Below are 56724 nucleotides of genomic sequence, written 5' to 3' on the forward strand. Positions count from 1 at the left end.
GAACTTTTCGTCGTGACGTAGCACAGGCTTCATCTTCTTGAGCTGGTCATTGGTTTCATGCATCTCCTGTTGGACCGCTTGCGTTAATTTCAGGTCTTCGGCTCTTTTCTCCTTCAGGGCTTTTTCGGCGACCTTAAGGTCGTTTTGGACAAGGATAAGATTGTTCTTGATTGCTGGGATGTCGTTTCCTGCTGGAGACTTGAGTTGAAGTAGGAGTTCTTCCTTCTTCTTTATTTGGGGAGCCAGCATCTTGCTTGCGTCTCTGGCTTCTTGAAGAGACTTTTGTTCGGCGGCTTTTCGGCCCTCTCTCAATCGGAGATATTTCTCGATGAGGGGCCGTTGCTCATGAAGCCTCCGAATGAGTTCAGTGAAAACCAGCTCTATGTTGGCGACGGCTTCGCCCGTCTCGTGGACACGGTGACTCTCTGTCGACTTGCCGCACGCGGTGCACTGTGAGTCGTCTCCGTAGGCCCAGGCGGTGCGCCCGTCGGAGATGAAGGTGGTGTTGTACGTGTTCCCGTTGTGCAGGGTGACGTCGAGGTAGCGGACCACGCCCTTTCCCTCCACCTTCACGTCCATGCTGCCGCTGCCCCAGGCCATCTTCCCCTTGAACTTGGAGGAGATGAGGCCTCCCGCTGTCCCCGGCTCGTCACCCGAACTCGTGCTCAGCTCCGAACTCGTCAGCGCCACGGGGTGGCCCTCAATCGTGACGCTCGTGCTCCCCTTCGTGAGCATCGAGTCCTGCGCTGAGTTGACGAAGGGCGTCGGCACAGGTCCTCCCGGTGTCGGCACCTTACAAACATCGGGCGCCGCCGAGGTGTGCGTGTTGCCGTCACCCTTGTGGAGAATCGAACGGCCATTCGCGTAGACGCGACCCATGGTTCCTCCTCTTCACGACTTCGGAATCATCTCCACCACGCACGCCCCCACACGCCCCCCGTCCGCACTCCCATAGATGAGCGTCCTCCGCGCCGCCGGCTCCCTCCACCTCGCTCGGTGCAAGGCCACGCCCAGCATCACAGGCCCCGCCCCAGCCCCCGCATCCCCCAGCCCTTCTCCCGCGAGGTGGACCCGCAACGGCTCCGGCATCAGCCCCGCGTTTCGCAGGTACGCCCGCGAGAACTCCGTCCCCCAGAAGGACCCCCCCGGCTGACAGGCCAACACGCCATCCACACGCCGCCCACCCATCACCCCGTCGCCCCGCACGCTCTGGAGCACCTCCGTCAGCCCTTCCGCCAGACTGGGCGCCGTCCGCGCAAAGGGCCGAGGCTCGACCCCCAGCGCGGTCCCCAGCACGACTCCTGTCTCTTCCAACCCGAGTGACTTCGCCGCCCCTGGTCGCGCGAGCACGACAAAGCCCGCGGCCTCGCCAGGAATCCGTCCGTCCGGGTTCTGCCGCCCCAGATGGAGCCGTGCCTTCGAGAGCCCCTCCAGAGATACCGCATCCCCCAACGAGTCCACCGCCCCCACCAGGGCGACTGCCCCGGCTCGACCGGACTGCAGGTCTCTCGTGGCCGTGGCCAGCGCCTCGAAGAAGGCCGCTCTTCCTCCTTCGTGAACTTTCACCAACTCCAGTCGCCCATCAGCTTCCGCCAGCAACGCGGACACCAGTGCCTCCCGCTTTACCTCCGCCCCCAACCCAGGCTCCGGGAGCCCGAGATACACAGGCACGTGTCCCCTCGGTGGCAATCGCTCCAGCACGGGCCGCACCCCGACCAGGGCCTGTCGCGCCAACGCGGACATGCGCTCCGTTCGTGTCATCGCCGCGTCCAGGAGACTCAGTCGAGACGCCCTCACCGGTTCACCCAGGTCGTCCTCGACTTGCGTCTCCGCGAAGCGCACGAGGCCCGCTCGCAGTGACGCGAGCGTCAGGTGGGTCGTCGTCCCGATGGGCGTACACAACCCCAGCCCCGCCACCCTCGCTCCGCTCATGACACGTCCTCCCACGACTCCAGCAGGCGCACCGTGCTCACCTCATGTGTCGCCAACCTCCGATGCGCCGGAAACGTCGCCCGCCAGGTGAGCACCACCCGGCGCTCCTCGGGCTCCAACCGCACTTCGTCCAAGGTCATGCGTCGCTTCTCTCGCTGCCCCGCGAACATGCAGCGCGCCAGCAACCTGTACTCGGGCAGATGGAACGCCAGCGGTCCGTCCGGGGACACTCCCTCCAGCACCACGGGCTCTCCTCCTCGCAAGTGAGATGAGGCTCGCATCGTCTCGGGCGCCACCTGGAAGAAGCGCTCGTCGAAGTCCGCGGGCCACAGGGGGGCTCGCTTCTCCACCCATGAGGAGTCGTAGGTCCCTGCCCACCCCACTCGTGGCTGCCAGTGCCGAGCCACCGGTCCAAAGCCACATGGAGGCGGTCTGTCCGACCACCCGCGCACCGGTGCCTCCGGCGTCTCGATGGATGGCAACGGCTGCTCCAGCGCCTCCTTCGCACTCGTGTAGAAGCCGCGTCCCACCGGATTGCGCGGCTCGTACCCAGACGCTCGTGTGCCTCCGAAGCTGTACTCGTACCGCAGCGGCAGGGACTCGAACGGCAGCGGGGCCGAGGCGCTCAGCCCGACCAACCCCCGATACCAGACGCGCGTGCCCCAGACCTGTGCCCGCTTCTCCACGGGCCCCACGCGTACTCGCACTTGAGTCCCCGTCACCTTGCGGCCGCGTGGTGCCCACGCTCGCCCGTCCAACAACACGTCCGTCGCACGCCGCGCATAGGACGACGGTGCTTCATGACGGAGGCTCGATGTCTCCGGTGGTCCCCAGTACGCGTCCATCCTCGGTGGCGCGGATTGGATATCGCTCAACGCCAACGGAGCCACCGAGGCTCGTCCAGGCGCGGGGAGGGTGAAGCTGCCAGCCACGATGAGGATGAGGCCGTCCTCTCCTTCCTTTGTCTGCGTCAGGAAATCAGTGGCTGCGAACGGAGTGAGGTTCTCGAGCGCGGGCATGGTGTGAGTCCTCGGCGCGCTCAGCGAAGCGTGGAAACAAGGGGCCCGCTTCCCAGCACCAGTCTCGCCCCTCGGGCCCGCGCGAGGGCTTCGCGCTGGCGATGGGTGAAGGCTCGGGTGGGAATGACGTGCTGCCCGCGCGTGCGGATGGCCAGCTCGCGTGCCAGCACGTGCCGACGTCGCATCGAGCTCGACTCCAGGGCCTCCATCAGCACCACCCCGCTGAAGGGCTGCCCCAGCAGATAGCGCTGTCCCTCCACGAAGCGACTGCGTGACTCCGCCCACCAACCCCGGACCGCCGACACGTTCGGCCACGGCAAATCATCCTCGGGGCGCACCGTGAGATCCGCTTCGGGGTCCTCGGACTCGTCGGATTCCTCTTCCTCGAGCAGTGCGTACGGCCCCTCCAACTGGAGTCCCGTCATGGCCGAGAACGCCTCTCCCGCGAGCCGGGCCACTCCGCGCACGTTGAGCAACTCCGCACAGAAGTCCATCGCCGCGAGCCGCCCGCTGAACCCCAGCGCCCACACGACTTCGGGACGTAGCTCGTCGTCCTTCGCCAGTCCCACCAGAAAGTCCGTGTCCTCTTCACCGCCCCCTATCGCGAGCAGCACCATGGCTTCCGGTGTGAGCGCCCGTGCCTCTCTTCCACACGCCTCCCACGCCAGACGCAGCCCCGCGGTCAGCCCTGCCTCCACGGCCGCCAGCCGGATGTCGGGATGCGCGGAGGCGAGCAGTGCGGGCAACATCCGCCGCGCAAGCTCCTCGGGCAGTGGCCTTGCTCCCTGGAGTGCGGCGATTCGCGCCCTCGGTTCGTCATGCGGGAAGTACCGCGCGAGCACGTCGGGCGACGTGCCTTGTCTGCCGGCCAGCGCCTCCAACACGCGAGCCTGAAGGTCCACATCGCCCAGCTTCAACAGTGACTCGAGCGCCGTGCTCACCCCCGCGACCTCGCTGACTTCCAGGGCGCGGCACATGGCGGCACGGAGCTCGACCTCCGACCCACGCAGTCGCGACAACACTTCGTCCACGGCGCCCTGACTCAGCAGCACATGGGTGGCGACGGAGACGCGAGCCGCTTCCTCCGAGTCGAACGCCGGCCGCACCACGGCCTCGAGTGCTTCCTGCTCCGCCAGTCCCTCCAGATGACCCAGCAGGCGTTCCTCCCGCTCCGCTGTCGCCAATAGCGTCGCATCAGGAGCCACGAGGGCCTGCTCCCATTGCTCCCACCGGAAAGAGGCCTCATCGAGGTGCTCTTCCCAGACATCCACCAACATCATTGATGCCTCCCCCCAGCCAAGCACCCAAATCCTGGCGTTGCGCTCTGACATCGAGTGCGGACCTGGATGCGTCCACACGGGTCGCCAGGACACGGTTGTGCCCTTATAGGTTGTTTGAAGTGAGGGTGACTTGTGAAGTAGTCAGGACTTGAGGTCGCGTGGTCCACGTGTCCGGAAGGGTGCTTCTGTCCACTCGTGAGCGAATGCGGGCTCACGGTCGACGCGAGCCCCGGAGGCTCCGGTTTCAATTCGCTGGCCAATCACGAGGGGACACGGTCGACGTGTCTTCCCCTCTGTCACCCACGCCGCGAGCCAGGGACACACACGTCGCCCGTTACACGCCTTGTCCGCGAGACAGGACGGTCGGCCCGTGACGCGGACCGGTGGGCCCGGCGAACACAGTGGATGCCGGGGCCTACACCGTGTCGATGAAGTGGTAGGCCGAGCCGCGTCCAGGCAGCTCACGCACCACGAAGCCACGACGTTCGAGCACGCGGCGCAGCTTGAGGTTGGGCCTGGCGCAATGCACCGCGTGGACAATCCACTCGACCTGGGTCAACCCGCGCGCGCTCGCCAGCTGACGCGCCAGTCGCCACAGGGCGAGCAGAATCCCCTCGCCACCACGGTCGACCTGGGCGAGCTCCACCTCGAGTCGGTCCGGAAGGCGCCGGAAGCGGCCCAGCAACTCGCCGCTGCCCACCCGGAGGATCAACGCTTCGCCGGTGAACGCGAAGGCCTCGAGCTCCTCCGCAGGCATCCGCAGCAGCTCGTCGGCGGAGTAGCCCTCGATGAGAAGAGTGGGGACGTTGGTCGCCATCGCCCGCCCTGCGTAGCACAGCCCCCCTGGCGCCGCCTGCCTCGACTCGGGAGGGGGACGGGTTGGGAAGCATGAGTCGCGCGCGATTCGGTGAACAGCCCCAGGCTCCGCCTGCCTCGACTCGGGAGGCAGACGAGCCGGGAAGCATGAGTCGCGCGCGATTCGGTGAACAGTCCCAGGCTCCGCCTGTCTCGACTTGGGAGGTGGGCGGGCCGGGAAGCGTGAGTCGCGCGCGATTCGGTGAACAGTCCCAGGCTCCGCCTGTCTCGGCTTGGGAGACAGGCGGGCCGGGAAGCATGAGTCGCGCGCGATTCGGTGAACAGTCCCAGGCTCCGCCTGTCTCGGCTTGGGAGACAGGCGGGCCTGAAGGCATGGACCGTGCGCTACTCGGTGAACAGCTCGCCGGACGAGTACAGCTCCGGCTCCTCCTGGCTGGAGCCTCCCACGACGAGCACCTTGCCGTTGGTCAGCAGCGTGGCCGTATGTCCCTGCGTGGGCGTGTCATTGCCCACGACGGACAGCTGCCACGTGGCCGGGTTGAACATCTCCGTGGTGCCGCCCATCTGGTTGCGCGTACCGCGCGCGACGAGCACCTTGCCCGACGGCAGCAGCGTCATCGAGTGGTTCCGCCGCCGCTCCTCGGTGGCGTACGAGACGTACTCCCACTCGTTGTCCTCCGGCCAGAACAGCCACGCGCCGCTCGCGTACTGCCCCGTCTCCTGTCCCGTGACCAGCACCGCGCCCTGATTCAACAGGAGCGCCGCGTGCCCATAGAACGCCGGCGGGTCCGACACGCGGCTCCACGCACCCGTGCTCACGTCGTACACCTCCGCCGCGCCAGTGACGCCGTCGTCATTGATGACCAGCACGTCGCCCGAAGGCATCAGCGTGGCGCTGACCTTCCCCGCGACGACAGACGTGGAGCCCGTCGCCGTCCACGTCCCCGTCGCCGGGTCGTACAGCTCCGCGCTCTTCAGCGCCGCCGGCCCGAAGCCGCCGAACACCAGCACCTTGCCCGACGCCAGCAGCACCGCCTGATGGGCCCTGCGCGCCGTGCCCAGGCTGCCCGTGGCGCTCCACGTGTTCGCGGTGGGGTTGTACAGCTCCGCGCTCGCCAACGTTCCCGCGCCCAGTCCACCGACGACGAGCACCTGGCCCGATGCCAGCAACGTCGCCGTGTGGTGTGCTCGCGTCTGGCTCATCGCAGCCGCCGCGCTCCACGTGTTGGTGGCCGTGTCATACGTCTCGGTCGACGCCGACACAGTGCCCCAGCCATTGCCGCCCGTGACGAGCACCTTGCCCGACGGCAGTCGCGTCGCCGTGTGAAACGCGCGAATCTGACTCATCGACGCCGCTTGAGACCAGGGTGAAACCAATGCCGTGCGCGTCTCGGCGCGCGGCGCTTCCGCGAACGCCGTGGAGGCTCCGGCCATCGTCGCCAGTGCTCCACACAGTCCCAGGCTGAGCCACGTCTTCGCTGTGGTTACTCGTGTCATCCGTTCCTCGTGGTGATGGGGTGAGGTCCGCATTGTGACGAGAGGGGCCGACGCTCTGCCCGACCTTCCTCGTCAACATCGCGTGACGACGCGACTTAACAGCCACTGGATTGCACTGGAAATACAGTCTCTGGTCCCAGTCCTGGGACTGCGTGCTCCTTCTCTCCCCGCTGGTCCTACACGGGCCCCCATGGCAGCCTGCGGCGGGTGACGGAGCCTCTGTTTGATGACCTGCTGGGCCTCGCGTGCTTCGCGCGCGTGGTGGAGCACCGCTCGTTCACCCGGGCGGCGGCCGTGCTCGGTGTGTCGAAGTCCGTGGTGAGCGCGCGCGTCTCACGGCTGGAGTCCCGGGTGGGGCAGCGGTTGCTCATCCGCACCACCCGAAAGCTCTCCGTCACCGACGCGGGCCTGGGTGTGTACGCCCATTGCGCGCGACTGCTCCAGGAGGCGAGTGCCGCCACGCGCGGGGCCTCGGACGCGGGCCGAGGCACGCTGCGCATCAACGCGCCCATCAGCTTCGCGCAGATGTACCTCGCCGGCCCGCTGGCCCGTTTCCTCGCCGCGCATCCGGGCACGTCGGTGGAGGTCATGCTGAGCGACAGGCTCGTCGACCTCGTCGAGGACCGGGTGGATGTCGCCCTGCGAATCACGCGCTTGCGCGACTCCAGTCTCGTGGCGCGGAAGCTCGCCACCACCGCGCTGTGCGTCTGCGCTTCACCTGCCTACCTGAAGCGCCGGGGCACCCCCGAGCATCCCGAGGACCTGCTGCGCCACGACTGTCTGCGCTACCTGCACCTGCGCGCCGAGGACGAGTGGCGCTTCTACGGCCCCAAAGGACGCATCCCCGTGCCTGTCCCCGTGTCGGGCCCGCTGTCCGCCGCCAACGGGACGCTGCTGCGCGAGGCCGTGGCTCACGGTATCGGTCTCGCCGTGCTACCTCGCTTCATGGTGGACGAGGACCTGCGCTCCGGCCGGCTCGTCACCGTCCTGGACCGCTTCGCTCCCAGGCCCGTCGGCATCCACGCAGTCCACGCGGCGGGCCGCTCCCCGCCACCGCTCGTCAGGGCCCTGCTCGACGTGCTGGCCTCCGAGTTCCGCTCCGCTCGGTGGGAGTGAACTCGACCCGCGCGTGGACCTTGACGCGCTGGCCTCAGAGTTTCGCTCCTCCGCTGGGACTGAAGTCGAACCGCGCGCGAACCTCGACGCGCTGGCCTCCGAGTTCCGCTCCTCTCATTGGGACTGAAGTCGAACCCGCGCGCGAACCTCGACGCGCTGGCCTCCGAGTTCCGCTTCGCCCGCAGGGAGTGAGCGCGACCCGCGCGTGGACCTCGACGCGCTGGCCTCCGAGTTCCGTGCTGCCCGCTGGACTGAAGTCGACCCCGCGCGGATATCGACGCGCTGACTTCCGAGTTCTGCTCCTCCCGCTGGGACTAAAGTCGACCTCTCGCGCGGATGTCGACGCGCTGACTTCCGAGTTCTGCTCCTCCCGCTGGGACTGAAGTCGACCCCGGCGCGGATATCGACGCGCTGGCCTCCGAGTTTCGCTCCTCCCGCTGGGACTGAAGTCGAACCGCGCGCGAACCTCGACGCGCTGTCCTCCGAGCTCCGCTCCGCCCGCAGGGAGTGAGCGCGACCCGCGCTTGGACCTCGACGCGCCGCCTCCTGGTTCCGCTCCGCTCGTTGAAGCTGAACTCCCCCCGCGCAGATTGTCCTGCCACCAGAACAATTCGTTCGCGAGGCTGACCTTCCGCCGCGCCCGCGAGGCGCGCATTTCATGCGGCGTACCTCCACCACTCCAGGAGCCGCCTTCATGCGTTGCAGCGATTCGCTTCCTTCCTCTTCCGAACTGGCCGCCACCGTGCTCCGTGTAGCACTGGGCGCCGTCTTCCTCGCGCACGCGGGAGCCAAGGCGTTCATCTTCACGCTCGACGGCACCGCCCGCTTCTTCGAGGCCCATGGCTTCCCCGGCTGGACGGCCGGGCCCGTGTTCGCGGCGGAGCTGCTCGGCGGCCTCGCGTTGCTCGCGGGGCTTCGCGTCCGATGGGTGGCGCTCGCGCTGCTCCCGGTGATGCTCGGCGCGCTCAAGTCTCACGTCTCCCTGGGCTGGATGTTCACCAACGAGGGCGGAGGCTGGGAGTACGTCGCGTTCCTCATCCTGTCGCTCATCGCCCAGGCCCTGCTGGGCAATGGTGCGTTCGCGGTAGACGGCCTCCTGTCGCGCAAGAGCGCCGCTCAGGGCTCGGCCGCCCAGACCTCGACTTCGTGAGCCCGTGCCCTCGCGAGCCCGTCGCCGATGACGACGGAGTAGGGCGGTCTCGCGGGCTCCAGGGCGCGTACCTCGGCGGGGAGTCGGGCCAGCTCCCGCCGCGCGTGCTGGCGGACCTCTTCCAGCGACGGTGTGGCTCCGGGCAGGCGCTGCCCCGCTCGCATCACCGGACGCAGCAGGGGATGTCCACGCGCGACGTCTCCGCGCCGCACGAGCAGGTCCCTTCTCGCCACGCCGTCCTCCTCCTGGCGATACACCTGCTTCGCCCCAGGCAGCAGCACCTTGCCCGCGGACAGCTTCACGCGGCCCTTTCCCGCGTACTCCACCAGCTTGTAGGCCATGTCCAACGAGGGCGCGTCCGCGGACACCCCCATCGCCGTGCCCACGCCGAATCCATCCAGCGGCGCACCCCGCGCGAGCAGCCCCGCCACCGCGTCCTCATCCAACCCACCGCTTCCAATCAGCCGCACGCGCTCCAGACCCGCTTCGTCCAACAGCTCGCGCGCCGCCAGCGACAACGCCAGCAGGTCGCCCGAGTCCAGGCGCAGCGCCCGCACGCGGAAGTCCTCGCCCAGCTCCCTCGCCAGTCGAATCGCATGCTGCACGCCGCGCAGCGTGTCGTAGGTGTCCACTAACAGGGTCGCGTCGGGATAGACGCGGGTGAAGGCCCGGAAGGCCTCCAGCTCGTCCTCATGCGACTGCACGTAGCTGTGCGCCATCGTGCCCGACAGCGGAATCCCATACCGCTTCCCCGCGAGCACATTGGACGTGGAGTCCACGCCCGCCAGGTACGTCGCGCGAGCGACCTTCATCCCCGCATCCGTTCCGTGGATGCGCCGCAGCCCGAACTCCATCACCGGGCGTCCCGCCGCCGCCGTCACCACGCGCGACGCCTTGGAGGCCGCGAGCGTCTGGAGGTGCACCTGGTTGAGCAGGTACGTCTCCACCAACTGGGCCTCCGGCAGCGGCGCGCGCACCTCCAGCAACGGCTCCTGGCCGAAGACCGGAGTTCCTTCCGGCATCGCGTCCACGTCGCCACTGAAACGGAAGCGCTCCAGCCACCCGAGCAGCCGGTCCGAGAAGCGCCCCTGTGACGCCAACCACTCCAGGTCCTCCGCGCGGAAGCGCAGGTGCTCCAGCGTGTCGAGCACGTCCTCCAGGCCCGCCGCCAGCAGATAGTTGCGCCTCGCCGGAAGCCCGCGCGCGAAGAGGCTGAAGACCGCCTCGTCCCACTGGCCCTCGGCGAGATACGCCTCCGTCATCGTGAGCTGGTAGAGGTCCGTCAGCAGCGCGGCCTCGGGCTCCATGGCTGGTCTCCTCCTTCCGCGTGCGCGCTGTGAGCGGGACTCAGGCCGTGGCCCCCGTGCCCGACGGGCCCGCCGTCGCGCTCGACACCCACCGCTCCATCTCCGGCCTGGGCAACACGCCACTGCGCCGCGCCACCTCGCGCCCACCGGAGAAGACGATGAAGGTCGGGATGCCTTGTACGCCGAGGGCGCTCGCGGGACGCGGGTGCTGCTCCGTGTTCAGCTTGAGCACCAGCAGCTGTCCCGCCTTCGCGCGGCCCACCTCATCCAGGATGGGGCCCGCCACGCGACAGGGCGCGCACCACGGCGCCCACAGGTCCAGGAGGATGGGCACGGGAGAGCCGAGCACGGCGCGGTCCAAGCCCTCGCCATCCACCTCCTGCGGCGCGCCCGACAGGTCCAGCGCCTTGTGGCAGCGACCACACTCCGGTGCCCCGGAAGGACGGGGCTCTCGTACGCGATTGAACGCACCACAGGCTGCACATCGGAACATGACGCCTCCTCGGAGCCTCTCGTTCGAAAAGGTAGGCCGTGTCGGCTCCGGACGCGGCTCGCGCGACGTGCTTCTAACGGCGCACCCGCCTGGTCGCCAGCCCCTGGGGCATCCGTGGCTTTTGCGCTCACCCCAGGACGTGTGCAGCTTTTGCGCGGTCCCTCCGCCTCGCTCACCCGAGGGCGTGCGTGGTGTGAGCGTTGCAATGGCAACCGACCGGACGCGGCGGGCACACGGCCTGTCGGCGGGAGAGCAGGCATGCGGCTGGCCGTCTTCGACACCCATCGCTATGACCGGAGCGCGTTGGAGGACGCCAACGCGGAGTTCGGCCATTCGCTGACGTTCCTGGAGCCTCGGCTGACGCTGCAGACGGCGCGCCTGGCGGAGGGCTTCCATGCGGTGTGCTCGTTCGTCAACGACCGCCTGGATGCGCCCACGCTGGAGGTGCTGCGAGCGGGCGGCGTGCGCCTCGTGGCCACGCGCTCCGCGGGCTACAACCACATCGACCTGGAGGCCGCGCGGCGGCTGGACGTGCGGGTGACTCGCGTGCCGGAGTACTCGCCGCACGCGGTGGCCGAACATGCCGTGACGCTGGTGCTCTCCCTCAACCGCCACATCCCCCGGGCCTTCGCGCGCGTGCGCGACTGGAACTTCTCGCTGGATGGGCTGGTGGGCTTCGACCTCGCGGGCAAGACGGTGGGCGTGGTGGGCACGGGCCGTATCGGCCGCGTGGCCGCGCGCATCTTCCGGGGCTTCGGCTGCGACATCGTCTGCTTCGACGCCGCGCCCGATGAGGAGTTCGCCCGGGACGTGGGCGCGCGCTACGTGTCGCTGGAGGAGCTGTACTCGTCCTCCGATGTCATCTCGCTCCACGTGCCGCTCACGCCGGGTACCCGGCACATGGTCGACGCGAAGGCGCTGACGCGGATGAAGCGCGGCGTGGTGCTCATCAACACGGGCCGGGGCGCGCTCATCGACAGTCGAGCGCTCATCGACGCGCTCAAGTCCGGCCACATCGGCGCGGCGGGCCTGGACGTGTACGAGGAGGAAGAAGGCATCTTCTTCCAGGACCTCTCCGGCCAGGTGCTCCAGGACGACGTGCTGGCGCGCCTGCTCACCTTTCCCAATGTCCTCGTGACGTCGCACCAGGCCTTCCTCACGCGGGAGGCCCTGGTGAGCATTGCCCGCACCACGCTTTCGAGCGTCCGGGCCTTCGAGCATGGCGAGCCCCTGGTGCACGAGGTGCGCGTCGAGCAGGTGCGGCCCGCCTGAGGATGAAGGCGGAGCGAATGAGCAGGGCGGATGGGCATGACGCCCGTCCGACAGGGCTCCCGAGGGAGCCGCCGAGCCGTGTCCGACTCGGGGAGGAACCACGCATGTCCATCGTCTGCGCCACCAACTTCTCCGACGCCGCGCGCCGCGCCAGTGACCTCGCCGCCGAGCTGGCTCGGAAGGCGGACGTGCCGCTGTACCTGGTGCACGTGCTCAATCCCAACTCCGCGCGCGCCTTCGGCAAGGCGCTGCTCCAGGCGGCCGAGGCCGCGCTGGGAGACGAGGTCCGCCGACTGACGAAGTCAGGCGCCCGGGTGGAGCAGGAGCTGCGCACCGGCGAGGCGTCGGCGGAGGTGGCGGAGGTGGCTCGCCAGCGCGCGGCCACGCTGGTGGTGACGGCGCCCCCGACGCAGGAAGCGCCGTTCCTGGGCGTCGGCGGGACGGTGGACCGGCTGGCGCAGTCGCTGGAGGTGCCGCTGCTGGCGGTCCGCGACGCGGAGGTGATGGAGGCGTGGGTCCAGGGCAGGCGCGCCCTGCGCGTGGTGCTCGGCGTGGACCGCTCGATTCCCTTCGAGGCCGCGCGGGAGTGGGTGCGCGGGCTGCGCGCGTGGGGCACGGTGGAGGTGGTGGGCGCGCGCGTGGTGTGGCCGGATGAGGAGTACCGGCGCCTGGGGTTGTCGCGTCCGCTGGAACTCGCGGAGATGACGCCGGAGCTGCGCGCGGTGCTGGACAGGGAGACCGAGGCGTTGATGGCGCCGCTGGCCTCGGGAGGCGCGCCGCCGCGCACCGTGCTGGAGCCCTCGCTGGGGCGCATCGCCGACCACCTGGTGGAGCTGGCCGAGCGGGAGCGCGCGGACCTGCTGGTGGTGGGGACACATCACCGGCGTGCGCTCGGGAAGATGTGGAGCGTGTCGCATCATGCGCTTCGGCTGGCGCGAATCTCCGTGGCGTGTGTGTCCTCGCGCGCGGTGCCGACGGGCGTGGACGCGCCGCTGCCCTCGTTCCGCGACGTGCTGGTGGCCACCGACTTCTCGGAGACGGGCAACCGCGCGGTGGCGCACGCCTTCGGCCTGGTGGCTCCGGGTGGCACGGTGCATCTGCTCCACGTCGCGGAGGCGGGACAGTCGGTGGAGACCGAGAGGCGGCGACTGGAGGCGCTGGTGCCTCGCGAGGCCGAGGCCACGGGACGTCACGCGCGGGTGGAGGTCGTCACCGGGAGCAAGGACGTGGTGACGGCGCTGGCCCAGGCGGCGGAGCGGCTCTGCGTGGACGCGCTCGTGCTCGGGACGCATGGGCGCACGGGGCTGAAGCGCGCGGTGCTCGGCTCGGTGACGCAGGCCGTCCTCGCTCGCACCGAGCGGCCCGTGCTGCTGGTGCGTCCACCCACGGTGTGAGGGGCCGCGCGTGTGACGGCCTCAAACACATGTCACGATAGAGGCGCTGGAGGGCATGAAGGGCCCCGGTGTCATCACGAGCGCTTCACAGTCGCGCCCGAGGAGCCCAGACTCCGGCGACGCAGCTCCAGAAGCCTCTGACTCAAGGCGAATGAGGTCGTAGGGATGTCCACGATGCCGACTCGATACTTCAGGCTCAACGAAGCCGTGCAGGCCGGTCATTGGTCCCTGGGAGCCCTGATGGACGGACAGGGACAGGAACTGGAGGACACGACGGACTTCACCTCGGGCCGGCCCGTCAGTGCCCCTGCCACCCTGAAGCTTCGTGTTCGAGAGCAGGGGCGTCGGCGCGACTTCAACGTGGTGGGCGCCGGCAGGACTCCCGTGGTCCACCTCAGGATGTCGAGTCTCTTCGCGGAGTATGCCCCCCAGGAAGTTCAGCTGCTGCCCGTGAACGTCAAGGGCGGCTCGGGTGAGTACCATGTCCTCGTGGCCACGAGGCTCATCCGGTGCATCGATGACAAGGCCTCGAAGGAGATACAGGTCTGGAAACCAGAGGACGCGCGACCGGACAAGGCTGACCACTACCGCGGCGTCATCGGGATGCGGATTGACCCGATGAAGGTCGGAGGCTTCCAGGTGTTTCGCACCTGGGGTTGGTCCGAGGCGCTCATCGTCTCGGAGCACATCAAGTTGGTCCTGGAGCGCGCCAGGGTGACGGGAGCGGACTTCGAGGAAGTCTAAGGTGTCCAGTTCCGTAATGTGCCCGGGTTACCTGAAACAGCGCCGCCCCGGGTGCCCGCGCGGAGTGTTGACCCGTCGGTATCCCGGGCGTCCAGTGCTTTGGCGGGCCGCCAATGCATTGGAGTCGTGCCCCTTTCGCGGGTAGGAGGGTGATAGTTCTCCGCATCCCTTTACCCTGGAAAGGACCTGACTCATGGCCTTCACGCTGCCTGAACTTCCGTACCGCAAGGACGCGCTCGCCCCTCACATCAGCGAGGAGACGCTGGAGTACCACTACGGCAAGCACCACCAGGCGTACGTGACGAACCTGAACAAGCTGCTCGACGGCAAGCCCGAGGCGAGCAAGTCCCTGGAGGAGGTCATCCTCTCCAGCGACGGCGGCGTGTTCAACAACGCGGCCCAGGTCTGGAACCACACGTTCTACTGGCACTGCATGAAGCCGAGCGGTGGAGGCCTGCCGACGGGTGACCTCGCCGCCGCCATCACCCGCGACTTCGGCTCCTTCGAGAAGTTCAAGGAGGAGTTCTCCCAGGCCGCCGCGACGCAGTTCGGCTCCGGCTGGGCGTGGCTGGTGCTGGACAAGGACAAGCTCGCCATCACCAAGACGGGCAACGCGGACCTGCCGATGAAGCACGGCCAGAAGGCGCTGCTCACCATCGACGTGTGGGAGCACGCGTACTACATCGACTTCCGCAACCAGCGGCCCAAGTACATCGAGACCTTCCTCACGCACCTGGTCAACTGGGACTTCGTCGCCCAGAACCTCAAGGCGCGCTGATTCCACACCCAGCGCCGCTTCATCGAGCACCGTGAAGCGGCTCTGGATGCGTGTTGGGACGGGTGTCGTCAGAAGGCGATGCCCGTCTGGATTTGCGGCGAGAAGCTGAAGCCCCCGTCGCCCGGTGCTCCGGTGACGAAGAAGGGCAGGTCCAGCTCCACGAACCACTTCAGGTGCTCGGTGATGGGGAAGCCCTTGATGATGATGGGCACCACGCCCATGTTGAACGGCACGCCCGCGCCGACCTGCATGGCGAGCCGCAGGCCGCCCTTGAACTGCCCGAAGTCGTAGATGACGCCCGGGTCCAGCACGATGCTGGTGCTGACGCTCGCGGGCCTGCCGCCATCCTCGAACCGCCAGCGACTGTAGGCGATGAACTCGAAGTCGAGCGCCCAGCGCTCGTTCAGGTGCAGGGTGATGCCCGGCGCCAGACCCAGGTCGAAGAAGTCCCCGAAGATGACGGTGGTGTCCTCGTCGGTGACGCTCAGGAAGGGAATCACCGCGGCGACGTGCCCGCCCACGCGAGGCCCCATCATCGCCGCCGCACCCGAGCCACCGGTGCCAGCCGCCTCCTCCTTCTTCTTCTCGTGCTTCTCCTTGTGGTGATGCCCCAGGGCCAGGTCGCCCGCGTCCGCCTCCGCGCTCCCAGGAGCGAACGCCGCGAGCGCCGCGAAGAGCCCACCCACTCCGACCTTCCCCCTCCAACTCAGCCCACCGCCCATGTCGCCGCTCTCCCCCGGGCGAAAGCCTCCGCCCCCTGTCCTGGCAGCCAGGAGGGTGGGGAGGCTCTCAAGTCAGGACAAGCCGGCTGGGACTCGGGGGTGATGGCCCGTTGGATTCTGACGCGCGGCTCAGGGCAGCTCGCAGTCGAGGAAGTCCTTCTCGAACACGGGGCCCAGGAGCATCCGCTTGCCGAAGACAGCGGCGGTGGCCGTTCCGGACGTCTGACTGCCATCGTCCAGGAACACCTCCGAGGCCTTCAGGTCCGCGCCCTTGCCCGTCAGGCGCAGCACCTGCGCGGGTGACCGGGTCTTTCCCGTCGGGTCGCCCGCATGGGAGGCGAAGTCGAGCAGCTTGGGATGGGAGGCAATCCAGAGGTTGCCCTCGGCATCCAGCTCGATGTTGTCCGGGCCGGAGTCCAGGTCGAGCGTCTTGAGCAGCGTCAGCGCGCCCGTCTTCGGGTCGCGCGCGTAGCTGCTCAGCGAGCGGCCCACGGACTGCGCCACGTACACCGTGCTCCCGTCCAGGGAGCGGTTGATGCCGTTGGCGTACTTCGTGCCCTGGATGACCTCCTGGAAGCGCTGGCCGTCGAAGTAGAGGACGTTGCCCTGGGCGAGCTGGAGGTAGTCCTCCACCCGCTGCTTCATGCCCGGCGGGTTGCCGTGGTCGTTCGTCACGTAGAAGCGCTGGGCGTCCATGGCGACCACGTCGTTGGGCGACACGAGCAGCGCGTCGCGAAACGTGGCCCGGTGAACCAGCAGGCCGTCCTCGCCGACCTCGAAGCGCTCGATGCGGTTGCCTTCGGCCTGGGTGTGGTTCACCACGAACAGCGTCTGTGCGCCGGACGGGTCCACGTGCAGGCTGATGCCGTGCGGATGGAAGTCGGTGGAGAAGCCGCCCGTCAGCAGCACCGGGGGCGCGGTGCCCGAAAGCTCGTAGCGGTAGATGCCGCCCGTCACGGGGCTCCCCGCCATCGTCGCGCGCCGGTCGTCCGAGGAGACGTAGGCGTAGCCCAGGCTCGGATGGAACGTGATGTCCTCCGCGCCCGGCATGCCCGACACGGGCTTGCACTTTCCGGGGGCGTGGGGAGAGAGGCTCTTGAACTGCCCGGCGTCCGAGAACGTCTTGAGGACGAGTCCGACAACCGCCACGAACAGCACACCCGCGATGATGAGGAGCTTCTTCATGATGCCTCGCCGGGAAATAAACGCGGCGAGGCTAGCAGGGCGCGAGTGGCGTCACACCGTGGGATTCAGGGCCCAGGAGAGCGCGTGGTCGGCGACCTCCTCCCAGCCCTCCTGGCTGCAGATGTAGTGCGAGCGGCCGGGGAACTCCTTGTAGGCCACGACTCCGCTGTTGTAGTGCCGCGCGTTCGACTTGTTGAGCGACGCCGGCATGATGTTGTCCTCGCTCCCCGCGATGAACAGCAGCGGCGCGCGGTCCTCCTTGTCGAAGTCCACCTTCGTCGCCGCATGCGGGTTGAAGTTGGCCAGCGCTCCGTCGAACAGGAAGCGGCCCGGCGCGGGGACGTGGTAGCGCTCGTAGACGGCCTGGGACTGCGCCTCCGTGAGCGTGTTGGTGAAGGCGTAGCGGAACTGCTCGTGGGTGAAGGGCACCGCGCGGTGACGGTTGGCGGGGTTGGCGAGGATGGGGAAGGTGGCCCTGAGCGTGGTGAATGGCAGCCGCAGCACGCCCTTCACCTGCACGGAGTCGATGGCGACGCCCGCGGCCCCGAGCCCCCGGTCCAACAGGATTTGCACCATGGCGCCACCGAACGAGTGGCCGATGAGGATGGGCGGACGCGGAAGCCCCCGGATGACCGTCTCCAGGTGGTGGGCCGTCTCTTCAATCGTGAGCTTCTCGATGGGGGACGGGTCCTCGCGCAGCGCCTCGACCTCCACTTCCAGGCCTGGATAGGCGGGCGCGAGCACCTTGTAGCCCCGCGCCTTGTAGCGCTCCACCCAGTGCTCCCAGCTCCGGGGCGTCATCCAGAGGCCGTGAATCAAGACAATCGTATCGGGGGACGTCGTGCTCATCGCGCTCTCGAGTCAGGAGGAGGGAAGCTCGCTTCCACTGTGCTCCCGCGCCACCTCGCGCACCTCCCCTGATGGAGGGAGGCCGCGCTCACCGGGCCTGTGCGACGGGGCGGGTCCTCAGCGCAGCCCGCCCACGAGCCGCCGCAGCCGGTGCCAGGTGCCTCTCGGAAAGTCCTGATACGCCGTCGCCGCGGGGACGCGCAGCTCGACCTCCGTCCCCGCGTTCTCCCGGCCCCGGATGTCCAACCGCGCGCCCAGCTTCACGGCCCGCTCGCGCATGCCCGACAGGCCCCAGTGTCCGGGCTTGCCGCCCGCCAGGAGGAAGGCCTCCTCGACTCCGCGCCCGTCGTCGCGCACGCGCAGGCGCAGCTGGGCGAAGTCATACGTCAACACCACCTCGATGCGCCGGGCGCCGGCGTGCTGGAACGCGTTCGCCAGGGCTTCGCGACCGATGCGGAAGACCTCGTCACGCACCACGGGGTCCAACGCGACGGGCGTGCCTTCCACCACCACGTGGAGCGCGGAGCGCCGCTCGTGCCCCAGTTCCTCTCCCAACTGGGTGAAGGCCGTGGACAGCTCCCCCGGGTCCACCGTCGTGGCGCGCAGGTCCATCACCCTGTCGCGCCCCTCGACGAGCACCTGGTCGGCGCGCTCCAGGGACTTCTCCATGGCCACGCGAGCCGGGTGTCCGGTGGGCACCATCTCCGCCGCCGCCTGGAAGCGCAGCACCAGCCCGTGGATGCCCTGCAGCAGCGTGTCGTGCAGCTCGCGCGCGATGCGCTCCCGCTCCAGATGGCGCTCCTCCAGCAGTCGCCGCAGGCGGGCCCGCACCTGCCGGAGCCGCAGCAGGTACAAGAGCCACAGCGCCACCGCGACGGCGGCGCCACACACCGCGCGGAACCACCACGTCTGGAAGAAGGCGGGCGGGAGGACGAACTCGAGCGCCGCCCCCGTCTCGTTCCAGACGCCGTCGTTGTTCGTGGCGAGCACCTGGAAGCGGTAGCGCCCCGGGGACAGGTGCGAATAGTACGCCTCGCGCCGGCCGCCCACGTCCTGCCACGCCGTGTCCACGCCTTCCAACCGGTAGCGGAACCGCACGCGCTCGGGGATGGAGAGGCTGAGCGCCGTGTAGTCGATTTCGATGTTCGTCGCCTGCTCACGCAGGCTGAGCGCGCCAGGGCCCGGGGTGAGCCATTGTCCATCCACGCGCACCGCATGGATGGCCACGGGCGGCGGCAACGGATTGCGGAAGATGCGCGTCGGGTCTATCCACACCACGCCGTTGCTGGTGGCGAACCACAGCCGTCCATCCGTTCCGCGCACCGCCGTGGGCAGCGGGCGCAGCAGGGTGGGCCGCGCCGGAAGGCCATCCAGGAAGTCGAAGCGCTCGCACCGCGCCGCACGGCCGGGCTCGGCGACGACGCGCGCCAGCTCGTCCGCGCGCAGGTGCAGGATGCCGGGAATCGCGTGGACCCACAGGCCTCCGTCTGGCAGCTCGACGATGGCGGAGACGCCGCGCAGGGGCTCCTCGTCCTCCACGTCGAGCGTGTGGAAGCGCTGCCCGTCGAAGTGCGCCAGGCCGAACTGCCCACCCACCCACAGCCGCTGGCCCGCGCTCAGCGAGGTGACGATGCCCAGCTCCAGGCCGTCCGCGCGGCCAAAGCGACGGACGTCCGTCCCCTCGACGCGGAGGAGCTCCTGCGTCTGCCCCAGCCAGACACGGCCCTGGGGGTCGGTGGCCGCGGCCATGATGCGCTCCCGGGCCCTCAGCTCCGTGCGCGCCTCCAGCGACGTCCAGGTCCCATCCCGCAACTGGTACAGGCCCCCTCCGACGAGCGCGGCCCAGAGCGTGCCTTGCGCGTCCTTCGTCATCGCGTGGATGTACGCGGGAGGAGGTGCCGGGAGGTCCGCGACGCGCAGGGGCTTGTCGTCCTGGATGCGCCAGAGGCCGTTCTCCGCGGCCAGCCACACCTGGCCATCCCGGTCCCTGTGGGTGGCGAGGATGGGGGCGCCGATGTCGAAGGTGTCCACCGTCCTGTCGCGCAGCCGCATCAGCGGCCGGTTGGTGGTGCCCGCCCAAAGGGCGCCGTCGTTTCCCGCCGCGATGGCGAAGTCATGCGAGCCGCGAGGGAACTCGGCCAGCACCAGGGTGCTGTGACGGAAGCGGTCCAGCCCGCCGCTGGTGCCCACCCAGAGGTTGCCCTCCCGGTCCTCGATGATGGGCCACGTGTAGTCGGAGCTGAGGCCGTCCCTCTCGGTGAAGGGCTCTCCGGCCTCGTCGAGCCGGGTGATGCGCCGCTCACCCCACTGCTCGGGATGCGCGATGCGGCGCACGCCGTCACCGAGCGACGTGGCCCACAGGCTCCCCTCGCGGTCGAACAGCACGCCCGCGGACTGGACCTCCAGCCTCCCCGCGCCAGGGTAGGGCTTGCCGCCCGGCAGTCCGATGGGGCGCACCGCGCCGGTGGGCTCGGCGACCCAGAGCGTGCCGTCGGGTGCCTGGGACATCAGGCTCACCCACTTCACGGTGATGCCCGTGTCGCGGAACGCGCGGCCGTGTTTCTCCAGGTGGTAGACCTTGTCGGCGAGCGCGAGCCAGAGCGCGCCGTCCCGGTCGACGAACATCGCGCGGCCCCGTTGCTCCGCCGCGGGCAGGCCCCAGGGCTCGGCGATGCGCTCCCACTGACTCCCGTTCAGGCGGTACACGCCGCGAAGGCTGGTGGAGGCCCAGAGCGCTCCCTGGGCATCGGTGGCGAACGAAGTCACCTGGGACAAGGGCAGGCCCTGGGCTTCGCCATACCGGGTGACCTGGCCTTCCTTCAGGCGCGCCAAGGTGCCATGGATGAAGCCAACCCACAGCGCGCCGTCGGGGGCGACATACAGCGTCTGGATGCTGCTGAAGGGCTGGCCATCGGGCGGCTCGAAGCGCCGGAAGTGGACGCCGTCGAAGCTGTACAGCGCCGCCGCCGAGGCCATCCACAGGAAGCCGTCCGGCGTCTGCGCCAGGGCGGAGACCTGTCCCGGCGCGCCGTCCTTCACCGTCCAGCGCGAGTGGTAGAACTGACCGATGCGTCGCTCGCGCCCGTTCACCTGCGCGACGGCGACCGTGCCAAGCAAGAGCGCGAGCAGGGCCAGCAGGCCCCCGGCGGCGCGCATCCCCGTGCTCCCGCGATGTGTGGACAGCCCTGGCATCGGCGCGCGCATCGCTACTTCGGCGGTGTGGACGTCTTCAAGCGTCCGCGCCCGTTCGACGAAGTTCTTCCAGAAGGAGTGGGGGCCATGGCGATTCCCGACAGGGGAGTGCCGGGATGCTAGCACCCGTGCACCAGCGGCGAGCAGCGCCGCCGGGTATGGCCCGGCCGCTCCCGGGAGAGCTCAGGGGGCCAGCGCCTGGCCGCCCATCACGGTGTCTCCCGACCGCGAGATTGCCAACCCGGTACCGGTGCCGCCGCCGAACATCGAATTGAAGCGTCCCATGGGCGCGAATCTGTCCGGCGAAAACGCCAATTCAATACTTGAGTAATCATGTTGCAAATAAAGGTGGAGGATGGGCGGCTTGCCATGCGCGGGCGAGGGCTGTTAGGCAGACGCCTCCTGTGTTCGTGGGGGTCGTCGCATGTCAGCCTGTTCCGTATCCGGGTTCCGTATCGTGGTTGCCCTCGCGGCGCTGCTGCTCGCCAGTGGTTGCACGGTGTATGTCAAACGCGGAGCCCCTCGTCCCAACATCGACCTCGCGGAGCAGCAGGCGACCCTGGGGCTGGTGCTGGAGTCGGCGGTGCGGGACCACTTCGTCGTCTCCAATGAGGCGGCTAACAAGCTGGACGTGGACCAGTGGCGCGGCACGCTCGAGGATGGCTTTCGCGTCGGGTTCGGCTCGGCCTTCCGGCTGGATGCCACGCCGGCGGACTTGAAGCTCCAGGTGCTCGAGGCGGAGCTGAGTTTCGCCGTCACGGACGCCAGCGTGGCGGCCGTCCAGGCGCAGATTCGTTACAAGGCGCGGCTGGTGGACGCCCAGGGCCAGGTGCTCAAGCGTTCGAGCGGGACGGTGACGTCCAAGCGCTCGGCGGGGTTACACCGCGCGGCCACGGTCCTGGCGGCGAACGCGGTGGAGTCCCTGTACGAGCAGATCAGCGCGGACTTCTTCACCGAGCAGGACAAGGGCGGCAGCGACAAGAAGGCCAGCGACAGCGCTTCGGCCACGGACGCGGCGTACTGAGCCGCCCTCCGACGCTGGAAGGCACCGCGCGGCTCGACGAGCGCCGCCGCCGCGCGGGCCTTCGGACTACAGCGTGAAGAGCGAGAGCACGAAGGTGTTCGTGCTCGGCACGTGGAGCACCGTCCCGTTCTGCAGCGGGGGCCGGTAGAAGGCGGAGGCGTCGTAGGCCCGGGCGCGCTCCAGGGACTTGCGCGTGGTGGCCGACAGCCAGCCCCCGTCGTTCAGCGTGGGCGGGGCGAGCTCCGTGGGCGTCAGCGTGGCCAGGAGCGCCTGGGCGTCCGCCTCCGAGTACTCCAGCACGGCAATCACTTCCCAGTCGGTGGGGCCCATACCCACCTTGCCTCGGATGGCCTTGCGCCATTGGACGGACACGGGGCGCCGGGGAAGGTTCACCACCTGCTCGAGTGAAGCGAGGTCGGTGCCCGTCTTGGCGGGTGAGGTCGCAACTTGGCTCATGGGGACGCTCGTGGGTGGGGAGTCCGAGTCCTTGCAGCCCGAGGCGGCACACGCCAGGACCAGGACTCCCCCGAGGATATGTCGGAACGTCGTGGGTTCAGCGGCCGGTCTCGATGGGAGTCGACGTGGCATTCTCGATGTCGCCCTGTCCCCAGGTCACCTTGCGCTGCACGGTGCCTGTCTGGGTGTACTGGTGCGCCAGTCCGGTCTGCTCGAAGCGCCCGTTGTCCGAGTCCGGGATGCCGGTGGCGATGTCCTTCTGATTGGGATTGAAGTTATACCGGTCCTCGGCGTGGACCGTCATGTCCATGGAGAACGAGGGCTTGTCACCCGGCTTGGCCGGCGGCGTGACGGTGACGGTGGCGCTATTCCAGATGCTGTGCCCGCCGATGGCCTTCTGCCAGTTCTCCGACTGGGGATACGGGAACTTGCCGTCGTTGCCACCCACGCCGATGGGGCCGCCGGTGAGCTGGAACGTCACGGGCTTGCCAGCCAGGGAGGGGTCCTTGGCGACCATGGCCGCGTATTGGGCCTCGGCGGCCTTCTGGGTGTCCTGGGTGGCGCTCTTCAGGACCTGCTTGCCGGACTCATCCTGGGTGACGAAGCGCTCGTAGTTGAACGTCCGGTCCTTCCCGTTGCCGTGCAGGAAGTGGTCATAGGCGGCGGTGCCGTCCCGGAGGTCCGGCCGGAAGGTCTTCGCGGCCTCGAGCTTCAGCTCCCACTTCGCCTTGGCGGCGTAGTCGGAGAAGGACGGGTCCTTCGTGGCGATGGGCTTGGTGTCCTTCGGGTCCGCGGGGTTCTGCAGGAAGCCGTTGTCGTGGTGGATGGGCGGGCGCGTGGCCGGACCCACCTGGTACTTCGCGGAAGTGGTGCCGTTGGTGGGCACCACCGGGTTGGTTCCGCCCGCGGGAGGCGAGCCGGCCAGGAGCTCCACGGGCTTGCTCTTGGCCGCGGCGTCCGCCGTCTCGAACTCGTCCTTGGGTGCGTTGACCTGGGCCTTCTTGTCCACGACGGGCTTCGGCGTGGGCTTCTCCTCGGGAGGCGGGAGGTAGACCTTCTTCGGGGTGCTTCCGGAGATGGGAGGAGTGCCCATGTGACGAGACCTCGACGGAGTCCATCCCGCGCGCGTGGCGTTGGCTTGTGAAGGCCCGGAATGGAAGGGGTGTGAGAACTGCGCTTGTCTGGGTTATCGGCCCACATCGGTTCCAGGTTGCGTGGCTTCAGCGGTATGTCGTGGATGTCATTGCGGGGCTGCCCCGGAGGGTGGTGGGAGTGTCCTCCAGGCATCACTCCCCGCCTTGCGGTCCTGGAGGGGCCCGAGGATGCTCGTCCCCGGGAGGCGTCATGGTGGGGGCCGGCGAGCCCGCACCGGCGGGGCGAGAGCATGGACCTGGAAGAGTTGCGTGCCTTTGTCGGTGTCGCGGAGACGGGTTCGTTCCTGGCCGCGGCGGACTCCCTCGCGGTGTCGCGGACGACCTTGCGGCGGCGCGTGGAGGCGCTGGAGGCACGCGCCGGGGTGCCGCTGCTCAAGAGCACCCGGACGGGCATCGTCCTGACGGAGGCGGGGGAGATGCTCGCCCGTCGTGGCCGGCTGATGATGCAGGAGACGAGCGCGCTGGTGGCCTCGCTGCGCGAGGTGGGCCAGGCGCCCTCCGGTGTTCTGCGGGTGGTGTTGCCGGTGGGCTTGCCGCCGCACCTGCTCGCGCCCCTCTTCGCGCTGCTGCGGGCCACGTATCCGCTGCTGCGCGTGCATGCGAGCTTCAGTGATGATCCGCTGGCGGAGCCGCTCGACAACGTGGACCTGGCGGCGCACTTCGGAGAGGGGCTGCCCCGGGGGCCCTGGATGTCCCAGGTGGTGTTGCGGGTGCGCGAGGGGCTCCTGGCCAGCGAGGACTACCTGCGTCGGCGCGGTATCCCTGGCACGGTGGAGGAGCTGGAGGGTCATGAGCTGTTGTCCTGGCAGGCGCCGGGCGACGACGCGTGCCTGTGGCCCCAGCTCCGGGGGCCTTCGTTCCAGGTGGAGCCCGCCCTCGTGTCGTCGGACATCCACTTCATCCGGGTGTGTTGTCTGGCCGGGCAGGGCATTGGCCTGATTCCCAGCGTGGCGTTCGCGGACCCGGGCGAAGGGGAGGGCGCGCTGGTGCCCGTGCTCGCGGACGTGGTGGGCCGCGAGCGGCCCCTGCGCCTCAGTGTCCCGGAGGCGCTCTCTGAGATTCCCAAAATCAAGCAGGTGCTCTCACACATCCGCCGCTTCCTCGAACCCCTGTGAGGTGAGGCTCGTGGGGCGAATCCGGCCATCGGGTGTCCATCTTCGGCCATCCCCGGCTTCGGACATCCACGCTACGGATGAGGGCGTCCTTTCGTGCCGGAGCCCGCCATGCGAACGCCACTGCTCTTCACCCTCGCCACCACCACGTTGCTGACGCTGTCCGCGCACGCGAAGGACCCGGCGCTCGGCGCGACGACCTTCACCGTCTACGAGGCCTTCCTCAGCCCCGCGCAGGAGCCCGGCGAGGAGTCCGAGACGCCGAAGCTCCTGGAGAAGAGCCTGGGGGCCACGGCGCCCTCGACGCCTCGCGAGGCCCGCAAGTCCCGGGGCCATGGCGTGCTGAAGTTCTCCAAGGACCTGACGCGCGCCTACGTCGAGTTCGAGATGAAGGGCGTCAACCCCGCTGACATCCTCATGTTCCACATCCACTGCGGTCCGCCCGGCGTGCTCGGGCCCGTGGTGGTGGACTTCGGGGAGCTGGGCAACCTGTCGAAGACGCTCGCGGAGGGCCGCCTGACGGTGGAGCTCACCCACGCGAATGTCGTCTTCATCAAGGACATGAAGGGCATGAAGCCCGGGCTGCCGGAGAGCTGTCCCGCCGAGCTGGGCTTCCTGGCGCAGACGAAGACGCTGGCCAGCCTGGAGTCGCTCGCGCGCAAGGGCGTGCTCTACTTCAACCTGCACACCAAGGCGCATACCTACTACGGCGAGATGCGCGGGCAGCTCTATCCCGCCGAACCCTGAGGCGCGCGTCGCGGCTCGGGTAGTCTTGGGCGCGTGACGTCCGCTCCGAGCCCTTCGCCTGTCCCCTCCTCCCCGTCGCGCACCCGCCTGCTCTCGCTGGGGCTGGCGGTGCTGGTGATTCCGCTGGGGCTGGCGTCGCGTAGGAAGTCGCTGCCGTGGCCCTCCTTCTTCGCCACCTACGCGGGCGACACGCTGTGGGCGCTCCTGGTGTTCCTGCTGCTGCGCTTCCTCGCCCCACGCCGCTCCGCGCTCGCCGTGGCCGCCGTCGCGCTCGCGTTCTCCTTCGGCATCGAGTTCAGCCAGGGCTATCACGCGCCCTGGCTGGATGCCGCGCGCCGCACGCTGCCGGGGCGACTGGTGTTGGGGGCGGGGTTCCTCTGGAGCGACCTCGTCTGTTATTCGGTCGGCGTGCTGCTGGGCGTGGGGCTCGACGTGGCGCTGCTGACCCGCAGGACGCCGGAGAAAGCCGCACCTTCCGTCGATATGGGCAGACCTTCATCGCGTTGATGTCAGGGCCGGGGCCGACATCATGGATGGAGAATCATGACGAATGTCGTGAGAGGTGCGCTCGTGGCCTCGCTGTTCCTGAGCGTTGGCGGGGGTTGTGCGCAGGAGGTCGTCCCCGTCGAGGGAGTGCCTGTCAATCTGGGCCCTTCGCAGGTCCTCGAGGACCATGGGGACTTGGCCCCGGAGCCCCTGGCCGTCTGTCCATTGCTGCCTCGCGACGGCGCCGCCGCCGAGTGCGGCACGCTGGAGTCCTTCGACCTGTCCGCGTGTGAGCGAGACTCGCTGACGAGGCTGGAGGCCAACGGCCACTTCACCGTGCATGGCATTGGCAACGACATCCGAGAGAACGCCAACAGCCAGTTCACCGGGTCGATGAACTTCCGGCCGGGGGAAGGGGTCCGCTACGGCGGATATCCCATGCGCGAGGCCCGGGTGGAGGGGAACGCGTTCTTCCTCTCCAACCACGGCACGCTCCCGGACGGCAGGGCCTTCCGGTCCTCCTTCGTGGGTTGCAAGGCGCCGAACCCGAGCCGGGTGACGGGGTGCTACGCGGTCTGCCTCGCCGGCGTTCCCAGCTTCCAGGCCACCTTCGAGGCGGAGAAGGTCCAGTGGCGCGCGGGCGAGGCGGAGGCCTCGAAGCTCACCCTGGTGGGTGAGGGCGTGGTGAACCAGGGCATCGTCGCGGACGTCTTCGTCACCAAGGGGCACGCGTATGTCGTCTCGCTGGAGAGCGCCCTCGCGGGGCCCGGCGGGCTCTTCGTCTATGATTTGAGTGACCGCTCCGCGCCCCGGCTCGTGAGCAGCATCACGTACCCGGGCGACAGCTACTGGAACGCCGTGTGGGCCAAGGACGATGCGCTCTACGTCGCCAGCGCGGCCCGGGGCCTGCTCGTCTTCGACATCGCCGAGCCGGCGAACCCGAAGCTGCTGCGCTCGCTGCCCGATGGTCGCCCCATCGATGCGCACACGATTCATGGCGACCTCAACCGGCTCTATGTCATGTCCGCCTCGCCCACGCCGGAGACGCTCATCTTCGACGTGAAGAACGCGAGAGAGCCCGTGCTGCTCGGCCGCTACGCGGACCCGAGCGTGAACCCCCTGGTTGCTTCGTTCCCCCATGACGCCACGTCGTGGGGAGATCGCCTCTTCGTCAATCACTGGTCCGCGGGGTTGCTGGTGCTCGACGTGAGCGACCCGACGAACGTGGTGAAGCGGGGGGAGTATGTCTATCCGCGCGCCACCAGCCACACGAACCGCTGGCACTACGTGAACAACCGGCTCATCGTCTTCGAGGGCGGTGAGGACTGGGGCGCGCATGTCCGGGCGCTCGACATGACCGACCTGGACAAGCCCGTGCTCATTGGTGAGTACCGCCTCTCTCCGGGCGTCTCCATCCACAACATGGAGCTGAAGGGCAACCTGCTCTACCTCGCCCACTATCAGCACGGGGTGCGGGTGCTGGACGTGTCGCGTCCCTCGGAGATGCGGGAGGTCGCCTACTTCAATACCTGGCGGGGGACTGACCGGGCTCGCGGCACCCTGTTCTATGACGGCGCCATCGGCATGCGCATCCCGGGCGATGGCCATGTCTATGTCATCGACACCTCGCGCGGCCTGCTCATCTTCGACGAGCTGTAGCCGGTAGGCGGAAGTCCTTCACCGGAGGCTGGCGACGGCGGGCCTCCGGTGTTGAACGAATGGACCGGGCGCGGGTACCAGACTGCTCGGGCACGTAGCCCTTGGCGGGCCATCTGCCATACGCTTCGCCCAGGGTGCCGGTGGTCGAACATGGATTCCTCGGGGGGAGGGTCGCGGGCTGATGCTCCGGACGCCGTCCTTTCGGGGAAACGGAAAGGTGGCCTCGATGCTTCGCAATGGGTGTTTGTCGTTGTTGTTGTTCGTGCTCGTCGGCTGCGGCTCACGACACCACGGTCCGACGGTGCATGAGCGCCGTGCCGCCATTCGCGCCGTACATGCGCAGAAGTACGGTTCGAGTGACGGCTTCCAGTCCACGTCCTGGGGCATGACGCGCGACCAGGTCCGGGCGATGTACCCGGGCACGCAGGAGACCTCGCGCGGAGACCTGGTCCTCACCACGGCACTGGCGGAGCACCCCGCCCAGGTGTTCTTCCTCTTCGCGGACGGGCGCCTGGGCTCCGTCTTCGTGCGCTTCGCGACCCCCTCGGACGTGCGCAATGACCACCAGGAGGTGGTGGAGTTGCTGACCTCCAAGTACGGCCGCGCCGCCAAGCGCGGCTCATCGCGACGCGTGCAGAGGTACCGCGAGTCGCTCGACCTCGCGTGGCTGCTCTCCCAGAGCGCTCCGCCCGTACCCTCGAACTTCCCCGCCGCCACGGAGTCGGGAGCGCAGGTCGCGGGGGCTCCGCCTGATGGCGCACCCATCAACTTCCCCGCGCCCACGGAGTCGGGAACGCAGGTCGCGGGAGCTCCGCCCGACGGGGCGCTCGCGAACTTCCCCGCGCCCACGGAGTCCGGAGCGCAGGTCGCGGGAGCTCCGCCCGACGGCGCACCCACGAACTTCCCCGCGCCCACGGAGTCCGGAGCGCGGGTGTCCGAGGGACAGCCTCCGCTGGTCGAGGCGACGACGGCGGGGGACTCGCTGGACGAGGATGACTCGAGGGACACGGCCGTGGCCTCGGCGCCTGAAGAGAGCGCCGCCTCCGAGTCGGAGGCGCCCGAGCTGTTCGGTCCCATCTCGGAGCCCGAGGTGAGCATCTCCCGCCGTGGCTTCGTGGTCGTCGCCAACTGGAAGGCGTGGGAGACGACCGTGCGCCTCGTGGGCTACCAGTTCTCCCGGGAGCGGCTGCTCACGCTCCACTACGAGAGCCCCGAGTACGCGGAGGCGATTCGCGATGGATTGGAGCACCTCCAGAGGCAGCAGCGCCGCTCCAGGGCCCGGGACTTCTAGCCGCGCCCCCAGGTGCCCCTCGTCTGGAATGAGAGGGGCACCGCAGGGCCTCCGCCTGGCCCGATTGTTCGCCCCGGCGGAACTGTGATGCCGGTTCCCAGGGCATTATTTCGCGGAGGCGAAGGCCCATTGTTTCTCCCATGCCGGCGACGAAACGCCGGACAGGAGAAACGACATGAATGCACAGACCCCGAAGGTGGCCCTCGTCACCGGCGCTTCCCGAGGTATCGGCGCCGCCGTCGCGAGGCGGCTGGCCCAGGACGGCTTCACCGTCATCGTCAACTACGCGGAGTCCGCCGCGCCCGCGGAGGCGTTGGTCCGCGAGATTGAGCAGGCGGGCGGCAAGGCCCTGGCCGCCCGGGCGGATGTCAGCCAGAGCGCGGACGTGCGGCGCCTGTTCGACGCGGCCGAGACGGCGTTCGGCGGCGTGGACGTGCTCGTCAACAACGCGGGCATCATGAGCCTCTCCACGCTGGCGGACACCGACGACGCCGTGTTCGAGCGGCAAATCGCGGTCAACCTCCAGGGCACCTTCAACACCCTGCGGGAAGCGGCCCGGCGGCTGCGCGACGGCGGGCGCATCATCAACTTCTCCTCCAGCGTGGTGGGCCTGCTGCAGCCGACCTACGGCGTGTACGCGGGCACCAAGGCGGCGGTGGAGGCGATGACGAGCGTGCTGGCCAAGGAGCTGCGCGGACGGAACATCACCGTCAACGCCGTGGCCCCGGGTCCCACCGCCACGGACCTGTTCCTCAAGGGCAAGCCCCAGGACCTCGTCGACCGCCTGGCGAAGCTCGCGCCGCTGGAGCGACTGGGCCAGCCCACGGACATCGCCGCCACCGTCGCCTTCCTCGCTGGCCCCGACGCCGGCTGGGTCAACGGGCAGGTGCTGCGCGCCAACGGCGGAATCATCTGAGCGCGGGGCGCGGGCTCACGGCGAGCCGTTCACGTCCACGTAGGCGCGGCGGGCTGGCACGGAGACGAGGCGTCCTTCCGGCATCACGTAGGCCGTGAGGCGCCCGCCGTACACGCAGCCCGAGTCCAGGCCCACCGCATGCGAGTGCTGCTGCACGCCGCGCATGGCGTCGTGGCCGAAGATGACCAGCTCCGGGCCCTTCCAGCAGCTGGCCCAGGGCACGCCGCCATCCACGCGCTTCGACGGCGTCCCGTCCGGGGCGATGCTGCGCAGGTTGAGCAGTTCATCCGCGCGCTGCGCTTCCAGCGGGACTCCTGGCACCAGCCCTCCGTGCACCGCGAGGACATTCAGGTCCGGGAAGCGGCGATACAGCGGCTGGGCCTCCAGGTACGTCCAGTCCTCGGCCGTCAGCGTCTCCAGGACCTGTCGGTGCTCCTTGCCCAGCTTCTTGCCCTCGGGGGCGTGTCCCGTGTGCCAGCGCAGCACGTGCGCGTCGTGGTTGCCTCGCACCGCGAGCAGCCCGCGCTCGCGAGCGCACCGCACCACGCCCGCGGAGTCCGGCCCCTTCGCCACCAGGTCGCCCACCAGCACCACGCGGTCGTCCGGCCGCCAGCCACACACGGCCAGCAGCGCGTTCAGCTCCTCCGCGCAGCCATGGACGTCTCCGATGAAGAGCGTTCGCATCCCGCCTCTTCTTTAATTCGCTTCGACGCCCCGGGGAACCCTCCCGGGAGGTGCGGGGTCCGCGGCGTCAGTCCGCTTTCGAGCGCAGCAGGCGGCTGAGATTCACGTCGAGCTGGCTGGAGATGAGGCGCAACACACTGTCGAGCTGGGAGCCGGTGAGGCGCAGCCGCTCGGTGAGCAACCGTCGGGTCTCCTGGAGCAGCGCGTCCTGCGCGGCCACCACCCACCGCGCCGCGGTGGAGCGATGCACTCCGTAGAGCGCGCCGAGCTGGTCGATGCTCAGCCCGTCCAGGTACTTCAGGCGCAGGAAGTTGCGCTGACGGGGCTCCAGGACTCCGAGCGCCGCGGAGAACGAGGTGCTGAACTCCGCGCGGTACGTGTTCTTGAGATAGAGCAGCTCCGGGTCGTCCCCCGGCGCCACGAGCAGCGACAAGTCACCATCATCCGCCTGGGGATGTCCGCTGCGCTGGCGCTGCCAGTCGAGCGCGAGCCACAGCGCCGCGGCCCGCACCCACCCGCTGAGCGGGCCCGTCCCCGGGTAGGCGGCCAGCCGTGCGGGAGAGTCGGCGCTGCCCACGAGCATGCGCTGGCGCAGCAACTGGCGGACCTCGTCGAGCCCCGTGGGCGGCAGCTTCAGCCGCGCGACGGCCGCGTTCACCTCGGGCAGGAAGCTCGACTCGAAGGCGTTCAGCGCGGAGGGCAGCCGGTCCGCGGCGGCGCGAGCCAGGTACACGTCCGGGAGGTGGAACTTCTCCACGTCCTCGGAGGGTGCCTGTGTGGGGAGCAGCCGCGCCAGATGACTGACGAAGCGCACGCCCTCCAGCTCCACCCCGGGCCAGGCCGCGCGCGCGGTGGTCAATGCACGCGTCAGCCGCTCCTGCAGCAGGGGCAGCGACGACTCCGGCGCGGAGGAAACACCACGCGCGGCGATGAAGGCCTGGGCCAGGGAAACGTCCGGGGGGGACACGCCGTGGGACGATAGCACCCCCCTCGCGTAATCCGGATTCAACCATTTCCGAAGTGAACTCTTGTTTGCCTGGGTTCGCTGATGGAGGAGGGCTCCGGGACAACAGGTATGACAAGGGGTGGGCCCGGACGGTCCCCCGGTGCGCCTGCTCCATACGCGGGCGCCTGTGTCCCAGGGGCCGCGAAGCCCATGGCCCGTCCATTGCTGGTATGGGGCGGGAGTCGACGTGGTGGAGGTGAACGTGGAGTCAATTGGCGGCGGGCCCGGGGATGCGGCCCATACCTCGTGGTTGGAGCTGAGCGCGGGGGCGCTCAAGCACAACGTGGAGGTGTTCCGGGCGCTGGAGGGGCGGGGAGGGACGTCGCGGTCGCTGGGCGTGGTGCTCAAGGGCAACGCCTACGGGCACGGGCTGGCGCAGGTGCTGCCGCTGGTCCACGGGCTGGTGGACCTCCTGTATTTCATCGCGCCGCAGGACGCGCTGAAGGTGCGTGAGCACGAGCGGGCCCAGGGCCTGTCTCCCCGGCAGGTGGTGGTGCTGGGCGCGGTGGGTCCGCACGAGGCGGTGGTGCTGGCGCGCGAGGGGGTGGAGGTGGTGGTGGCGGACCGTGGCTGGGAAGACGCGGTGCCGGTGCTGCGCGCGGCGAAGCTGGAGCGGCCGCTGCGGGTCCACGTCCACATCGACACGGGCCTGGGGCGCGAGGGCTTCACGCTGGAGCAGATTCCGCGCGAGACACAGTTCCTGGTCGACGCGCGGGACGTGCTGGAGGTGGTGGGCGGGCTGAGCCACTTCGCCAACACGGAGGACGTGACGGAGCAGGGCTACGCGCTGGCGCAGGTGGACGCGTTCGAGACGGGGCTTCGGCTCTTGTCGGGACAGCTGGGCGAGGGGCGGGTGCTGCAGCGGCACATCGCCGCGAGCGCCGCGGCGCTGGTGTTGCCCCGGGCGCGCTACGAGGCGCAGCGGGTGGGAATTTCGCTGTATGGGCTGTGGCCTTCGGCGGAGACGCGGCTGTCGGCGCGGCTGGTGTTGGGCGAGGTGCCGGTGCTCAAGCCGGTGTTGTCGTGGCGGTGCCGAAGCCAGGTGGTGAAGTGGCTGCCCGCGGACAGCTATGTGGGCTACGGCTGCACCTATCGGACGTCGGAGCCCACGCGCATCGCGGTGCTGCCCGTGGGCTACTACGACGGCTATCCACGGCTGGCCTCGGGCAAGGCGCACGTGCTGGTGAACGGGCGGCGGTGCGCGGTGCTGGGCCGGGTGATGATGAACCACCTCATCGTCGACGTGACGCGCGCCACGCATGACGAGCGCCCCGTGACGGCGACGTTGATGGGGCGCGAAGGCGACGAGTCCATCAGCGCCGAGTCGCTCGCCAACTGGGCGCAGACGCTGCACTACGAGATTGTCGCGCGCCTGGGCGCGCACCTGCGGCGCGTGGTGGTGGAGTAGCGCCGCTCAGCGCTTCGCGTCCGTCGCGCTGGGAGGCTGCACCTTCCAGCGGCGGTGCAGCCACATCCACTGGTGCGGGTACTTGCGGATGCAGCGCTCCAGCGCCGCGGTGACGCGCGCGGTGTGCTCCGCAATCGGGTCCTCGCACTCGCCAGGCGCGGGCGGGAGGATGGGCCCTTCCACTTCCAGCCGCAGCCTGGGGCCCAGCTTGCCGTTGCGCACGCCCATCACCACGAACACCGGCGCGCCCGTGCGCTGCGCGGCCACCGCCATGGCGGGCGTCGTGGAGGCGAGCCTCCCGAAGAACGGAACGAACACCGCCGCCTTCGCCGGCAGCGCCTGGTCCAGCAGCATGAAGGGCGACTCGCCGCGCTCCACCGCTTCCGAAAGCTCCTGGATGGCGCCGCGCGGATAGATGAGCCCCGCGGGGAGGCGCACCCGGTTCTCCGCGATGCGCGTGTTGAGCGCGCCCTTCAACGGACGCACCAGCGCAACCAGTGGCACGCCCAGGCGCACCAGCATGTCTCCCAAAAGCTCCCAGTTGCCGAAGTGCGCCGTCACCATCAGCGCGCCCTTGCCCGTGGCCACGCGCGCCTTCAGCGCCTCCCAGGCCTCCGTGCCCTCGACGCCCTGCTCGGCCCAGTCCGACGTCAGCCGGTCTCCCGAGGGCACCGACTCCAGCACCACGCGTGACATGTTGATGTACGCGCCCCGCGCGATGTCCCGTCGCTCCGCGTCGGTCTTCTCCGGCAGCGCGTGCGCCAGGTTGTCCAGCGCGACGCGGCGACGGATGCCCAGCGTGTACGCCAGATTGCCCACGAAGCGGGCGATTGCGTCGCGTGACGCGAACGACAGCCACGTGAGGAACGCGAAGACGAAGCGCGTCACGAACTTCACCACCGGGCCCGGAGGCGTGCCGATGACACGGCGCAGATGCTCGGAGGGCACCTTCGCGGCGTTCGCTGGCGGGACTGTCTGGTCGGAAATGGGAGCGGGCGAGGACACGGAGGCACTCCACCCCGAAGTGAAGATTACGGCAAGAACACACTCATGCGCGGCGCTACCCTGGCTGCCCGGCATGGGACACTATGCGCGCCATGCCCAACCTGCTCCGAGCGGTGGTTCTGTCCACCGTTGCCCTGTTGTGCGCGTGCGGTGCCCGGCAGAACCCTCCGGCCGCCGAGCCCGCAGCGACTGCTCCCGCTTCATCCTCCGCGGCCTCGGCCGCTCCCACGCCGCCCACGCTGCGTCTGCCCAAGGACGTGCGTCCCAATGGCTATGCGGTGGAGCTCACGCTGGACCCGAAGGTCTCCGCCTTCCAGGGCACGGCGAGCATCGGGCTCGACGTGGCCCAGCCCACCTCCATCGTGTGGCTGCACGGAAAGAACCTCACGGTGAAGGAGGCCTCGCTGATGCAGGCGGGCGCCACCATCGACGTGACGCCGCTGAAGAGCGAGAAGGGTGACTTCCTCGGCTTCTCGCTGGCGAAGCCGCTGGCCGTCGGCACCGCGAAGCTGCGCGTGGTGTACGAGGGCGCCGCCTCCGAGAAGGAGACGGACGGCGCCTTCCGCGTCAACGAGGGCGGCGACTGGTACGTCTATACGCAGTTCGAGCCCATCGACGCGCGGCGCGTGTTCCCGTGCTTCGACGAGCCCGAGTTCAAGGTGCCCTGGCAGCTGACGTTCCATGTGCCCGCGGGCAACGTGGCCGTCACCAACACGCCGCAGCTCGCCGAGGAGGCCCGTCCGGACGGTGGCCGCACCTACCGCTTCGCGCGCACCCAGCCCCTGCCCTCCTACCTCATCGCCTTCGGCGTGGGCCCGTTCGACTTCCTCGCCGCCGCGGACTCCGGCCAGAAGAAGGTGAAGACGCGCATCATCACCCCGAAGGGCCGCGCCGTCGAAGGCACCTACGCCGCCAAGGTGACGCCCGAAATCCTCGCCGCGCTGGAGGACTACTTCGGCATCCCCTACGCGTACGAGAAGCTGGACGTCATCGCGGTGCCGCTGCTCGGTGGCGCCATGGAGCACCCGGGCCTGGTGACGTTCAACTCGCGGATGATGCTGGCGAAGCCGGAAGAGGACTCGCTCAGCCGGCAGCGCGGTTTCTCCGACACGCAGGTGCACGAGCTGGGGCACCAGTGGTTCGGCAACCTCGTCACGCTGGCGTGGTGGGACGACCTGTGGCTCAACGAATCCTTCGCGACCTGGGTGACCCCGCGCATCATCGAGACGTGGCAGCCGTCGTGGGACGCGCCGGTGGAGCGCGTGCAGGACCGCAGCCGCTCGCTGGACTCCGACAGCCTCCTGTCCGCGCGCCGCATCCGTCAGCCCATCGACACGGCCAATGACATCCACAACGCGTTCGACGGCATCACCTACGGCAAGGGCTCCGCGGTCCTCACCATGACGGAGGAGTGGCTGGGGCGTGAGGTGTTCCGCAAGGGCATCCAGCGCTACCTGCGCAAGCACGCGCACGACAACGCCACGGCGAAGGACTTCCTGGACGCGCTGTCCGCCGAGGCGGGCAAGGACGTGACGGGCGTGCTGGGGACGTTCCTGGACCAGGGCGGCGCGCCGCTCGTCACCGCGTCGCTGGAGTGTGGCGCGGGTCAGCCGAAGGTGGTCCTCACCCAGCAGCGCTACCTGCGGCTGGGCTCGCAGGCGCCGGGGCCGCAGACGTGGAAGGTGCCCGTGTGCGTGGAGTACGCGGCGGGCAACAAGGACGCGCGTGCCTGCACGGTGCTGGAAGGAGAGCGCGCCGAGGTCGTCCTGCCGGAGGCGAAGACGTGCCCGGCCTGGGTGTTCCCCAACGCGGAGGGCGCGGGCTTCTTCCGCATGCAGCTCGCGGGGGACGCGGCGACGAAGCTCCTGAAGACGGGCGTGGCGAAGCTGTCGCGCTCGGAGCGCGTGGCGCTGCTGGGGGACGTGAAGGCGCTGGCCCTGTCCGGGGCGCTGCCGGCCTCCGAGGCGCTGGCGCTGGCGGCCCGCATGGCCCAGGACCCGGACCGCGTCATCGTCGAGAGCACGATGGACATGCTGGACCTGTCGAGCGCGCGGCTGTTGCCGGAGGCGCGCCTTCCGGACCGTGCGCGCTTCCTGCGTGAGACGTACGGCCCCCGGGCCCGGCAGTTGGGCTTCGCCTCGCGCAAGGGCGAGAGCGAGGACACGCGCCTGTTGCGTCCGCGCCTGGTGCGGGTGGCGGGCCGCGACGGCGCGGACCCGAAGATTGTCGCGGAGGCTCGGGCGCTCTCGGACAAGTGGCTCACCGACAAGCGCGCGATTGAACCGGAGATGGTGGACGCGGTGCTCGCGGTCGCCGCGGCGCACGGGGACGCGGCCTTCCAGCAGAAGCTCCTCACGGCGGTGCGCTCGGAGAAGGACCGCTCCACGCGTCAGCACCTGCTGGGGGCGCTGAGCGGCTTCAGGGACCCGGTGCTGGTGAAGCAGGGCCTGTCGCTGGTGTTCGACAAGGCGTTGGACCCGCGTGAGACGATGTGGATGGTGTTCGGGGCCACGCAGCACGCGGGCACGCAGGGCGTGGCGCTCGACTTCGTGAAGGAGAACTACGACCGGCTGGTGGGGGACTCGCCCGACGCGCTCCTGCCGAAGGACGCGGCTGGCCGGATGGTCTTCGTGGCCGGCGGCTTCTGCAGTCCGGAGCGGCGGCAGGAGATTTCGGACTTCTTCACGACGCGCAACGCGAACGCGCCGGGCGGGCCTCGCATGCTGGCGCAGATTCTGGAGTCGGTGGACCAGTGCGTCGCGCTGAAGTCGGCGCAGGCGGCCAGCATCGAGTCCTTCCTCACCGGGCGCGGCACGCCTCGTCCGCCGCAGGCTCCGACGACGCGCTGACCCACGTCCGGAGTCCGGAGTTCGAGCCCGGGGCCAGCGCTGGCTCCGGGCTCATGAGGTCCCCGAGGGCGGCTACTTCTTGCTGCCGCGCGACATGAAGGCCATGAAGGCTTCCTGCGCCTCCGTGGAGCCCAGGCGCTCGATGAACTTCGCGCCCTCGCGCGCCAGCGTGGCGTGCGTCTCCTCGCGGCGCGGTCCCCGAATCAGCTCCTTCGTCACGCGCACGGCCTCGGCGGGACGGGAGGCCAGGGTACGGGCGCGCTCGGCGGCCACTTCCTGGAGGCTCTCGGCGGACACCACCTTGTTGATGATGCCGGCGCGCAGCGCGGTCGCCGCGTCGAAGGGCTCGCCGAACAGCAGCAGCTCGCTGGCCAGCGCGTAGCCGGCCATGCGCGGAATCAGCAGGCTGCTGGCGCCTTCCGCGCACAGACCGAGCTGGACGAAGGGCATGTGGAAGCGCACGCGCTCGCTCGCCACCACGTAGTCACAGTGCAGCAGCATCGTCGTGCCGATGCCCACCGCGGGGCCATCCACGGCCGCCAGCACGGGCTTGGGTGCGTCCACCAGCGCCTTGAGGAAGAGGAACACCGCGCTGTCCTCGCCCGCGGGCGGGTGCTCCATGAAGTCGCCGATGTCATTGCCCGCGGTGAAGACGCTGCCCGCGCCGGTGAGCAGCACCACGCGGACTTCGTCGTCCGTCGCCGCCTGCTTGAGCGCGGCGGTGGCCGCCTCGTACATCGCATGCGTGAAGGCGTTCTTCTTCTCGGGTCGGTTGAAGGTGAGGGTGAGGACCCCCGCTTCCCGCTTCGTCAGCAACGTGTCGGACATGGGGCAAGCCTAGACCGAGTCCATCCCCGGCGCGGGCTCAACTTGCACCCCTCGCCGCGCCCGGCCCGCGAGCGCCGGGCCCTCGTGTGCCCACTTCTCCCACGCATGCTCCCACCTGCTCACGGCCGCAGCGCGCGGGCGACCAGCGGAGCGAGCGTCACCACCCGGTGCCCGAACGGCAGCCCCGAGGGCGGCTCCACGCTGTCGGTGCTCACGAGCTGAGTCACCGGCAGCGCGCTCAGCCGCTCCACCGCCGGGCCCACCAGCAGCGCGTGGGTCGTCACCACCGTCAGGTCATCCGCGCACCCCGCGGCGCGCAGCGTGCCCGCCGCCGCGACCAGGGTGCCGCCCGTGGACACCATGTCGTCCACCAGGATGGGCCGCTTGCCGCGCACCTCGCCCATGAGGCCGCTGGCGTGCACCTCGTCGCCGCTCAGCCGCACCTTGTGAATCACCGCCCATGGACGGCCCAGGAGCCGCGCCAGCGCCTCCGCGCGCTTCACCGCGCCCAGGTCCGGCGCCACCACCACCGAGGTGTCCGTGACGTGTGGTCGCAGCGCCTCCGCCAGCACCGGCAGCGCGGTGAGGTGCTCCAGCGGCGCGCCGAAGCACCCCTCCAGCGCGGGGCTGTGCAGGTCCACCACCAGCACTCGCGCGAAGCGGCCCTGGGACAGCATGTCCGCCACCAGGCGACCGCCCAGGGGCTCGCCCGGCCGTGCGCGTCGGTCCTGCCGCGCGTAACCGAGGTACGGCACCACCGCCTCCAGCCGCGCCGCGCCGGCCCGCCAGCACGCGTCCGCCATCAGCAGCAGCTCCAGCAGGTGCTCTCCCGCCGGAGGCGTCAGCGATTGCACCAGCACCACGGTGCGCCCTCGCACGGCGGCGGGGACCTCCAGGTGCATCTCTCCATCGGGAAACCGCTCGAAGTGACAGTCAGCGGGCGCCACGCCCAGGGCCAGGGCGAGCTCACGTCCCAGGTGGGGACTGGCGGTGCCGATGAGGAGGATGGGGTCCATGGCCCAACCCTAGCGCGCCCGGTGGCCCGGGGGCTCGGCGCTCGCTGCCTCCCCTGGCGACGTGCCTCCGGGAGAGCCGTTGTCCGCCCCTTCGCCGCCAGCGAGCCCGGGCGTGCTTTTCCTAGGGACAAGGAGAGTGATGATGCGCTTTCGCGACAGAGCGGACGCCGGGCGACGGCTGGCAACGATGCTCCTGCCCTACCGGGGCTCGGACGCGCGCGTGCTGGGGGTGGCTCGCGGGGGGCTTCGGGTGGCGTACGAGGTGGCCCGCGCGCTGGAAGTCCCTCTGGACGTCTGGGTGTCGAGGCGGCTGAGCATCCCCGGACGGGCGCTGACCCTGGGCGCGGTGTCCGAGGGAGGCGGCCAGTACCTGCTCTCGGATTCGCTGCGGCTGGCGCCCCTGCCCAGGAGCGAGGTGGACTCGCTGGTGAGCGAAGAGGCCAGCGTGGTGGAGGAGCAGGTGCGGCGGCTGCGCGGACGTCCTCCGCCGGAGCTGGGCGGCCGCACGGTGCTGCTGGTGGATGACGGCGTGCTGACGGGCGCCACCGCCGCCGCCGCGCTGAGGGCCCTGCGGCTCCTGCATCCGGCCCGGCTGGTGATGGGCACCCCGGTGGCCTCGCCCCAGGGGCTGGAGGTGCTGCGAAGGGAGGCGGACGCGGTGGCGTGCGTTTCGACGGAGGCGGGGATGCGCTCCGTGGCCGAGGCGTACGACGACTTCCGCGCGTTCCCGGACGTGGAGCTGCAGAACCTGGTCGAGCGCTCGCGCCAGCCGCCATGGCGCTCCCAGGCGGTGCTGGAGTCCACGGACCCGGGTGGGTCCTGGATGTGAGCCGTGCGCCGTGAGTCGTGAAGCCTTGGGCTTGTGACGATGTGAACCCGTGACGCGAGGAGGGCGGCTCCATGTGGCAGGACGACCCGAAGGACCAAGAGGACCAAGAGGTCCACGAGGTGGCGGTGCGCTCCGGGCGGGTGGAGCTGGGCGGCAGTCTGGGGCTTCCTCCGGGCGCGCGCGGGCTGGTGGTCTTCGCGCACGGCAGCGGCAGCAGTCGCTTCAGCCCCCGCAACCGCGCCGTCGCGCGGAGCCTGCGCGACGCGGGGCTGGCCACGCTGCTGTTCGATTTGCTCGGCGCGGACGAGGAGGCGATGGACGCGGGCACCGGCGAGCTGCGCTTCGACATCCCCTTCCTCGCGCGGCGGCTCATCGCCGTGACGCGGTGGGCGCAGGCCCAGCCGGAGCTGTCCGGGATGGGCCTGGGCTACTTCGGCTCCAGCACCGGCGCCGCCGCGGCGCTGGTGGCGGCCGCGCTGCACCCGGAGCTCGTCCAGTCGGTGGTGTCTCGCGGTGGCAGGCCGGACCTGGCCGGCCCCGCGCTGGCCCGGGTCCGCGCGCCCACGCTGCTCCTGGTGGGCAGCCTGGACGTGGACGTGCTGGAGCTGAACCAGGACGCGTTCGACGAGCTGTCCGCCGCCAAGTCCCTCATCGTCATCCCCGGCGCCACCCACCTGTTCGAGGAGCCCGGCACGCTGGAGGAGGTGGCGCGCCGCGCGGCCGACTGGTTCACGCGACACCTGGATGCACCTCGACTGGAGGCGCGTGAATGAGCACCGAGTCGTGGACAGGCGAAGAGTCGCCGCCCCCGCGCTGGGAGGTCTTCTCCCGGGGCGGCGAAGTCGCGGTGCGAGGCGAGGGCCGCACGCCCGAGGAGGCCTTCGAGCAGGTCGCGCTCGCGCTGTGCACGCGCGTGACGGACCCGTCCACCGTGGAGGTGCGCGAGGAGGTGGACGTGGTGTGCGACGCCGTCGACCGGGAGGGTCTGCTGATGGACTGGCTGCGCTCCGTCGTCCAGCTCATGGGCTCGCGGCGACTGCGCTTCCGCTGCTTCGCGGTGCGCCTGGATGGACCGCGCCTGTTCGGCCGCGGCTACGGTGAGCACCTGGACCCGGTGAGGCATCGTCCCTCTCGGGACGTGAGAGGCGTCACCCTGAGCGGACCCACCGTGCGCCGGAGCGCGGACGGTCGGTGGACCGCCGAATGCGAGGTGGAAGTCTGAAGCGGAGTATTGAGGCCCCGCATGGGCGCGGGGGCTGGTATAGGCATCGGCATGCGCTCGCGTGAACCCCGCTTTGTCTGGCTGGACCTGGAGATGACCGGGTTGGACCCCGAGTCGTGCGCCATCATCGAGATTGGCGTCATCATCACCGGGCCGGATTTGCGCCCCATCGCGGAGTTCGAACGCGTCATCTGGCAGCCGGAGGAAGTGCTCCTGCGCATGGAGCCCGTGGTGCGTGAAATGCACACGCGCAACGGCCTGCTCGAGAAGGTGCGCGCCTCCAGCACGTCGCTGCGGGTGGCGGAGCGGGAAGTGACGGCGCTGGTGGCGGAGCACTGCCCGCTGGGCGAGGGCGTGCTGGCCGGCAACTCCATCCACACCGACCGCCGCTTCCTGTTCCAGTACATGCCGCTCCTGGAGCGCTACCTGCACTACCGCATGGTGGACGTGACGAGCCTCAAGGTCCTCGTGCGCGCCTGGTACCCGAACCTGGTGGAGCCGCGAAAGCCGCCCAGCGGCCACACCGCGCTCGCGGACCTGCGCTCCAGCATCAACGAGCTGCAGTACTACCGCGACATCCTGTTCCGCGCGACGCCGGGCTGAGCGACGACGGGACGGCGTGCCTCAACCCGCCGTCCCCGGAGTGCCGGGCGTGGGCCCGTCGGGCCCGCCGAGCAGCTCGGTGATGGTCTCCAGCAGCAGGTCGAGCTCGAAGGGCTTGGCCAGGAAGCGGGCGCTGGAGCGGCGCTCCTCCTCGGAGATGCGGCCCGCGCTCATCACCACCACGGGAATGGTGCGCAGCGAGGCGTCGTCGCGCATGCGACGGAGCATCTCCCGGCCGTCCATCACCGGCATCATCAAGTCCAGCAGCACCAGGTCCGGACGCACCTCCGCCATCCGTTGCAGGCCCTCCGCGCCGTTGAAGGCGGTGAGGATGCCGTAGCCCTCCACGGAGAGGATGTCCTGGAGTGCCTCGACGATGGCCAGCTCGTCATCCACGATGAGCAGCCGCTTCATCGACGCACACCCTCCCTTCGCGCGCGGTCACCACACGGGGCCTCGTTCAGCGGAACCACCCCGGCTCCGGCCACCCCAGGGCGGGACGGTAGGACACGGCGCGGCGCAAGCCATGGTTTTGAGCGCGGTGTGTTCGGAATGCTGCGGACCAGGGGTCTCACCGCAGTCGGGCTCGCAACAGGTGTTTCTGGACCTTGCCTAGCGCGTTGCGAGGCAGCGAGTCCATGAAGACGACGCGACGGGGCTTCTTGAAGCTGGCCAGCCTGTCCTTGCACCAGTCCACCAGCGCCTGGGCCTCGGGGGCGTGGACGCCGGCGGGGGGAACCACAACGGCCACCACCTGCTCGCCATAGTCCGCGTCCGGCAGGCCCAGCACGGCGACCTCGGCCACGCCCGGGTGCGTGGCGAGCACCTCCTCCACCTCGCGCGGGTAGACGTTGAAGCCGCCGCTGATGATGAGCTCCCGCGCCCGCCCGGTGATGCGCAGGTATCCGTCCGCGTCCAGCTCGCCCAAATCGCCCGTGCGGAACCAGCCCTCCGAGTCGAAGGACTCCGACGTGGCATCCGGCCGGCGCCAGTAGCCGGCGAAGACGTGGGGGCCCTGGACTTCGATTTCCCCCATCTCCCCCGGGGGCAGGTGCCGGCGCGTGCGCACGTCCACCACGCGCGCCTGCTGGCCGGGGAAGGGGAAGCCCACCGTGCCCGGCCGGCGCTCGCCGTCGTACGGGTTGGTGGTGTTCATGAGGGTCTCCGTCATCCCGTAGCGCTCCAGGATGCGCGCGCCGAAGTCCTTCTCGATGTCGTGGAAGAGCTGGGGGCTCAAGGGCGCGGAGCCGGAGACCCACAGGCGCAGCTCGCGGGGCTTCACGCCCGTGCGCCGTGACTCCTCCAGCAGCCGTCCGTACATGGTGGGCACGCCGAAGAACATCGTCAGCGAGGCGTCATCGCGCAACGTGGCCAGCGCCTCCGTGGCGACGAAGCGCCGGTGCAACTCCAGGCTCCCCCCGGTGTACAGCGTGCCGTGCAGGCCCACCATGAGGCCGTGCGTGTGGAACAACGGCAGGGCGAGCAGCAGCCGGTCCGCCGCCGTCCAGCGCCACGCCTCGGTGACGGCCTTCACGTTGGCCAGCAGGTTGCGGTGCAGCAGCATGGCGCCCTTGGAGCGGCCGGTGGTGCCGGACGTGTAGCCCAGCACCGCCAGGTCCTCCGGACGCGGCAGCGCGAGCGCCACCGGTGACGTCGTGCCTTCCTCGAGCAGCGTGTCGAAGTCGATGACCTCCAGCGAGGCCGGAGGCGCGACGGTGGTTGGCTCCACGGTGACCAGCCACTGCAGCGACGGGAGCTGGTCTCTCAGGGGGATGAGCTCGGCGACTCCCGAGGCGCTGGTGACGCAGGTGTGCACCTCCGCGTCCGCGAGGATGTGGGCCAGCTCCACCTGGCGGTACGCCGTGTTGACGAGCACCACCACGCAGCCCGCGTGCTGCACACCCAGGTAGGCGACGATGAAGCGAGGGCTGTTCTCCAGGAAGAGCGCCACACGCTCGCCTGGCTGCAGGCCGCGCTGACGCAGCCCCTTCGCGAAGGCCGCGACGTGCGCGGCGAGCTCGCCGTGGGAAGTCGACTCGCGCTCGAACGTGAGCAGCGGCCGGCCCGGCGCGTCGTGGGCGTGTTCCAAGAAAACTTCGAGGAGGGACGAAGGCATGAGCCGCGCAGCCTACTTCCCTCACTTCCAATCAAGACAAGCTGTGAGTCAATTTTGACGACATAGAGTGGTTTTAACTGTATAATCTGATTATCTCGTTGAGTTGGCCTGAGGACGCGAGACAGGGAGTGGGTCCTCGGCGGGCTCGACGCGCACGGGAGGTGTCACTTGCGTCGAGGACTGTTTGGAGGCCGGGCCCTTGGGTTGGCGCTGGCTCTGGCCGTGGTGGGACTGCTGCCGGCGGTGGCGGGGGCGAACCTGCCGTATCCGACGCGCACCGCGTATCGCCTGAAGGGCGTGCAGCCGGACTTCTGGCCTGGCTACGACGAGCTCGCGGGCAACAACACGGGCGGCGTGGCGATGAACCTGGTCTGGGCCTCGTGGGAGCCGTCGGTGCAGGCGCCGCCGTGTACCGGAGGGCGCGTGGAGTACGCGGGGCACTGCTTCGCGGTGGCGGCCAACGTGGACGCGGCCATCCGCGAGTGGACGGCGCGCGGCGTGGTGGTGACGGCGGTGGTGTACGGCGTGCCCGCGTGGGCGCGCGCGGGCCGCACGTGTACGCCCGCGGCCGCGGGCTTCGACATCTTCTGCGCACCCAACAACGCGGCGGACTACGGCCGCTTCGTGGGCCTGCTCGCGCAGCGCTACAACGGGCTCAACGGCCACGGCCGCATCGCCGACTTCGTCATCCACAACGAGGTCAACTCCAACGACTGGTTCGACATCGGCTGCGGTCAGGGCGCGGGCGCGTGCAACACCACGGCGTGGCTGGACACGTACGCGGCCAGCTACAACGCCGCCTATGACCAGGTGATGACGTGGCAGTCGGCGGCGAAGGTGCTCATCTCGCTGACGCACCACTTCGGTCCGGAGCTGGATGCGCCAGGGGCGAGCAGTCCGCTCCTGTCGGCGACGACGTTCTTGAATGGCTTCGCGGCGCGCGTGGGCTCGCGAGCGTGGCGCGTGGCGTACCACCCGTACGCGCCGGACCTGTTCCGTCCGCAGTTCTCCGCGGATGACTACCCGCGCGTGACGTACGGCAACCTGGGCGTGCTGGCGGGTTGGCTGCGCAAGACGTTCCCCACCCGGCAGCACGCGTGGGAAATCCAGCTCACGGAGAGCGGCATCCACTCCGGCTCGCCGCAGTCGTCGGAGGCCGCGCAGCAGACGGCGGTGTGCGACTCGTTCCGCAACGTGCTGGGGACGCCCGGCATCGAGAGCTACATCTACCACCGCATGCACGACAACGCGGCGGAGGGTGGACTGGCGCTCGGGCTGCGCCGTGTGGACGGGAGCGCGAAGCCGTCGTGGAGCACATGGGCGCTGGCCAACCGCAGTGACTTGAACCCGCCCCAGCTCTCCTGCGGCTTCGAGGAGCTGCCGTACACGCGCCTGCGCCGGGGCTACCACGCCACGCGAGGCCACTGGGCGTCGTCGCGGCTCCTGCCTCCGGGCTTCCGGCAGGAGTCCTCGTGGCGGCTGCTGCGCGACGGCATGCCGGGCATGCGGATGCTGTACGAGTGCCGCGTGGGCGACCACAACCTGCTCAGCCCGGACGTGGGCTGCGAGGGCCTGCCGCCCCTGGGGCCGGTGGGCTACATCCACCTGCAGCAGGTGCCGGGCACCGTTCCGCTCTACCGCTGCAACCTGGGTCAGGGCAGGGACCACTTCATCTCCCCCGCGTCGAACTGCGAGGGGCAGGTGACCGAGCAGCTCCTGGGCTACGCCTTCCCCTGACGGTGAACCCGCCTGGAGGCCGGGCGGGGCGGGGTGCTGTTCGCTTCTGGGACAGCACTTCGCGGAACCGGGCACGGGCCCACGAGGGGGCGTGCGGGGTCCGAGCAATTTCCTGGGGTTGAGTCGCGTGTAACGGTTGGCACGCGGCTCGCTCTAGGGGTGGCCCGTGGACATTCCCAAAGCCAAGAAGCCGCGCCGTAAACCCTGGTTGTTCGCCATCGGCGGCGCGTTCGCGCTCATCCTCGTCACGGTGGGTCTGGGTCGGCTGCGTCCGGCGGCGCCCTCGGTGGACCGGGCCTCGGTGTGGCTGGATACGGTGAAGCGCGGCCCCATGGTGCGCCAGGTGAAGGGCGCGGGCACGCTGGTGCCCGAGTACATCCGCTGGCTGACGGCGGACACCGCGGGCCGCGTGGAGCGAATCCACGTGCGGCCCGGCGCGACGGTGAAGGCGGACACGCTCCTCATGGAGCTGGCCAACCCGGACGTGCAGCTCCAGATGCTGGAGGCGGAGCGGCAGCTCGCCAGCGCCGAGGCGGAGTTCATCCAGATGCGCATGACGCTGGAGACGCAGCGGCTGGCGCAGGAGGCCGCGGTGGCCACCCTCACCGCCGAGTCCTCCGACGCCGAGCGCCGCGCCACCGCCAACGCCGTCCTCGTCGAGAAGGACCTCATCCCCGCGCTCGACGCGCGGCAGGCGGGCGAGAAGGCGGGCGAGATGACGCGCCGCCTGGATTTGGAGCGCAAGAAGCTGTCCGTCGTCGCCTCCAGCATGAGGGACCAGCTGGTGGCGTTGCAGGGACAGGTGGAGCGATTGAAAGCGGTGGCCCGCTTCCGTCGTACCCAGGTGGAGTCGATGAAGGTGCTCGCCGGGGAGGACGGAGTGCTGCAGGAGCTGCCGCTGGAGCTGGGTCAGTGGGTGACGCCGGGCGTGTTGCTGGCGAAGGTCGTCAAGCCGGAGCGGCTCAAGGCGGAGCTGAGAATCGCCGAGACGCAGGCGCGCGACATCGTCCAGGGCCAGAAGGCGCTGGTGGATACGCGCAACGGCGTGGTGGAGGGCACGGTGGCGCGCGTGGCGCCGGCGGCGAGCCAGGGCACGGTGCGGGTGGAGGTGTCGCTGCCCGACGAGCTGCCCAAGGGCGCGCGGCCCGACCTCACGGTGGAGGGCACCGTGGAGCTGGAGCGGCTGGGCAACGTGCTGTCGGTGGGTCGTCCGGCCGGTGCGCAGCCCAACGGGACGATGTCGCTGTTCCGGTTGATGCCGGGCAGTGACGAAGCGATTCGAGTGCCGGTGCAGCTGGGCCGGGGTTCGGTGAATGCCGTGGAGGTGCTTCAGGGCCTCGCGGAAGGTGACCAGGTGGTGCTGTCGGACATGGCCGCGTGGGATGCGGTCGAGCGGGTGAGGCTGCGATGATGACGACGACGAACAACAATGCGGAGACGCCTGCTTCCGAGGACGCGGCGGTGCTGTCGGGTGCGGCCAAGGTGGAGTCGGGCAAGTCCCTCATCACGCTGGAAGGGCTGACGAAGGTCTTCGAGACGGAGGAGGTGGAGACACACGCGCTCTCCAACATCCACCTCAACATCCGCCAGGGGGAGTGGGTGGCGATTGTCGGCCCCTCGGGCTCCGGCAAGTCCACGCTGCTGGCGGTGCTGGGGTTGCTCGACACGACGACGCGGGGCACGTACCTCCTGGATGGAAAGAGCGTGTTGGATTTGTCGGCGTCGGACCGGGCGCTGGTGCGCAACCGGCACATCGGCTTCATCTTCCAGAGCTTCAACCTCATCGGCGACCTGACGGTGTTCGAGAACGTGGAGCTGCCGCTGACGTACCGGGGCATGCCCGCCGCCGAGCGCAAGCAGCGGGTGGAGAAGGCGCTGGAGCGGGTGGGCATGGCGCACCGCGCGCGGCACATGCCGGGCCAGCTCTCCGGCGGTCAGCAACAGCGCATCGCCGTGGCGCGCGCGGTGGCCGGAGACCCGCTCATCCTGCTGGCCGACGAGCCCACCGGTAACCTCGATTCGAAGAACGGCGAGGCGGTGATGCAGTTGCTGTCGGACCTGCACAAGGCGGGCGCCACCATCTGCATGGTGACGCACGACCCGGCGCACGCGCGCACCGCGACGCGCACGGTGAGCCTCTTCGACGGTCGCATCGTGCAGGACGAGCAGCGCCGCTGACCTCTTCTCCTCTCGTGGGCCTCGCCCGGGTCGCTCCGGGCGGGGCGGCTCTCGGGAGGACCGCGTCCTGAATCACTCGGAGTCGTCGTGGAAACCTTCCTCCAGAATGTCCGCTACGCGGTGCGCTCATTGCGCAAGAGCCCGGGCTTCACGTTGATCGCGGTGCTGGCGCTGGCGCTGGGCATCGGCGCGAACAGCGCGGTCTTCAGCGTGGTGAACGGCGTGCTGTTGAATCCGCCGCCCTTCACGCAGCCCGAGCGCCTGGTCCACATCTGGGGCAACTACGCCAAGGCGAACATCAAGGACATCGTCGTGTCGGTGCCCGAGTACCGGGACTACCTCACGATGCCCAAGGCCTTCGGCTCGCTGGCGGCGTTCGATGCGAACAACGTCACGCTCACCGGGGGCGACGCGCCGGAGCGGCTCCAGTTGACGCGCTCCACGGCCTCGCTGTTCCCCACGCTGGGCGTGTCTCCGGTGCTGGGCCGCGCCTTCTCCGAAGAGGAGGAGGCGCTGGGGCGCGACAAGGTGGTGGTCTTGACGCACAAGACGTGGCGCACGCGCTTCGCGGCGGACTCGAGCGTGCTGGGCCGCGAGCTCCGGCTCGACGGGGACACGTACACGGTGGTGGGCGTGCTGCCGCCCGGCGTGGAGTACCCGGCGGACACGGACCTGTACGCGCCCCTGGCGCCCACGCAGGAGCAGGCGGCGGAGGTTTCGCGTGGCTACCACTTCCTCAGCGTGGTGGGGCGGCTGAAGCCCGGCATGACGCTGGAGGCGGCGAAGGCGGACATGGACCGGGTGGGGCGGGAGATGGAGACCCTGTACGAGCAGAGCTACAAGGACTACGGCTGGACCATCACCGTGAAGTCGCTGGAGGACGAGGTGGTGGGCCAGGTGCGCGGGACGCTGTGGCTCCTGCTGGGCGCGGTGGGCTTCGTGTTGCTGGTGGCGTGCAGCAGCGTGGCGAACCTGCTCCTGGCCCGGGCGACGGCGCGTGCACGCGAGGTGTCCATCCGCGCGGCGCTGGGCGCGAGCCGTGGGCGGCTGGTGGCGCAGTTCCTCGCCGAGAGCCTGGTGCTGTCGGCGGTGGGCGGCGGACTGGGGCTGCTGCTGGCCGTGTGGGGCACGGACGCGCTGGTGGCGATGGTGGGAGACGGGCTGCCTCGCGCGGCGGAGGTGGGGCTGGATGTCTCCTCGGTGCTCTTCACCGTGGGCATCTCGGTGCTCACGGGCGTCGGCTTCGGGCTGGTGCCCGCGCTCCAGGCGAGCCGCGTGGACCTGAGCGCGACGATGCGCGAGGGCTCGCGAGGGACGGAGGGTGGCAAGGCGGGCCGGTTGCGCGCGGGGTTGGTGGTGGGGCAGGTGGCGTTCGCGCTGGTGTTGCTGGTGGGCGCGGGCCTCTTCCTCCGGAGCTTCCAGGCGCTGACCCAGGTGGAGGCCGGCTTCACTCCCGAGGGCGTGCTCACCGGTCAACTCGTGTTGCCGGCCACGAGCTACGCGAAGCCGGAGGACCAGCGGGCCTTCCAGCGGGAGTTGCTCCGCCGCGTGCAGGCGCTGCCCGGCGTGGAGTCCGCGGCGGTGGCGAACATGCTGCCTTTGGGCGGCAAGACGAACACCAGCTTCGACGTGGAGGGGCGGACGCGGGCGCCGGGAGAGATGTGGCCGGCGGTGGAGACGCGCTTCGCCAGCGCGGACTACCTGCGCACGTTGCGGGTGCGGCTGCGCGACGGGCGCATGCTCCAGGAGACGGACGGACCGGACGCGGCGGGAGCGGTGGTCATCAACCAGACCTTCGCGGACCTCTACTGGCCGAAGGGGGACGCGCTGGGCCAGCGACTGAAGCTGCACCGGTCCGACGCCCAGTGGGCCACGGTGGTGGGAATCGTCGACGACCTGCGCGAGTGGGGCCTGGACAAGCCCGCGCGTCCGACGGCGTATTACTCCGCGGTGCAGACGCCCCTCTCCAGCCTCCACCTGGTGGCGCGCGTGAAGGCGGGCGACCCGGAGTCACTGCGCACGGCGCTCGAGTCAGAGGTGCGCGCGCTCGATGGCAACCTGCCCCTGTTCAAGGTGACGTCCATGGTGCGGCTGGTGGACGAGTCCATCGGCTCGCAGAGGCTGACGGCGCTGTTGATGGGCCTGTTCGCGGGCACCGCGCTGCTGCTGGCCGCGCTCGGAATCTCGGGCGTCATCGGCTACTCGGTGGCGCAGCGCACGCGGGAGATGGGCATCCGCATGGCGCTGGGCGCGGCGAAGTCGGATGTGCTGGCACTGGTGTTGCGCCAGGGCATGAAGCTGGCGGGGCTGGGCGTGTTGCTGGGGCTGGTGTTGTCGCTGGTGCTGGCGCGACTGTTGAGCACGCTGCTGTATGGCGTGACGGCGTATGACCCGTGGACCTTCGCGGGAGTGGCGGCGTTGTTGAGCGGCGTGGCCCTGGGCGCGACGTGGCTGCCAGCGCACCGCGCGACGCGGGTGGACCCCATCATTGCCTTGAAGGCGGAGTAGGAGCGCGCGTCGATGGAGACCTTCATCCAGGACCTGCGGTATGCGCTGCGCACGTTGGGCAAGAGCCCCGGCTTCACGCTGGTGGCGGTGCTGGCGCTCGCGCTGGGCATCGGCGCGAACAGCGCGGTGTTCAGCGTGGTGAACGGCGTGCTGCTCAGGCCTCCACCGTTCGCGGAGCCGGAGCGCCTGGTCCACGTCTGGGGCAACTACGCCAGGTCCGACCTGAAGGACATCTGGGTGTCGGTGCCCGAGTACCGGGACTACCTCACGATGCCCAAGTCCTTCTCGTCGGTGGGGGCCTATGTGGAGAGCGACATCACGCTCACCGGAGGGGACGTGCCGGAGCGGCTCACCGTGATGTTCTCCACCGCCTCGCTGTTCCCCACCCTGGGCGTGGCTCCGGCGCTGGGCCGCACCTTCTCGCATGAAGAGGAGACGCCGGGCCGGGAGCGCGTGCTGGTGCTGACGGACAAGCTGTGGCGCACGCATTTCGCCAGGGACCCGCGGGTGCTGGGCCGAGTGCTGCAACTGGATGGCAACGCATACACGGTGGTGGGTGTGCTGCCGCCCGGCGTGGAGTACCCGGCGGGCACGGACATGTACGCGCCCTTCGCGCCCACGCCCGCGCAGGCGGCCGAAGACGTGCGCGGCAACCACTACCTCAGCATGGTGGGACGGTTGAAGCCCGGCGTGACGCTGGAGGCGGCGAGGGCGGACATGGCGCGGGTGGGCCAGGAGATGGAGACCCTGTACGCGAGCAGCTACGGGGGCTACGGCTGGGCCATCAGCGTGAAGTCGCTGGAGGACGAGGTGGTGGGCCGGGTGCGCGGCACGCTCTGGCTGTTGCTGGGCGCGGTGGGCTTCGTGCTGCTGGTGGCGTGCGGCAGCGTGGCCAACCTCCTGCTGGCTCGGGCGGCGGCAAGGGGCCGCGAGGTGTCCATCCGCGCGGCGCTGGGCGCGGGGCGCGGCAGGTTGTTGGCGCAGTTCCTCACGGAGAGCTTCGCGCTGTCCGCGTTGGGCGGCGCACTGGGCCTGCTGATGGCCGTGTGGGGCACGGACGCGCTGGTGGCGATGGTGGGAGACGGGCTGCCTCGGGCGGAGAAGGTGGGGCTGGATGCGGCCTCGGTCTTCTTCACCTTGGGGGTGTCGCTGCTCACGGGCCTGGTCTTCGGGTTGGCGCCGGCGCTCCATGCGAGCCGCGCGGACCTGAGCGCGACGATGCGCGAGGGCTCGCGAGGAACGGAGGGACGCAACGCGGGCTGGCTGCGCTCGGGGCTGGTGGTGACGCAGGTGGCCCTGGCGTTGGTGTTGCTGGTGGGCGCGGGTCTCTTCCTGCGGAGCTTCCAGGCGCTGACCCAGGTGGAGGCGGGCTTCACTCCCGAGGGCGTGCTCACCGGTCAGCTCTCGCTGCCGGCCGCCCGGTATGCGAGGCCGGAGGACCAGCGGGCCTTCCAGCAGGAGCTGCTCCGTCGCGTGCAGGCGCTGCCCGGCGTGGAGTCCGCGGGGGTGACGAACAGGCTGCCTTTGGGTGGAAGGACGGACACCAGCTTCGACATCGAGGGGCGGATGCGGGCGCCGGGGGAGATATGGCCGGCGGTGGAGACGCGCTTCGCCAGCGCGGACTACCTGCGCACGCTGCGGGTGCGGCTGCGCGACGGGCGCATGCTCCAGGAGACGGATGGACCGGACGCGGCGGGGGCGCTGGTCATCAACCAGACCTTCGCGAACCTCTACTGGCCGCGGGGCAACGCGCTGGGCCAGCGACTGAAGTTGCACCGGCCGGATGCGAAGTGGGCCACGGTGGTGGGCATCGTCGACGACCTGCGCGAGTGGGGACTGGATACGCCCGCGCGTCCGACAGCGTACTACTCCGTGGCGCAGACTCCGCTCTCCAATCTCCACCTGGCGGTGCGGGCGAAGTCGGGCCACCCGGAGTCATTGCGCACGGCCATCGAAGCGGAGGTGCTCGCGCTCGATGGCCAATTGCCCTGGTTCAACGTGGCGTCCATGGTGCAGCGGGTGGATGAGTCCATCAGCTCGCGCAGGCTGACGGCGGTGCTGATGGGCTTGTTCGCGAGCACGGCGCTGTTGCTCGCGGCGCTCGGAATCTCGGGAGTCATCGGCTACGCGGTGGCGCGGCGCACGCGGGAGATGGGCATCCGCATGGCGCTGGGCGCGACGAAGTCGGATGTGCTGTCGCTGGTGCTGCGCCAGGGCCTGACGCTGGCGGGGTTGGGCGTGTTGCTGGGGCTGGTGTTGTCACTGGTGCTGGCGCGGCTCTTGAGCACGCTGCTGTTCGGTGTGACGGCCTATGACCCGTGGACCTTCGTCGGGGTGGCCGCGTTGCTGAGCGGCGTGGCCCTGGGTGCGACGTGGCTGCCGGCGCACCGCGCGACGCGGGTGGACCCCATCATCGCCTTGAAGGCGGAGTAGGAGCGCGCGTCGATGGAGACCCTCATTCAAGACCTGCGGTACGCGCTGCGCACGCTGGGCAAGAGCCCGGGTTTCACGCTGGTGGCGGTGCTGGCGTTGGCGCTGGGCATCGGCGCGAACAGCGCGGTGTTCAGCGTGGTGAACGGCGTGCTGCTCACGCCGCCGCCCCTCGCGGAGCCGGAGCGCCTGGTCACCGTGTCCAACGACATCCAGGCGGTGGGCCTGGAGGGCATCTCCATCTCTACGCCCGAGTACCAGGACTTCCGCACGCTGCCGCGAGTCTTCAGCTCGGTGGCCGCCTACAACTGGCGGGACATGACGCTGACCGGAGGCGGCGCCGCGCAGCGCTTCGCCGTGGTGCAGGGCACCGCCACGTTGCTCCCCACGCTCGGCGTGACGCCGATGCTTGGCCGGAACTTCACCGAGGCGGAAGCCTCTCTGGGTGGGGAGAAGGTCGTGGTGTTGACGCACAAGGTGTGGCGCGCGCACTTCGCGGAGGACCCCGGCGTGTTGGGCAAGACGATGCAGCTCGACGGCAAGCCCTACACGGTGGTGGGCGTGCTGCCCCGCGGCGTGGTGCACCCGGAGCGCGCCGACCTCTACGTGCCCTTCGTGCCGCTGCCGGAGCATGTCTCGGAGCGCACCACGCGCTACCTCTTCTGCCTGGCGCGGATGAAACCGGGCGTGACGCTGGAGCAGGCGCGCGCGGACATGGCTCGCGTCGCCCTCGACATGCAGGCGGTGGAGTCCCGCTACCAGGGGATTGGCTGGTCCATCCGCGTCACCTCGTTGGAGGACAAGCTGGTGGGCGACGTGCGTGGCACGCTGTGGCTGTTGCTGGGCGCGGTGGGCTGCGTGCTGCTGGTGGCATGCAGCAGCGTGGCGAATCTGCTCCTGGCTCGTGCGGCGGCGCGTGAGCGCGAGGTGTCCATCCGCGCGGCGCTGGGCGCGAGCCGTGGCCGGCTGGTGGCGCAGTTCCTCACGGAGAGCCTCGTGTTGTCCCTGGCGGGTGGCGCGCTGGGGTTGCTCCTGGCGATGTGGGGCACGGATGCGCTCCTGGCCTTCATGGGAGACGGACTGCCGCGCATGGCGCACGTGAAGCTGGATGTGACGTCGGTGTGCTTCACGATGGGCGTCTCCGTCCTCACGGGCCTGGTGTTCGGACTGGTGCCGGCGCTCCAGGCGAGTCGCGCGGACCTGAATGCGACGATGCGCGAGGGCTCGCGAGGCTCGGAGAGTGGCCGTTCGGGCCGGTTGCGCTCGGGGCTGGTGGTGGCGCAGGTGGCCTTCGCGCTGGTGCTGCTGGTGGGGGCGGGCCTGTTCGTGAAGAGCCTGCTCGCGTTGCGAGGCGTCGACGCGGGCTTCAAGCCCGAGGGTGTGCTCACCGGTCGGCTCGCGCTGCCTGAGGCGCGCTTCGCGGAGCCCGCCCGCAAGCTGGCCTTCCAGCGCGAGCTGCTGGAGCGCCTGGAGGCCTTGCCGGGCGTGGAGTCCGTGGGGCTCACCAACATGCTGCCGTTGGGTGGCATCTCCACGAGCGGCCTCGAGTTCGAGAGCCGGCCGGAGGTGCAGGGCGAGCTGCTGCCCGCGGTGGATTTCCGGCTGGCGAGCCCGGGATACCTGAGCACGCTGGGGGTGAAGCTGCTTCAGGGCCGCCTGCACCAGGGCATCGGCGAGGTGGGCGCGGTGCCGGAGGTCGTCATCAACAAGCGCTTCGCGGACGTGTACTGGCCCCAGGGCAACGCGCTGGGACAGAGGCTGTCAATCGAGCCGAGGAAGCAGTGGGCGACGGTGGTGGGCATCGTGGACGACCTGCGCGAGTGGGGGCTGTCCTCGCCCGCGCGGCCCGCGGCCTACTGGTCGCTGCCGACGTCGCCCGCGTCGTACCTGGGCCTCGTGGTCCGGGTGAAGGCGGGGGAGCCGGAGGCGCTGCGCGCGTCCATCGAGGCGGAGCTGCGCGCGGTGGACGCGGACGTGCCGCTGTTCGGCGTGGCGCCGCTGGCGCGACTGGTGGATGAGTCCATCAGCTCCAGCAGCCTGTCCGCCCTGTTGATGGGACTGTTCGCCGGCACGGCGCTGTTGCTGGCGGCGCTGGGCATCGCTGGCGTCGTGGGCTACTCGGTGGCGCGGCGCACGCGGGAGATGGGCATCCGCATGGCGCTGGGCGCGGCCAGCTCCGACGTGTTGGTGATGGTGCTGCGCCAGGGGCTGAAGCTGGCGGGGCTGGGCGTGGGGGTGGGGCTGGTGATGTCGCTGGGCCTGGCCCACCTCTTGGGCAGCATGCTGTACGGCGTGACGGCGTATGACCCGTGGACCTTCACCGCGGTGGCGGCGCTCCTGGGCGGCGTGACGCTCCTGGCGACGTGGCTGCCGGCGCGGCGGGCCTCTCGCGTGGACCCCATCGTTTCCTTGCGCTCCGAGTGAGCACGAAAGCACCTCCCATGTCCTCACCTCTCATCTCATTGCGTCAGGTCGAAAAGTCGTACCCGTTGGCGGGGGGCCGCACCTGGGTGCTGCGCAACATCGACCTGGACATCCAGCCCGGCGAGTTCGTCACCCTGATGGGCCCGTCCGGCGCGGGCAAGTCCACGCTGCTGGCCGTGCTCGGCATGCTCGATGCCGAGTGGAAGGGCGAGTACGTCCTGGACGGGCAGGCCGTGCACGCGATGAAGCCGAAGGAGCGCGGCGAGTTGTCCCGGCGCACCATCGGCTTCGTCTTCCAGCAGTACCACCTGCTGGACAACCTGACGGTGGCGGAGAACCTGGAGGTGCCGCTGTCCTACCGCAACCTCAAGCGCGGTGAGCGCGAGGCGTTGGTGGGCGACATGCTGGACCGCTTCCAACTGGTGGGGAAGAAGGACCTGTTCCCCGCGCAGCTCTCCGGTGGACAGCAGCAGTTGGTGGGCATCGCGCGAGCGCTCATCGCCACGCCGAAAATCCTGCTGGCGGACGAGCCGACGGGCAACCTCCACTCGCAGCAGGCGAAGCACATCATGGAGGTGTTCCAGACGCTCAACAAGGCGGGCACCACCATCATCCAGGTGACGCACTCGGAGGCCAACGCGGCCTTCGGCCACCGCATCATCCAGCTGGCGGACGGCTGGCTCCAGAAGACCTGAGCAGGGCACGAGGCCACCATGCTGAGCGATGTGTCGATGGATGTGCGGTACACCCTGCGGACGATGCGCCAGTCGCCTGTCTTCACCCTGGCGGCGGTGCTGGTGCTGACGCTGGGCATCGGGGTGACGACGGCGCTGTTCAGCGTGGTGGACGCGGTGCTGCTGCGTCCACTGCCGTTTCCGGATCCGGACCGGCTGGTGGTGATGTCCACCGATAAGCCCGGGAAGTTGCTGGCGCGCTACAGCCTGCCCAACTACGAGGACGTCGCGCGGCTCTCCACGCGGCTGCGCTCGATGACCGCGTACGGCCAACGGTTGATGAACCTCACCGGCCACGGGGACGCCGAGCAGCTTCGCGGCGCGGTGGTGGTGGGGGACTTCTTCGGGGCGTTCGGCATGAAGCCGATGCTGGGGAGGACCTTCGCGCCCGAGGAGCGCGACGCGCGGCTGGCCGTCATCTCGCATTCGCGCTGGATGAAGGCGGGCGGCGGCGAGGGCGTGCTGGGCCGCACGCTGACCCTGGGCGGTCAGCCCTACACGGTGATTGGGGTGATGCCGCCGTCCTTCGACGTGCCCGCCCACACCACCGAGGTCTGGGTGCCCTTCGACAGCCTTCCTGGCGCGGCCACGTCGGAGGAGCGCACCGAGCGGGGCTTCCGCTCCTTCGCCGTCGCGGCGAGGCTTGTTCCTGGCGCGACGCTCGAGTCGGTCCGCCACGAGCTGAAGAGCCTGAACGAGGAGCTCCTCTCACGGGACGACGCGACCCTGAAGCTGGGGGTGGTCCGCTACGCCGACTCCCTCACCCAGGGCGTCAGCCTGCTCCTGTGGGTGCTGCTGGGCGCGGTGTCCCTGGTGTTGCTGCTGGCGGCGGCCAACGTGGCGCACCTGCAGCTCGCGCGGGCGGCGGCGCGGCAGCGTGAGCTGGGCATCCGCGTGGCGCTGGGCGCTGGGCGCGGCCGGCTGGTGCGTCAGCTCCTCACGGAGAGCGTGCTGCTGGCGCTGCTGGGCGGCGTGGGCGGCGTGCTGCTGGCGCTGTGGGCCACCGATTTGTTGATGATGCTGGGGGCCAACACGCTGCCCCGGGCGGGCGAGGTGGCGGTGCATGGCCGCGTGCTGCTCTTCGCGTTGGCGGTGACGCTGACGACGGGCGTGGGCGTGGGGCTGGTGCCGGCGCTCCAGCGCTCGCAGCTCTCGCCGGCGACGGTGCTGGGGCGTGGGGCGACGGAGAAGTCGCGGGGCCGCACGCACGCGGTGCTGGTGGTGGCGGAGGTGGCGCTCGCGCTGATGCTCGTCACCGGGGCGGGGTTGATGCTGAAGAGCTTCTGGCGGATGTACCAGGCCGACCCGGGCCTGGACCCGGTGGGTGTCTTCGTGGCCCGACTGGCGCTGCCGCAGAGCCGCTATGACACGCCGGAGCGGACGGAAGCCTTCCACCGGGAGCTGACGGCGCGGCTCGCCGCGCGTCCGGAGGTCGCTGGCGTGGGCGTGGGCGGCAGCCTCCCGGCGGGCGGCTCCCTCTCGCGCTCGGGCTACTGGAAGGAGGGAACCGAGGACCCGCCGGTGCGGCCCGACGCGCTCATCAACGTCACCACGCC

At 69.8% G+C, this 56724-nt stretch carries 48 protein-coding genes (2 of these 48 only partly in view); 27 read left to right on the top strand and 21 right to left on the bottom strand.

Features of this window, described 5'->3' with window-relative positions; genetic code table 11:
* The 6 genes from HUA74_RS05690 to HUA74_RS05715 all read right to left on the bottom strand — a co-directional run.
* A protein-coding gene (locus HUA74_RS05690) for a DUF4150 domain-containing protein (protein ID WP_174453728.1) crosses the window boundary here: on the bottom strand, positions 1-879 show its 5' portion. The gene continues 447 nt to the left of window position 1, outside the view; 879 of the gene's 1326 nt are visible here — the first part of the coding sequence; it begins with the start codon at positions 877-879; its stop codon lies beyond the left edge, outside the window.
* A 12-nt stretch (positions 880-891) separates the two neighbouring features.
* A complete protein-coding gene (locus HUA74_RS05695) occupies positions 892-1932 on the bottom strand; it encodes a 3-oxoacyl-ACP synthase (RefSeq protein WP_174453729.1) in 1041 nt (346 codons plus the stop codon).
* A complete protein-coding gene (locus HUA74_RS05700) occupies positions 1929-2951 on the bottom strand; it encodes a DUF2169 domain-containing protein (RefSeq protein ID WP_174453730.1) in 1023 nt (340 codons plus the stop codon). The genes HUA74_RS05695 and HUA74_RS05700 overlap by 4 nt, the downstream gene beginning before the upstream one ends.
* A gap of 20 nt (positions 2952-2971) precedes the next feature.
* Positions 2972-4231, bottom strand: a complete 1260-nt coding sequence (locus HUA74_RS05705; protein ID WP_174453731.1) for a TIGR02270 family protein — start codon at positions 4229-4231, stop codon at positions 2972-2974.
* A 415-nt stretch (positions 4232-4646) separates the two neighbouring features.
* A complete protein-coding gene (locus HUA74_RS05710; RefSeq protein ID WP_141649378.1) occupies positions 4647-5048 on the bottom strand; it encodes a hypothetical protein in 402 nt (133 codons plus the stop codon).
* Positions 5049-5431: 383 nt separating this feature from the next.
* Entirely contained in the window at positions 5432-6544 is a 1113-nt protein-coding gene (locus tag HUA74_RS05715; RefSeq protein WP_174453732.1) for a kelch motif-containing protein, read from the bottom strand.
* Between the two features lie 207 nt (positions 6545-6751).
* On the opposite strand from HUA74_RS05715, the gene HUA74_RS05720 reads away from it, so the two are divergent.
* Positions 6752-7660: a LysR family transcriptional regulator gene (locus HUA74_RS05720; RefSeq protein ID WP_174453733.1), complete on the top strand. Its 909-nt coding sequence runs from the start codon at positions 6752-6754 to the stop codon at positions 7658-7660.
* Positions 7661-8354: 694 nt separating this feature from the next.
* Positions 8355-8810: a DoxX family protein gene (locus tag HUA74_RS05725; RefSeq protein ID WP_174453734.1), complete on the top strand. Its 456-nt coding sequence runs from the start codon at positions 8355-8357 to the stop codon at positions 8808-8810.
* On the opposite strand, the gene HUA74_RS05730 is transcribed toward HUA74_RS05725, so the two are convergent.
* Positions 8777-10117, bottom strand: a complete 1341-nt coding sequence (locus HUA74_RS05730) for a nicotinate phosphoribosyltransferase (RefSeq protein ID WP_174453735.1) — start codon at positions 10115-10117, stop codon at positions 8777-8779. The genes HUA74_RS05725 and HUA74_RS05730 overlap by 34 nt on opposite strands.
* 40 nt (positions 10118-10157) lie before the next feature.
* The gene (locus tag HUA74_RS05735; protein WP_174453736.1) at positions 10158-10610 is read right to left on the bottom strand and encodes a co-chaperone YbbN; all 453 of its coding nucleotides are present in this window, start codon (positions 10608-10610) and stop codon (positions 10158-10160) included.
* Positions 10611-10868: 258 nt separating this feature from the next.
* On the opposite strand from HUA74_RS05735, the gene HUA74_RS05740 reads away from it, so the two are divergent.
* The 4 genes from HUA74_RS05740 to HUA74_RS05755 all read left to right on the top strand — a co-directional run bounded on the left by HUA74_RS05740 (position 10869) and on the right by HUA74_RS05755 (position 14798).
* Positions 10869-11882: a 2-hydroxyacid dehydrogenase gene (locus HUA74_RS05740; protein ID WP_174453737.1), complete on the top strand. Its 1014-nt coding sequence runs from the start codon at positions 10869-10871 to the stop codon at positions 11880-11882.
* A gap of 104 nt (positions 11883-11986) precedes the next feature.
* Complete coding sequence (locus HUA74_RS05745; protein WP_174453738.1) at positions 11987-13276, top strand: universal stress protein; 1290 nt, start codon at positions 11987-11989, stop codon at positions 13274-13276.
* A gap of 174 nt (positions 13277-13450) precedes the next feature.
* Positions 13451-14020, top strand: coding sequence for an imm11 family protein (locus HUA74_RS05750; RefSeq protein WP_174453739.1), 570 nt, complete (start codon positions 13451-13453; stop codon positions 14018-14020).
* A 193-nt stretch (positions 14021-14213) separates the two neighbouring features.
* Positions 14214-14798 carry a superoxide dismutase gene (locus tag HUA74_RS05755; RefSeq protein ID WP_174453740.1) on the top strand — a complete coding sequence of 195 codons (585 nt, stop codon included), beginning with the start codon at positions 14214-14216 and terminating at the stop codon, positions 14796-14798.
* Positions 14799-14866: 68 nt separating this feature from the next.
* Here the strand turns inward: HUA74_RS05755 and HUA74_RS05760 are convergent, their stop codons facing one another.
* The 4 genes from HUA74_RS05760 to HUA74_RS05775 all read right to left on the bottom strand — a co-directional run bounded on the left by HUA74_RS05760 (position 14867) and on the right by HUA74_RS05775 (position 20710).
* On the bottom strand, positions 14867-15484 hold the full coding sequence (locus HUA74_RS05760; protein WP_174453741.1) for a hypothetical protein: 618 nt from the start codon (positions 15482-15484) through the stop codon (positions 14867-14869).
* 165 nt (positions 15485-15649) lie between these two features.
* Positions 15650-16705, bottom strand: coding sequence for an SMP-30/gluconolactonase/LRE family protein (locus tag HUA74_RS05765; RefSeq protein WP_174453742.1), 1056 nt, complete (start codon positions 16703-16705; stop codon positions 15650-15652).
* Positions 16706-16756: 51 nt separating this feature from the next.
* Positions 16757-17554, bottom strand: a complete 798-nt coding sequence (locus HUA74_RS05770; RefSeq protein WP_174453743.1) for an alpha/beta hydrolase — start codon at positions 17552-17554, stop codon at positions 16757-16759.
* A 117-nt stretch (positions 17555-17671) separates the two neighbouring features.
* Complete coding sequence (locus HUA74_RS05775; RefSeq protein WP_174453744.1) at positions 17672-20710, bottom strand: sensor histidine kinase; 3039 nt, start codon at positions 20708-20710, stop codon at positions 17672-17674.
* Positions 20711-21170: 460 nt separating this feature from the next.
* On the opposite strand from HUA74_RS05775, the gene HUA74_RS05780 reads away from it, so the two are divergent.
* A complete protein-coding gene (locus HUA74_RS05780; protein WP_174453745.1) occupies positions 21171-21770 on the top strand; it encodes a hypothetical protein in 600 nt (199 codons plus the stop codon).
* Positions 21771-21836: 66 nt separating this feature from the next.
* Here the strand turns inward: HUA74_RS05780 and HUA74_RS05785 are convergent, their stop codons facing one another.
* Together HUA74_RS05785 and HUA74_RS05790 are read right to left on the bottom strand one after the other, a co-directional pair.
* On the bottom strand, positions 21837-22226 hold the full coding sequence (locus HUA74_RS05785) for a hypothetical protein (RefSeq protein WP_141642596.1): 390 nt from the start codon (positions 22224-22226) through the stop codon (positions 21837-21839).
* A 97-nt stretch (positions 22227-22323) separates the two neighbouring features.
* Positions 22324-23319 (bottom strand): hypothetical protein, encoded by a 996-nt coding sequence (locus tag HUA74_RS05790; protein WP_141642597.1) that lies wholly within the window; start codon positions 23317-23319, stop codon positions 22324-22326.
* A gap of 291 nt (positions 23320-23610) precedes the next feature.
* Between HUA74_RS05790 and HUA74_RS05795 the strand changes: the two genes are divergently transcribed.
* The 6 genes from HUA74_RS05795 (at position 23611) to HUA74_RS05820 (ending at position 29591) form a co-directional block, all read left to right on the top strand.
* Positions 23611-24495 carry a LysR family transcriptional regulator gene (locus tag HUA74_RS05795; protein ID WP_174453746.1) on the top strand — a complete coding sequence of 295 codons (885 nt, stop codon included), beginning with the start codon at positions 23611-23613 and terminating at the stop codon, positions 24493-24495.
* 108 nt (positions 24496-24603) lie between these two features.
* Complete coding sequence (locus HUA74_RS05800; protein WP_141642599.1) at positions 24604-25239, top strand: CHRD domain-containing protein; 636 nt, start codon at positions 24604-24606, stop codon at positions 25237-25239.
* A 33-nt stretch (positions 25240-25272) separates the two neighbouring features.
* Positions 25273-25746 carry a DUF2809 domain-containing protein gene (locus tag HUA74_RS45430; RefSeq protein ID WP_217443368.1) on the top strand — a complete coding sequence of 158 codons (474 nt, stop codon included), beginning with the start codon at positions 25273-25275 and terminating at the stop codon, positions 25744-25746.
* A 36-nt stretch (positions 25747-25782) separates the two neighbouring features.
* A complete protein-coding gene (locus HUA74_RS05810) occupies positions 25783-27384 on the top strand; it encodes an LVIVD repeat-containing protein (protein ID WP_174453747.1) in 1602 nt (533 codons plus the stop codon).
* Positions 27385-27610: 226 nt separating this feature from the next.
* The gene (locus HUA74_RS05815; protein ID WP_174453748.1) at positions 27611-28675 is read left to right on the top strand and encodes a hypothetical protein; all 1065 of its coding nucleotides are present in this window, start codon (positions 27611-27613) and stop codon (positions 28673-28675) included.
* Between the two features lie 175 nt (positions 28676-28850).
* Entirely contained in the window at positions 28851-29591 is a 741-nt protein-coding gene (locus tag HUA74_RS05820) for an SDR family oxidoreductase (RefSeq protein ID WP_174453749.1), read from the top strand.
* 15 nt (positions 29592-29606) lie between these two features.
* Here HUA74_RS05820 and HUA74_RS05825 read toward each other — a convergent pair whose 3' ends face one another.
* Both HUA74_RS05825 and HUA74_RS05830 read right to left on the bottom strand, forming a co-directional pair.
* On the bottom strand, positions 29607-30275 hold the full coding sequence (locus HUA74_RS05825) for a metallophosphoesterase (RefSeq protein WP_174453750.1): 669 nt from the start codon (positions 30273-30275) through the stop codon (positions 29607-29609).
* A 67-nt stretch (positions 30276-30342) separates the two neighbouring features.
* Positions 30343-31242 carry a transcriptional regulator gene (locus HUA74_RS05830; RefSeq protein ID WP_246137161.1) on the bottom strand — a complete coding sequence of 300 codons (900 nt, stop codon included), beginning with the start codon at positions 31240-31242 and terminating at the stop codon, positions 30343-30345.
* A 226-nt stretch (positions 31243-31468) separates the two neighbouring features.
* Here HUA74_RS05830 and alr point away from each other — a divergent pair, with 226 nt between their 5' ends.
* Positions 31469-32689 (top strand): alanine racemase, encoded by a 1221-nt coding sequence (alr, locus tag HUA74_RS05835; protein ID WP_174453751.1) that lies wholly within the window; start codon positions 31469-31471, stop codon positions 32687-32689.
* Positions 32690-32695: 6 nt separating this feature from the next.
* Here the strand turns inward: alr and HUA74_RS05840 are convergent, their stop codons facing one another.
* Positions 32696-33694 (bottom strand): lysophospholipid acyltransferase family protein, encoded by a 999-nt coding sequence (locus HUA74_RS05840; RefSeq protein WP_246137162.1) that lies wholly within the window; start codon positions 33692-33694, stop codon positions 32696-32698.
* Between the two features lie 92 nt (positions 33695-33786).
* Here HUA74_RS05840 and HUA74_RS05845 point away from each other — a divergent pair, with 92 nt between their 5' ends.
* The gene (locus HUA74_RS05845) at positions 33787-36543 is read left to right on the top strand and encodes a M1 family metallopeptidase (RefSeq protein ID WP_174453752.1); all 2757 of its coding nucleotides are present in this window, start codon (positions 33787-33789) and stop codon (positions 36541-36543) included.
* A gap of 72 nt (positions 36544-36615) precedes the next feature.
* Here the strand turns inward: HUA74_RS05845 and HUA74_RS05850 are convergent, their stop codons facing one another.
* Both HUA74_RS05850 and HUA74_RS05855 read right to left on the bottom strand, forming a co-directional pair.
* Positions 36616-37371, bottom strand: a complete 756-nt coding sequence (locus tag HUA74_RS05850; protein ID WP_174453753.1) for an enoyl-CoA hydratase — start codon at positions 37369-37371, stop codon at positions 36616-36618.
* A 119-nt stretch (positions 37372-37490) separates the two neighbouring features.
* Positions 37491-38387 (bottom strand): ribose-phosphate pyrophosphokinase, encoded by an 897-nt coding sequence (locus HUA74_RS05855; protein ID WP_141642608.1) that lies wholly within the window; start codon positions 38385-38387, stop codon positions 37491-37493.
* Positions 38388-38526: 139 nt separating this feature from the next.
* On the opposite strand from HUA74_RS05855, the gene HUA74_RS05860 reads away from it, so the two are divergent.
* The 4 genes from HUA74_RS05860 to orn all read left to right on the top strand — a co-directional run bounded on the left by HUA74_RS05860 (position 38527) and on the right by orn (position 41041).
* Positions 38527-39216 carry a phosphoribosyltransferase gene (locus tag HUA74_RS05860; protein WP_246137163.1) on the top strand — a complete coding sequence of 230 codons (690 nt, stop codon included), beginning with the start codon at positions 38527-38529 and terminating at the stop codon, positions 39214-39216.
* A 71-nt stretch (positions 39217-39287) separates the two neighbouring features.
* Positions 39288-39989: a dienelactone hydrolase family protein gene (locus HUA74_RS05865; protein WP_174453754.1), complete on the top strand. Its 702-nt coding sequence runs from the start codon at positions 39288-39290 to the stop codon at positions 39987-39989.
* Positions 39986-40438: an archease gene (locus HUA74_RS05870; protein ID WP_174453755.1), complete on the top strand. Its 453-nt coding sequence runs from the start codon at positions 39986-39988 to the stop codon at positions 40436-40438. Before HUA74_RS05865 ends, HUA74_RS05870 begins: the two co-directional genes overlap by 4 nt.
* Positions 40439-40489: 51 nt before the next feature.
* Complete coding sequence (orn, locus tag HUA74_RS05875; RefSeq protein ID WP_141642611.1) at positions 40490-41041, top strand: oligoribonuclease; 552 nt, start codon at positions 40490-40492, stop codon at positions 41039-41041.
* Between the two features lie 21 nt (positions 41042-41062).
* Here the strand turns inward: orn and HUA74_RS05880 are convergent, their stop codons facing one another.
* The gene (locus HUA74_RS05880; RefSeq protein ID WP_141642612.1) at positions 41063-41455 is read right to left on the bottom strand and encodes a response regulator; all 393 of its coding nucleotides are present in this window, start codon (positions 41453-41455) and stop codon (positions 41063-41065) included.
* 157 nt (positions 41456-41612) lie between these two features.
* Positions 41613-43157 (bottom strand): AMP-binding protein, encoded by a 1545-nt coding sequence (locus HUA74_RS05885; protein WP_174453756.1) that lies wholly within the window; start codon positions 43155-43157, stop codon positions 41613-41615.
* A gap of 204 nt (positions 43158-43361) precedes the next feature.
* Here HUA74_RS05885 and HUA74_RS05890 point away from each other — a divergent pair, with 204 nt between their 5' ends.
* The 8 genes from HUA74_RS05890 to HUA74_RS05925 all read left to right on the top strand — a co-directional run.
* A complete protein-coding gene (locus HUA74_RS05890) occupies positions 43362-44894 on the top strand; it encodes a DUF5722 domain-containing protein (protein ID WP_174453757.1) in 1533 nt (510 codons plus the stop codon).
* 166 nt (positions 44895-45060) lie between these two features.
* On the top strand, positions 45061-46305 hold the full coding sequence (locus HUA74_RS05895; RefSeq protein WP_174453758.1) for an HlyD family efflux transporter periplasmic adaptor subunit: 1245 nt from the start codon (positions 45061-45063) through the stop codon (positions 46303-46305).
* Positions 46302-47072, top strand: coding sequence for an ABC transporter ATP-binding protein (locus HUA74_RS05900; protein WP_141642615.1), 771 nt, complete (start codon positions 46302-46304; stop codon positions 47070-47072). The genes HUA74_RS05895 and HUA74_RS05900 overlap by 4 nt, the downstream gene beginning before the upstream one ends.
* Before the next feature lie 87 nt (positions 47073-47159).
* On the top strand, positions 47160-49580 hold the full coding sequence (locus tag HUA74_RS05905) for an ABC transporter permease (protein ID WP_174453759.1): 2421 nt from the start codon (positions 47160-47162) through the stop codon (positions 49578-49580).
* A gap of 12 nt (positions 49581-49592) precedes the next feature.
* Positions 49593-52013: an ABC transporter permease gene (locus HUA74_RS05910; protein ID WP_174453760.1), complete on the top strand. Its 2421-nt coding sequence runs from the start codon at positions 49593-49595 to the stop codon at positions 52011-52013.
* Between the two features lie 12 nt (positions 52014-52025).
* The gene (locus HUA74_RS05915; RefSeq protein ID WP_174453761.1) at positions 52026-54434 is read left to right on the top strand and encodes an ABC transporter permease; all 2409 of its coding nucleotides are present in this window, start codon (positions 52026-52028) and stop codon (positions 54432-54434) included.
* 17 nt (positions 54435-54451) lie between these two features.
* Entirely contained in the window at positions 54452-55129 is a 678-nt protein-coding gene (locus HUA74_RS05920) for an ABC transporter ATP-binding protein (protein ID WP_141642619.1), read from the top strand.
* 18 nt (positions 55130-55147) lie between these two features.
* Positions 55148-56724: the 5' portion of an ABC transporter permease gene (locus tag HUA74_RS05925; RefSeq protein WP_174453762.1), read on the top strand. The gene runs 829 nt beyond the window's last position; the window shows 1577 of its 2406 coding nt (coding positions 1-1577); it begins with the start codon at positions 55148-55150; its stop codon lies beyond the right edge, outside the window.

This window comes from Myxococcus sp. CA051A (assembly GCF_013336705.1).
In the GTDB taxonomy this organism is placed as follows: Bacteria; Myxococcota; Myxococcia; order Myxococcales; family Myxococcaceae; genus Myxococcus; species Myxococcus llanfairpwllgwyngyllgogerychwyrndrobwllllantysiliogogogochensis.

Excerpts from the sequence above, each read along its gene's own strand:
- HUA74_RS05695 (WP_174453729.1), bottom strand. The coding sequence starts at position 1,932 with ATGAGCGGAGCGAGGGTGGCGGGGCTGGGGTTGTGTACGCCCATCGGG.
- HUA74_RS05700 (WP_174453730.1), bottom strand. The coding sequence starts at position 2,951 with ATGCCCGCGCTCGAGAACCTCACTCCGTTCGCAGCCACTGATTTCCTG.
- HUA74_RS05705 (WP_174453731.1), bottom strand. The coding sequence starts at position 4,231 with ATGATGTTGGTGGATGTCTGGGAAGAGCACCTCGATGAGGCCTCTTTC.
- HUA74_RS05710 (WP_141649378.1), bottom strand. The coding sequence starts at position 5,048 with ATGGCGACCAACGTCCCCACTCTTCTCATCGAGGGCTACTCCGCCGAC.
- HUA74_RS05715 (WP_174453732.1), bottom strand. The coding sequence starts at position 6,544 with ATGACACGAGTAACCACAGCGAAGACGTGGCTCAGCCTGGGACTGTGT.
- HUA74_RS05725 (WP_174453734.1), top strand. The coding sequence starts at position 8,355 with ATGCGTTGCAGCGATTCGCTTCCTTCCTCTTCCGAACTGGCCGCCACC.
- HUA74_RS05730 (WP_174453735.1), bottom strand. The coding sequence starts at position 10,117 with ATGGAGCCCGAGGCCGCGCTGCTGACGGACCTCTACCAGCTCACGATG.
- HUA74_RS05735 (WP_174453736.1), bottom strand. The coding sequence starts at position 10,610 with ATGTTCCGATGTGCAGCCTGTGGTGCGTTCAATCGCGTACGAGAGCCC.
- HUA74_RS05740 (WP_174453737.1), top strand. The coding sequence starts at position 10,869 with ATGCGGCTGGCCGTCTTCGACACCCATCGCTATGACCGGAGCGCGTTG.
- HUA74_RS05745 (WP_174453738.1), top strand. The coding sequence starts at position 11,987 with ATGTCCATCGTCTGCGCCACCAACTTCTCCGACGCCGCGCGCCGCGCC.
- HUA74_RS05750 (WP_174453739.1), top strand. The coding sequence starts at position 13,451 with ATGCCGACTCGATACTTCAGGCTCAACGAAGCCGTGCAGGCCGGTCAT.
- HUA74_RS05755 (WP_174453740.1), top strand. The coding sequence starts at position 14,214 with ATGGCCTTCACGCTGCCTGAACTTCCGTACCGCAAGGACGCGCTCGCC.
- HUA74_RS05765 (WP_174453742.1), bottom strand. The coding sequence starts at position 16,705 with ATGAAGAAGCTCCTCATCATCGCGGGTGTGCTGTTCGTGGCGGTTGTC.
- HUA74_RS05770 (WP_174453743.1), bottom strand. The coding sequence starts at position 17,554 with ATGAGCACGACGTCCCCCGATACGATTGTCTTGATTCACGGCCTCTGG.
- HUA74_RS05775 (WP_174453744.1), bottom strand. The coding sequence starts at position 20,710 with ATGCGCGCCGCCGGGGGCCTGCTGGCCCTGCTCGCGCTCTTGCTTGGC.
- HUA74_RS05780 (WP_174453745.1), top strand. The coding sequence starts at position 21,171 with ATGTCAGCCTGTTCCGTATCCGGGTTCCGTATCGTGGTTGCCCTCGCG.
- HUA74_RS05785 (WP_141642596.1), bottom strand. The coding sequence starts at position 22,226 with ATGAGCCAAGTTGCGACCTCACCCGCCAAGACGGGCACCGACCTCGCT.
- HUA74_RS05790 (WP_141642597.1), bottom strand. The coding sequence starts at position 23,319 with ATGGGCACTCCTCCCATCTCCGGAAGCACCCCGAAGAAGGTCTACCTC.
- HUA74_RS05795 (WP_174453746.1), top strand. The coding sequence starts at position 23,611 with ATGGACCTGGAAGAGTTGCGTGCCTTTGTCGGTGTCGCGGAGACGGGT.
- HUA74_RS05800 (WP_141642599.1), top strand. The coding sequence starts at position 24,604 with ATGCGAACGCCACTGCTCTTCACCCTCGCCACCACCACGTTGCTGACG.
- HUA74_RS05810 (WP_174453747.1), top strand. The coding sequence starts at position 25,783 with ATGACGAATGTCGTGAGAGGTGCGCTCGTGGCCTCGCTGTTCCTGAGC.
- HUA74_RS05815 (WP_174453748.1), top strand. The coding sequence starts at position 27,611 with ATGCTTCGCAATGGGTGTTTGTCGTTGTTGTTGTTCGTGCTCGTCGGC.
- HUA74_RS05820 (WP_174453749.1), top strand. The coding sequence starts at position 28,851 with ATGAATGCACAGACCCCGAAGGTGGCCCTCGTCACCGGCGCTTCCCGA.
- HUA74_RS05825 (WP_174453750.1), bottom strand. The coding sequence starts at position 30,275 with ATGCGAACGCTCTTCATCGGAGACGTCCATGGCTGCGCGGAGGAGCTG.
- HUA74_RS05845 (WP_174453752.1), top strand. The coding sequence starts at position 33,787 with ATGCCCAACCTGCTCCGAGCGGTGGTTCTGTCCACCGTTGCCCTGTTG.
- HUA74_RS05850 (WP_174453753.1), bottom strand. The coding sequence starts at position 37,371 with ATGTCCGACACGTTGCTGACGAAGCGGGAAGCGGGGGTCCTCACCCTC.
- HUA74_RS05855 (WP_141642608.1), bottom strand. The coding sequence starts at position 38,387 with ATGGACCCCATCCTCCTCATCGGCACCGCCAGTCCCCACCTGGGACGT.
- HUA74_RS05860 (WP_246137163.1), top strand. The coding sequence starts at position 38,527 with ATGATGCGCTTTCGCGACAGAGCGGACGCCGGGCGACGGCTGGCAACG.
- HUA74_RS05865 (WP_174453754.1), top strand. The coding sequence starts at position 39,288 with ATGTGGCAGGACGACCCGAAGGACCAAGAGGACCAAGAGGTCCACGAG.
- HUA74_RS05870 (WP_174453755.1), top strand. The coding sequence starts at position 39,986 with ATGAGCACCGAGTCGTGGACAGGCGAAGAGTCGCCGCCCCCGCGCTGG.
- orn (WP_141642611.1), top strand. The coding sequence starts at position 40,490 with ATGCGCTCGCGTGAACCCCGCTTTGTCTGGCTGGACCTGGAGATGACC.
- HUA74_RS05880 (WP_141642612.1), bottom strand. The coding sequence starts at position 41,455 with ATGAAGCGGCTGCTCATCGTGGATGACGAGCTGGCCATCGTCGAGGCA.
- HUA74_RS05885 (WP_174453756.1), bottom strand. The coding sequence starts at position 43,157 with ATGCCTTCGTCCCTCCTCGAAGTTTTCTTGGAACACGCCCACGACGCG.
- HUA74_RS05900 (WP_141642615.1), top strand. The coding sequence starts at position 46,302 with ATGATGACGACGACGAACAACAATGCGGAGACGCCTGCTTCCGAGGAC.
- HUA74_RS05910 (WP_174453760.1), top strand. The coding sequence starts at position 49,593 with ATGGAGACCTTCATCCAGGACCTGCGGTATGCGCTGCGCACGTTGGGC.
- HUA74_RS05915 (WP_174453761.1), top strand. The coding sequence starts at position 52,026 with ATGGAGACCCTCATTCAAGACCTGCGGTACGCGCTGCGCACGCTGGGC.
- HUA74_RS05920 (WP_141642619.1), top strand. The coding sequence starts at position 54,452 with ATGTCCTCACCTCTCATCTCATTGCGTCAGGTCGAAAAGTCGTACCCG.